Annotated in this window: 54 protein-coding genes and 1 tRNA gene; 40 read left to right on the top strand and 15 right to left on the bottom strand. The window is 34.8% G+C overall.

Going from position 1 to position 56189, the window contains the following annotated elements; translation table 11 throughout:
* Positions 1-477 precede the first annotated feature (477 nt).
* Complete coding sequence (locus CJF42_RS11765; protein WP_095366871.1) at positions 478-891, top strand: GNAT family N-acetyltransferase; 414 nt, start codon at positions 478-480, stop codon at positions 889-891.
* A gap of 396 nt (positions 892-1287) precedes the next feature.
* On the opposite strand, the gene CJF42_RS11760 is transcribed toward CJF42_RS11765, so the two are convergent.
* Complete coding sequence (locus CJF42_RS11760) at positions 1288-1539, bottom strand: phage tail protein (RefSeq protein ID WP_095366870.1); 252 nt, start codon at positions 1537-1539, stop codon at positions 1288-1290.
* Between the two features lie 462 nt (positions 1540-2001).
* Here CJF42_RS11760 and thrS point away from each other — a divergent pair, with 462 nt between their 5' ends.
* The 4 genes from thrS (at position 2002) to rplT (ending at position 5340) form a co-directional block, all read left to right on the top strand.
* A complete protein-coding gene (gene thrS / locus CJF42_RS11750) occupies positions 2002-3912 on the top strand; it encodes a threonine--tRNA ligase (RefSeq protein ID WP_095366868.1) in 1911 nt (636 codons plus the stop codon).
* Positions 3913-3976: 64 nt separating this feature from the next.
* The gene (gene infC / locus CJF42_RS11745; protein WP_095366867.1) at positions 3977-4537 is read left to right on the top strand and encodes a translation initiation factor IF-3; all 561 of its coding nucleotides are present in this window, start codon (positions 3977-3979) and stop codon (positions 4535-4537) included.
* Between the two features lie 227 nt (positions 4538-4764).
* Positions 4765-4965 (top strand): 50S ribosomal protein L35, encoded by a 201-nt coding sequence (gene rpmI, locus CJF42_RS11740; protein ID WP_042144088.1) that lies wholly within the window; start codon positions 4765-4767, stop codon positions 4963-4965.
* 15 nt (positions 4966-4980) lie between these two features.
* Entirely contained in the window at positions 4981-5340 is a 360-nt protein-coding gene (rplT, locus tag CJF42_RS11735; protein ID WP_042144090.1) for a 50S ribosomal protein L20, read from the top strand.
* A gap of 74 nt (positions 5341-5414) precedes the next feature.
* Here rplT and CJF42_RS11730 read toward each other — a convergent pair whose 3' ends face one another.
* A complete protein-coding gene (locus tag CJF42_RS11730; RefSeq protein WP_095366866.1) occupies positions 5415-6242 on the bottom strand; it encodes an SDR family oxidoreductase in 828 nt (275 codons plus the stop codon).
* Positions 6243-6379: 137 nt separating this feature from the next.
* Between CJF42_RS11730 and CJF42_RS11725 the strand changes: the two genes are divergently transcribed.
* The 3 genes from CJF42_RS11725 (at position 6380) to CJF42_RS11715 (ending at position 9481) form a co-directional block, all read left to right on the top strand.
* A complete protein-coding gene (locus CJF42_RS11725; RefSeq protein WP_095366865.1) occupies positions 6380-7105 on the top strand; it encodes a substrate-binding periplasmic protein in 726 nt (241 codons plus the stop codon).
* Positions 7106-7108: 3 nt separating this feature from the next.
* On the top strand, positions 7109-8914 hold the full coding sequence (locus tag CJF42_RS11720; protein WP_095366864.1) for a M14 family metallopeptidase: 1806 nt from the start codon (positions 7109-7111) through the stop codon (positions 8912-8914).
* Positions 8915-9022: 108 nt separating this feature from the next.
* The gene (locus tag CJF42_RS11715; RefSeq protein WP_042144098.1) at positions 9023-9481 is read left to right on the top strand and encodes an Lrp/AsnC family transcriptional regulator; all 459 of its coding nucleotides are present in this window, start codon (positions 9023-9025) and stop codon (positions 9479-9481) included.
* A 313-nt stretch (positions 9482-9794) separates the two neighbouring features.
* Here the strand turns inward: CJF42_RS11715 and CJF42_RS11710 are convergent, their stop codons facing one another.
* Entirely contained in the window at positions 9795-10373 is a 579-nt protein-coding gene (locus tag CJF42_RS11710) for a peroxiredoxin family protein (protein ID WP_252097595.1), read from the bottom strand.
* Between the two features lie 501 nt (positions 10374-10874).
* The gene (locus tag CJF42_RS11705; RefSeq protein WP_095366863.1) at positions 10875-11273 is read right to left on the bottom strand and encodes a hypothetical protein; all 399 of its coding nucleotides are present in this window, start codon (positions 11271-11273) and stop codon (positions 10875-10877) included.
* Positions 11274-11741: 468 nt separating this feature from the next.
* Here CJF42_RS11705 and CJF42_RS11700 point away from each other — a divergent pair, with 468 nt between their 5' ends.
* Positions 11742-13298, top strand: coding sequence for a SulP family inorganic anion transporter (locus CJF42_RS11700; RefSeq protein ID WP_095366862.1), 1557 nt, complete (start codon positions 11742-11744; stop codon positions 13296-13298).
* A 522-nt stretch (positions 13299-13820) separates the two neighbouring features.
* On the opposite strand, the gene CJF42_RS29535 is transcribed toward CJF42_RS11700, so the two are convergent.
* A complete protein-coding gene (locus CJF42_RS29535; protein WP_252097594.1) occupies positions 13821-14186 on the bottom strand; it encodes a hypothetical protein in 366 nt (121 codons plus the stop codon).
* A gap of 347 nt (positions 14187-14533) precedes the next feature.
* Here CJF42_RS29535 and CJF42_RS11690 point away from each other — a divergent pair, with 347 nt between their 5' ends.
* The 5 genes from CJF42_RS11690 (at position 14534) to CJF42_RS11670 (ending at position 18879) form a co-directional block, all read left to right on the top strand.
* Positions 14534-15622: a sensor histidine kinase gene (locus CJF42_RS11690; protein WP_095366860.1), complete on the top strand. Its 1089-nt coding sequence runs from the start codon at positions 14534-14536 to the stop codon at positions 15620-15622.
* On the top strand, positions 15615-16439 hold the full coding sequence (locus tag CJF42_RS11685; RefSeq protein ID WP_095366859.1) for a LytR/AlgR family response regulator transcription factor: 825 nt from the start codon (positions 15615-15617) through the stop codon (positions 16437-16439). The genes CJF42_RS11690 and CJF42_RS11685 overlap by 8 nt, the downstream gene beginning before the upstream one ends.
* A 77-nt stretch (positions 16440-16516) precedes the next feature.
* On the top strand, positions 16517-17626 hold the full coding sequence (zapE, locus tag CJF42_RS11680; RefSeq protein ID WP_095366872.1) for a cell division protein ZapE: 1110 nt from the start codon (positions 16517-16519) through the stop codon (positions 17624-17626).
* 100 nt (positions 17627-17726) lie between these two features.
* Positions 17727-17972, top strand: a complete 246-nt coding sequence (locus tag CJF42_RS11675; RefSeq protein WP_095366858.1) for a hypothetical protein — start codon at positions 17727-17729, stop codon at positions 17970-17972.
* A gap of 463 nt (positions 17973-18435) precedes the next feature.
* A complete protein-coding gene (locus CJF42_RS11670) occupies positions 18436-18879 on the top strand; it encodes a YaiI/YqxD family protein (RefSeq protein WP_095366857.1) in 444 nt (147 codons plus the stop codon).
* 7 nt (positions 18880-18886) lie between these two features.
* Here the strand turns inward: CJF42_RS11670 and ltaE are convergent, their stop codons facing one another.
* The 4 genes from ltaE to CJF42_RS11650 all read right to left on the bottom strand — a co-directional run bounded on the left by ltaE (position 18887) and on the right by CJF42_RS11650 (position 23268).
* Positions 18887-19909 (bottom strand): low-specificity L-threonine aldolase, encoded by a 1023-nt coding sequence (gene ltaE / locus CJF42_RS11665; RefSeq protein ID WP_095366856.1) that lies wholly within the window; start codon positions 19907-19909, stop codon positions 18887-18889.
* A gap of 10 nt (positions 19910-19919) precedes the next feature.
* The gene (locus CJF42_RS11660; RefSeq protein ID WP_095366855.1) at positions 19920-20627 is read right to left on the bottom strand and encodes a FadR/GntR family transcriptional regulator; all 708 of its coding nucleotides are present in this window, start codon (positions 20625-20627) and stop codon (positions 19920-19922) included.
* 905 nt (positions 20628-21532) lie between these two features.
* On the bottom strand, positions 21533-21910 hold the full coding sequence (locus CJF42_RS11655) for an MmcQ/YjbR family DNA-binding protein (protein WP_095366854.1): 378 nt from the start codon (positions 21908-21910) through the stop codon (positions 21533-21535).
* 11 nt (positions 21911-21921) lie between these two features.
* Positions 21922-23268, bottom strand: coding sequence for an alpha/beta hydrolase (locus CJF42_RS11650; protein ID WP_095366853.1), 1347 nt, complete (start codon positions 23266-23268; stop codon positions 21922-21924).
* Between the two features lie 491 nt (positions 23269-23759).
* On the opposite strand from CJF42_RS11650, the gene CJF42_RS27455 reads away from it, so the two are divergent.
* The gene (locus CJF42_RS27455) at positions 23760-23933 is read left to right on the top strand and encodes a hypothetical protein (RefSeq protein ID WP_170940581.1); all 174 of its coding nucleotides are present in this window, start codon (positions 23760-23762) and stop codon (positions 23931-23933) included.
* Positions 23934-23994: 61 nt separating this feature from the next.
* Here the strand turns inward: CJF42_RS27455 and CJF42_RS11645 are convergent.
* Together CJF42_RS11645 and CJF42_RS11640 are read right to left on the bottom strand one after the other, a co-directional pair.
* A tRNA-Pro gene (locus tag CJF42_RS11645) sits at positions 23995-24071 on the bottom strand.
* Between the two features lie 197 nt (positions 24072-24268).
* Positions 24269-24925, bottom strand: coding sequence for an arylesterase (locus CJF42_RS11640; protein ID WP_095366852.1), 657 nt, complete (start codon positions 24923-24925; stop codon positions 24269-24271).
* Here CJF42_RS11640 and CJF42_RS11635 point away from each other — a divergent pair, their 5' ends adjacent.
* The gene (locus tag CJF42_RS11635; RefSeq protein WP_095366851.1) at positions 24926-25639 is read left to right on the top strand and encodes an ABC transporter ATP-binding protein; all 714 of its coding nucleotides are present in this window, start codon (positions 24926-24928) and stop codon (positions 25637-25639) included. It abuts the gene before it with no gap.
* A complete protein-coding gene (locus tag CJF42_RS11630) occupies positions 25629-28169 on the top strand; it encodes an ABC transporter permease (RefSeq protein ID WP_095366850.1) in 2541 nt (846 codons plus the stop codon). The genes CJF42_RS11635 and CJF42_RS11630 overlap by 11 nt, the downstream gene beginning before the upstream one ends.
* Here CJF42_RS11630 and CJF42_RS11625 read toward each other — a convergent pair.
* Positions 28149-29054, bottom strand: a complete 906-nt coding sequence (locus CJF42_RS11625) for a TIGR01777 family oxidoreductase (protein WP_095366849.1) — start codon at positions 29052-29054, stop codon at positions 28149-28151. The two genes, CJF42_RS11630 and CJF42_RS11625, sit on opposite strands and share 21 nt — an antisense overlap.
* Before the next feature lie 153 nt (positions 29055-29207).
* Between CJF42_RS11625 and CJF42_RS11620 the strand changes: the two genes are divergently transcribed.
* Positions 29208-30248: an AI-2E family transporter gene (locus CJF42_RS11620; RefSeq protein WP_095366848.1), complete on the top strand. Its 1041-nt coding sequence runs from the start codon at positions 29208-29210 to the stop codon at positions 30246-30248.
* Between the two features lie 310 nt (positions 30249-30558).
* Here CJF42_RS11620 and CJF42_RS11615 read toward each other — a convergent pair whose 3' ends face one another.
* Positions 30559-31152 (bottom strand): Maf family protein, encoded by a 594-nt coding sequence (locus CJF42_RS11615; protein ID WP_095366847.1) that lies wholly within the window; start codon positions 31150-31152, stop codon positions 30559-30561.
* A gap of 115 nt (positions 31153-31267) precedes the next feature.
* On the opposite strand from CJF42_RS11615, the gene yceD reads away from it, so the two are divergent.
* The 14 genes from yceD to CJF42_RS11545 all read left to right on the top strand — a co-directional run bounded on the left by yceD (position 31268) and on the right by CJF42_RS11545 (position 43453).
* The gene (gene yceD / locus CJF42_RS11610) at positions 31268-31792 is read left to right on the top strand and encodes a 23S rRNA accumulation protein YceD (protein WP_095366846.1); all 525 of its coding nucleotides are present in this window, start codon (positions 31268-31270) and stop codon (positions 31790-31792) included.
* A gap of 10 nt (positions 31793-31802) precedes the next feature.
* Entirely contained in the window at positions 31803-31970 is a 168-nt protein-coding gene (rpmF, locus tag CJF42_RS11605; RefSeq protein ID WP_042143954.1) for a 50S ribosomal protein L32, read from the top strand.
* 13 nt (positions 31971-31983) lie between these two features.
* Positions 31984-33012: a phosphate acyltransferase PlsX gene (gene plsX / locus CJF42_RS11600; RefSeq protein ID WP_095366845.1), complete on the top strand. Its 1029-nt coding sequence runs from the start codon at positions 31984-31986 to the stop codon at positions 33010-33012.
* A gap of 314 nt (positions 33013-33326) precedes the next feature.
* A complete protein-coding gene (fabD, locus tag CJF42_RS11595) occupies positions 33327-34259 on the top strand; it encodes an ACP S-malonyltransferase (RefSeq protein WP_095366844.1) in 933 nt (310 codons plus the stop codon).
* Between the two features lie 19 nt (positions 34260-34278).
* On the top strand, positions 34279-35025 hold the full coding sequence (fabG, locus tag CJF42_RS11590) for a 3-oxoacyl-ACP reductase FabG (protein WP_095366843.1): 747 nt from the start codon (positions 34279-34281) through the stop codon (positions 35023-35025).
* Positions 35026-35311: 286 nt separating this feature from the next.
* Positions 35312-35548: an acyl carrier protein gene (gene acpP, locus CJF42_RS11585; protein ID WP_095366842.1), complete on the top strand. Its 237-nt coding sequence runs from the start codon at positions 35312-35314 to the stop codon at positions 35546-35548.
* 152 nt (positions 35549-35700) lie between these two features.
* Positions 35701-36939, top strand: coding sequence for a beta-ketoacyl-ACP synthase II (fabF, locus tag CJF42_RS11580; protein WP_095366841.1), 1239 nt, complete (start codon positions 35701-35703; stop codon positions 36937-36939).
* 142 nt (positions 36940-37081) lie between these two features.
* Complete coding sequence (gene pabC, locus CJF42_RS11575; RefSeq protein WP_095366840.1) at positions 37082-37906, top strand: aminodeoxychorismate lyase; 825 nt, start codon at positions 37082-37084, stop codon at positions 37904-37906.
* Positions 37907-37922: 16 nt separating this feature from the next.
* Positions 37923-38945, top strand: coding sequence for an endolytic transglycosylase MltG (mltG, locus tag CJF42_RS11570; protein ID WP_095366839.1), 1023 nt, complete (start codon positions 37923-37925; stop codon positions 38943-38945).
* The gene (tmk, locus tag CJF42_RS11565) at positions 38935-39567 is read left to right on the top strand and encodes a dTMP kinase (RefSeq protein WP_095366838.1); all 633 of its coding nucleotides are present in this window, start codon (positions 38935-38937) and stop codon (positions 39565-39567) included. The genes mltG and tmk overlap by 11 nt, the downstream gene beginning before the upstream one ends.
* Positions 39564-40469 carry a DNA polymerase III delta subunit-related protein gene (locus CJF42_RS11560; protein ID WP_095366837.1) on the top strand — a complete coding sequence of 302 codons (906 nt, stop codon included), beginning with the start codon at positions 39564-39566 and terminating at the stop codon, positions 40467-40469. Before tmk ends, CJF42_RS11560 begins: the two co-directional genes overlap by 4 nt.
* A 13-nt stretch (positions 40470-40482) precedes the next feature.
* The gene (locus tag CJF42_RS11555; RefSeq protein WP_095366836.1) at positions 40483-40809 is read left to right on the top strand and encodes a PilZ domain-containing protein; all 327 of its coding nucleotides are present in this window, start codon (positions 40483-40485) and stop codon (positions 40807-40809) included.
* 15 nt (positions 40810-40824) lie between these two features.
* Positions 40825-41601 (top strand): TatD family hydrolase, encoded by a 777-nt coding sequence (locus tag CJF42_RS11550; protein WP_095366835.1) that lies wholly within the window; start codon positions 40825-40827, stop codon positions 41599-41601.
* A 25-nt stretch (positions 41602-41626) separates the two neighbouring features.
* A complete protein-coding gene (locus CJF42_RS11545; RefSeq protein ID WP_095366834.1) occupies positions 41627-43453 on the top strand; it encodes a metallophosphoesterase family protein in 1827 nt (608 codons plus the stop codon).
* Between the two features lie 300 nt (positions 43454-43753).
* On the opposite strand, the gene rsmF is transcribed toward CJF42_RS11545, so the two are convergent.
* Positions 43754-45208, bottom strand: coding sequence for a 16S rRNA (cytosine(1407)-C(5))-methyltransferase RsmF (gene rsmF, locus CJF42_RS11540; protein WP_095366833.1), 1455 nt, complete (start codon positions 45206-45208; stop codon positions 43754-43756).
* Between the two features lie 187 nt (positions 45209-45395).
* Here rsmF and CJF42_RS11535 point away from each other — a divergent pair, with 187 nt between their 5' ends.
* Positions 45396-46625, top strand: a complete 1230-nt coding sequence (locus CJF42_RS11535) for a spore maturation protein (protein WP_095366832.1) — start codon at positions 45396-45398, stop codon at positions 46623-46625.
* 501 nt (positions 46626-47126) lie between these two features.
* On the opposite strand, the gene CJF42_RS11525 is transcribed toward CJF42_RS11535, so the two are convergent.
* The gene (locus CJF42_RS11525) at positions 47127-47699 is read right to left on the bottom strand and encodes a YceI family protein (protein ID WP_095366830.1); all 573 of its coding nucleotides are present in this window, start codon (positions 47697-47699) and stop codon (positions 47127-47129) included.
* A gap of 371 nt (positions 47700-48070) precedes the next feature.
* On the opposite strand from CJF42_RS11525, the gene CJF42_RS11520 reads away from it, so the two are divergent.
* The 7 genes from CJF42_RS11520 to CJF42_RS11490 all read left to right on the top strand — a co-directional run.
* On the top strand, positions 48071-48748 hold the full coding sequence (locus tag CJF42_RS11520) for a GntR family transcriptional regulator (protein WP_095366829.1): 678 nt from the start codon (positions 48071-48073) through the stop codon (positions 48746-48748).
* 62 nt (positions 48749-48810) lie between these two features.
* Entirely contained in the window at positions 48811-49689 is an 879-nt protein-coding gene (gene prpB, locus CJF42_RS11515; RefSeq protein ID WP_095366828.1) for a methylisocitrate lyase, read from the top strand.
* A 63-nt stretch (positions 49690-49752) separates the two neighbouring features.
* Positions 49753-50877, top strand: a complete 1125-nt coding sequence (prpC, locus tag CJF42_RS11510; RefSeq protein ID WP_095366827.1) for a bifunctional 2-methylcitrate synthase/citrate synthase — start codon at positions 49753-49755, stop codon at positions 50875-50877.
* Between the two features lie 129 nt (positions 50878-51006).
* Positions 51007-53613 carry a Fe/S-dependent 2-methylisocitrate dehydratase AcnD gene (acnD, locus tag CJF42_RS11505; RefSeq protein ID WP_095366826.1) on the top strand — a complete coding sequence of 869 codons (2607 nt, stop codon included), beginning with the start codon at positions 51007-51009 and terminating at the stop codon, positions 53611-53613.
* Between the two features lie 217 nt (positions 53614-53830).
* On the top strand, positions 53831-55024 hold the full coding sequence (prpF, locus tag CJF42_RS11500) for a 2-methylaconitate cis-trans isomerase PrpF (protein ID WP_095366825.1): 1194 nt from the start codon (positions 53831-53833) through the stop codon (positions 55022-55024).
* Between the two features lie 292 nt (positions 55025-55316).
* A complete protein-coding gene (locus CJF42_RS11495; RefSeq protein WP_095366824.1) occupies positions 55317-55715 on the top strand; it encodes a transposase family protein in 399 nt (132 codons plus the stop codon).
* A 77-nt stretch (positions 55716-55792) separates the two neighbouring features.
* Positions 55793-56189 (top strand): hypothetical protein (locus tag CJF42_RS11490; RefSeq protein WP_212668810.1); only part of this gene is annotated, 397 nt, incomplete at its 3' end.

Here is a 56189-nt window from a genome sequence, read left to right as displayed (position 1 = left end):
TAACTCTAAGGCTGCTTTTAATTTTCGTATTGAAATAGGCTCTGCTGGCTTAGTGATCTCTGTTGTGTAAATAAAGAGATAATTATGCAGTGATTAACAATGCAAGATGACGTAATTAGCGGATCATATTTATTGGAAAATTGTGATCAACATCATGAGAATGAGTGTTCAGGTTGGATGAGAATAGGTGAACAGCGTGGGTGAGAATATGCACATAACATAGAAAAACTGAGAAATAGCCTGCATTAAGATAAATAGACCCAATACCAGTCGAAAATACCGCTCAGATACACACAAATATTTATAAAGTGCTTCATTATTTACGGAACAACAGATAAAAAATAAAAATCACCAAAAACGTGGACATTTTTGATTGTTATAATAAATTAATGGCGGTAAAGTATTTCGATTAAAAATAATAATAAAAACGAGTAATTCTTCAGGCTCGTTAGTACTACAGTCACCAATGGAGTTTGAATGAACATTGAAGTATTAGAGAATCCTGCTCAAGAATTAATAGATTACTTAGATAAGAAAATTGATGATTTTAATTGGGCTAATTGGGAAGTAAGTGAACGGCTCCCTCTAGCGATTCAAATCAAAAATGATTTAGGTGAAGTCATTGCGGGGGCAGCAGCACGTACATTTGGTGATTGGTTGCTACTTAATACACTTTGGGTTTCTGAAGAATTACGTGGTCAAGATGTTGGCAGCCAAATTTTAAGAAAAGTAGAAACAGCGGGTAAAGCCCGAGGTTGTGTTAAATGTTTATTAGACACGTTAAATTTCCAAGCTATGCCTTTTTATGAAAAGCATGGTTACACAGTAAAATGGGTTCAAGAAGGCTACCCTAAAACAGGTTGTAAGTATTTCATGGTGAAGGAATTGTAGAACTAAAAAACGCTTCAAAAATGACGTCAAACGCTTGGCTGGCAATCATTCTTTGCTAATTTTAGCCAAGCATTATCCTTATTTTATTCGCCTTTGGGCTAACTCGTTCGTACTAAAAAAACTGATGATATCTTCACAATACATGATATGTTGGCAACAAGGAAAAATACGGATTGTTTTGGGTTTTTCTTGGTTTTAGTTAGGATAGGCAAAAGATAATTATAACCGAGCAGACCAAGGTGTTTTATACAAAAAAAAGCGCGATTAAGCGCTTTTTAGTGATATAGAATTAATTATTTGTTGCAGCTAGTCGTATCAGTCTGGGGTATTCTTGTTCATCATTATACGCTATTTGCCAAGAGATAAACTGCACAGTTTACCTAACCTTTATACCAATTAATTTCTAGAAGGGAATATCCCATGAGTACAAATTATATAGTGAGATTCACCTTTACCATCTGAATCTGGTACTGAGTTCATATTAGGTAAAGCAAATGAGCTTCTTCCATCACCACCATACATCGTACCTAATATAGAGAACATGGCGATATGTTGAGTTATTGAAAGAAGTTCACCATTGCAAAGTAGCCAACCTCGTGGGGCAAAGTTTCCTGCAAATAACTTTATTTCACCTATCATACTTTCCATTTATAACACCTTTTTTCGTTATGATTATTATTTTAGAGCCTAAAGGTACCAGCTCAGTAATTTTTGTTTTTATTTCAGGTACAGTGTTACACGAGGAATACAGAAATGTAAATAAGTGGTTTGTTAGTTTCTTTATAATTATTTTAATTAATAGCGTTATATTTTGATCCAACAATAACATTGCTACTGTTGTCTTGTTCATGATCAATAACGTTACTACCTATGTTTACTTTTTAATCTATCATATTATTTTTATATAAATTGATTTAAAATGTTAGCATAAACTGTACTTCATATAAGCAACTTGATAGTCTTTCTTTTCTAAAAGCAAGTTGTACCAAATTATGTACCAAACTCTGTATGTTTGCATTTAATTTCTAAGTTAACTTGTTGAAATAAATTTATAAATATAAATCTCATGTGATGCATTGTAGGTGTCACCACTGTGGTAAAGGATATATAATGCCAGTAATTACACTTCCAGATGGTAGTCAAAGAGTTTTTGAAAACCCAGTCTCAGTTTTAGATGTTGCAAATGATATAGGCCCAGGCCTTGCCAAAGCAACTGTCGCAGGTCGCATAGATGGTGAACGTGTAGACGCATGTGAAGTTATGACCCAAGACAGCCGTTTGGAAATTATCACCGCAAGAGATGATGATGGTTTAGAAATAATTCGTCACTCATGTGCACATTTACTTGGACATGCTATTAAGCAAATGTTCCCTGATGTAAAAATGGCGATAGGTCCAACTATTGATAATGGGTTTTACTATGACATCGATCTTGAGCACTCAATTACACAAGACGATTTAGATCAATTACAAAAGCACATGACTAAGCTTGCTAAATCTGGCTATCAAGTAGTTAAAAAAGTAGGTTCTTGGCAAGATGCGTATGATGCATTCTCAGAGAGAGGAGAAAGCTACAAGCTTGAGATATTAGATGAAAACATCTCTAAAGATGATACACCTGCGCTTTATCATCATGAAGAGTACATAGATATGTGTCGTGGTCCTCACGTGCCGAATATGAAATTTTGTCAGCATTTCAAAATAATGAAAGTAGCTGGTGCATATTGGCGTGGTGATTCAGATAATAAAATGCTACAACGTGTTTACGGTACAGCTTGGGCAGATAAAAAACAATTAAAAGCTTACATCCAACGTTTAGAAGAAGCGGAAAAACGCGACCACCGTAAAATTGGTAAGGCATTAGATTTATGGCATTGGCAAGAAGAAGCGCCAGGCATGATATTTTGGCATAATGATGGTTGGAACATATACTTAGAACTTGAAAATTTTGTTCGTGAAAAATTACGGCATTATGATTACGAAGAGGTAAAAGGTCCATTAATGATGGATCGTTCTCTTTGGGAAAAGTCAGGCCATTGGGATAAATATTCTGATGCAATGTTTACAACAACATCAGAGAAGCGTGAATACGCAATTAAACCCATGAACTGTCCAGGACATGTTCAAATTTTTAATCAAGGACTAAAATCTTATCGTGATTTACCATTACGGATGGCTGAGTTTGGTTGCTGTCACCGTAATGAGCCATCAGGTGCTTTACATGGCTTAATGCGTGTTCGTGGCTTTACACAAGATGATGCACATATATTCTGTACAGAAGAGCAAATAATGGAAGAAGTATCAGCTTGTATCAAGATGGTCTATGATACTTATGAAACTTTTGGTTTTGACAACATTGTTGTTAAATTATCAACTCGCCCTGAACAGCGTATTGGTGATGATGAGACTTGGGATAAATCAGAACTAGCACTTGCAGATGCATTAAAAGCAAATGATATTGAATTTGAATATTTACCAGGAGAAGGTGCATTCTACGGTCCTAAAATTGAATTTACGCTTTACGATTGCTTAGGCCGAGCTTGGCAATGTGGTACGGTGCAATTAGATTTCGCATTACCGGATCGTTTAGGAGCAACTTATGTTGCTGAGAATAATGAACGTCGTACTCCAGTAATGATCCACAGAGCAATTTTAGGGTCACTTGAGCGTTTTATTGGTATTTTAACAGAAGAGTATTCTGGTAAATTTCCAACTTGGTTAGCACCAAAACAAGTTGTTGTTATGAATATTACTGATAAACAAGCTGGTTTTGCGCAAGAAATAGTAAATAAATTGAATAAAAGTGGATTTAGAGCCAAATCGGACTTGAGAAATGAGAAGATAGGCTTTAAAATTCGCGAGCACACTTTAAAGCGTATTCCTTACCTGCTTGTTGTTGGTGACAAAGAAGTAGAACAAAACGAAGTTGCTGTTAGAACTCGTTCAGGTGAAGATTTAGGTAAATTTAAAATAGATGAATTTATTAGTAAATTAAGTGATGAAGTAAAAAACAGAACTTAATGTAGTAACATAAAAAAGTGATGCGATATTAAAAAAAAAAATATCGCATTTATTTATACATTTTTTGGAGGAAGGTCCCATTAGAGGCGGCAAAAAAAATCAACAAGCAACTCAAAAGCATAAGCTCAACGATGATATTACTGCTAGAGAAGTAAGATTAATTGGTCTGGATAATGAAAAAATTGGCGTTGTAACGCTTGCTGAAGCATTTGCAAAAGCAGATGAAAGCGGCGTTGATTTAGTTGAAATTAGCCCTAATGCCGAGCCACCAGTATGTAGGGTGATGGATTACGGCAAATTCTTGTTCGAAGAAAGCAAAGCTCAAAAAGAACAAAAGAAAAAACAAAAGCAAGTCCAAATCAAAGAAATCAAATTCCGTCCAGGTACTGACGAAGGTGATTACCAAATCAAGTTACGTAACTTAATTAAGTTTCTTGAAGCAGGTGATAAAGCTAAAATTACTATTCGTTTCCGTGGACGTGAAATGGCACACCAAGACATTGGTATTACTTTATTAAATCGTATCAAAGACGATTTACAAGAGATAGCACAAGTAGAGTCATTCCCTAGACGTGCAGAAGGCCGTCAAATGGTTATGATGATGTCTCCAGTAGCTAAAAAATAATTTTAGTGCGCAAGCACTAAAAGCTAAATTTAAATGAGGTATACAAGTTAAGATGCATTTTTAATACGTCTTCACCTGATTTAACCGGCCTATAAAAGTAATGTTGTATTTAGCAAGCTAAATACAACATTCGCCGGAATTCGTAGTAAGTTTGGCCATACAAGTGATAATCTTCGCATTATCCGCCTGCTTACTTTATATAACGCAATACATTTGGAGTTATTGCAATGGGCTATAAGCTTAAAAGCCATAGTGGCGCTGCTAAGCGTTTCAAAAAAACTGCTTCTGGTGGTTTTAAACGCAAACAATCGCATCTTCGTCATATTTTGACTAAGAAATCTTCTAAGCGTAAGGCACACTTACGTCCTAAGACAATGGTTCATAAAAATGATCATGGTCTTGTTTCACGTATGCTACCATTCGCTTAATAGAGGTTTTTAAAAATGGCAAGAGTTAAACGCGGTGTTATCGCACGTCAACGTCACAAAAAAGTATTAAAACAAGCTAAAGGCTATTACGGAGCACGTTCACGTGTTTATCGTGTAGCTTTTCAGGCAGTAACTAAAGCAGGTCAGTACGCTTATCGCGATCGTCGCGCTAAAAAACGTACTTTCCGTCGCCTTTGGATTGCACGTATCAATGCTGCTGCACGTCAAAATGGTCTTTCTTACAGCCGTTTCATTAACGGTCTTAAGAAAACTTCTGTAGAAATCGATCGTAAGATCCTTGCAGATATCGCTGTTTATGACCAAGTTGCTTTCACTGCTTTAGTAAATAAAGCAAAAGAAGGTTTAGCTGCTTAATCTTTTTTGATTAAAAGCTGTAAAAAGGGAGCCTTGGCTCCCTTTTTTGTTTTTAATAAGCTTTCAATTTATAATTATTTACTTTTATACAATAATTTATCTAGCATATTGGTTGAAATAAAACGTTTTAAATAGCCAAAAATATAGGTTGGAAATGTCACATAATATCTGGGTTTCGCCTTTTTACTTTCTATCGCATGATATAAACATTTATAAACAGCCTCAGGCTCTAGTGTGAAAGCACTGGTTTTTGTTGGTTTTTCTAATCTTTGCTGTTGTAATAAATAATTATCTTTGTGATAACTGTTATCCGCATCTATATATTTATTAAATGCTTTTAACGCGTTTATTCTAAATTGTGATTTAATAGGACCAGGTTCAATTAAGCTGACTTGTATATTAGTATCTTTTAGTTCCATTCTTAAGGTATCTGTTAACCCTTCTAAAGCAAATTTACTGGCATTATAGGCACCACGATAAGGCAGAGCGATTAAACCTAATACAGAGGAGTTTTGAATGATACGACCTGTGTTTATTTGTCGCATATGCTTTAATGCTAATATTGTTAATTCATGCCAACCAAACAAATTTGTTTCAAATTGTTGCCTAAGCACATTAGTAGGTAAGTCTTCTACTGCTCCAGGTTGTCCATATGCGCCATTATTAAATAAAATATCTAATCTGCCGTTGAGTAACTCTAAAGCTTGTTTAAAAGCTTGCACAATACTTTGACTATTAGCTAAATCTAATTGGATACATTGCAAACCTAAAGATTGTAACTTATCAACATCGCTTTGCTTCCTACAACTGGCAATTACATTGAAACCTTGCTCATTGAGTTTTTTAGCGCAGTATAAGCCTATACCTGTAGAGCAGCCAGTTATTAAAATAGACTTTTTCATATTTTCCTTTATTGATTAGCTTATAAAAATCAAAACACATATTTGAACATTAGGCAGTATACTAAAAATAAGAAACAAATTCGTATTCAATGATAATTTGGGTATAGTGAATAAACTCAAAGTTTTAGGTTGTTCTTATGTATAAATATTTGCCATATGTTATTTTACTTCTATTTTTATGCTCAGCACTGAAAATTAACGCAAAAGATAGCATTATATTAAGTGTTGATAATTATCCTCCCTATATTGATGCACGAAAAAATAATAAAGGGAAATTAGCTAAAATTATTACAGATATATTTAAGATGCAAGGATATGACGTTAAATATCAATTTATGAGCTGGCCAGAGACTGAAATTGCGATTACAGGAGGTAATAGCTTTTCTTTTATGTGGTACAAAACGGAGCAAAGAACAAAAAATTGGATTTTTTCAGATCCGATCACATCTTTAAATACTAGTTTTCTATATCGGAAAAATAATAAATTTAAATTAGAACGCATTGATCAATTACGACGTTATTCAATAGGTATCACTAAAGGTTATAGTTATGGCGATTATTTTGATGTATACAAAGAGCAGTTAAAATTAGTATCAAGTATTTCAGATTATGAAGGTATTAAAAAACTATTGGCAGGAGAGACAGATCTGTTATTAATTGAGCCATTGGTCGCTAAAAGTTTGCTTGAAGATTGGTTTTCTGATGAAGTTGATAATACAAAATTAAGTTATGTTAATTATTTATCTAATCAACCAATTTATTTGGTTTGTAGTCAACAATATGTATCTTGTGCTCATTTAATGCAAAAGTTCAATTTTGCATTAAGAGAATTAAAAGCCAGTAATGCATTAAATATAGAGTAGTTTATGTTTTCACCTCTGTTAAAAACAGCTTCATTTTTAATATCAATTTGTGCGCTTATCACATCATTATCAGCTGTGAGCGCGATTTCAACAGATGTACATTTACCGCCTTTAATTAAATGGCAGGGTCAAAGTGAAAAGCTAATGACATCACATGGTGATCTTATAACTGATTTTGAAAAGTCTTTAGGCAAAAAATCCCCAAACTATCGTAAAACCATGGCTTACTTAAATAAGCTTGTTTTAAGTAATGATAAACAGTTTTCAATTAAAACGATTGGTGTAAGCGCTCAAAATCGTGATATTAAAATGTTGATAGCAAGTGAAAATGGCACTCTAAAAAATAATAAGCCAACAATACTACTACAAGCAGGTATTCACTCTGGTGAAATTGATGGCAAAGACGCGATCTTTATGTTGCTAAGAGATATTAGTGAAGGCACAAGAGATGATATTTTAAAACGTGTCAATATCTTATTTATTCCTATTCTCAATGTTGATGGTCATGAACGCAGCAGCCAATTTAATCGTATAAATCAAAGAGGCCCTATTGAAATGGGTTTTAGAACAAATGCAAAAAACTTAAACCTCAATCGTGATTACACTAAATTAGATACACTGGGAATTAAAGCAATAGTTTCAGTGGTTAATAGATATAATCCTGACTTATATATTGATATTCATGTAACAGATGGCGCAGATTATCAATACGATATTACTTATGGCTATATGCCAGTCTTTGCCAGTGAATCGCCTTCAATTGCAAAGGTTTTAGATGAGAAGTTTAAACCTTTACTAGATAATAAACTAACTAAATTGGGTCATATACCTGGGCCTTTAGTGTTTGTTATGAATAAGCGAGATTTTAAGCAAGGTTTAGCTGGTTGGGTTGCAACACCTAGATACTCAAATGGTTGGGGGGATTTAAGAAATTTACCCACTATATTAGTTGAAAACCACTCACTCAAGCCATATAAACAACGTGTATTAGGTACATATATATTTATTGATGGTGTTATCGATGCGCTATCAAAATATGAAACTGAACTTACAAGTGCAGTTAAACATGAACAAATTCAATTACCTGAAAATCTTGTTGTTAAAAGAGGTTATAGTAAACAAGCGGATCTGATTTCATTTAAAGGTATTAAATATGAAACATTCCAGAGTAAACTTAGTAATCATAAAGAAGTACGTTATATAGGTGAAAAAATACAATATGAAAATTTGCCTATTTTTTGGCAAAAAGAGATAAAAGCTAAAGTTAAAGTACCAAAGGCATATTATATTCCTTCTCAATATTCAGATATTGTTGCCAAGCTAAAACTGCAAGGAATTGAAGTAACAAAAGTAAATGGAAAGTTTAACAACTTAAATCAAATATCTGTAACAGACTTTGAATTTGATAAAATTCCATTTGAAGGGCGAATGCGAGTCACTGCGAGTTTTGATTACACACACTTGCCACAAATTGATTTAGAAAATTGGTATAAAGTTGAAACCAAGCAAATATTAGGCAAGTTAGCGGTTCACTTATTACAGCCTGAAGCAACAGATTCTTTCTTTCAGTGGGGAGATTTTAATACGATATTTCAAAGAACAGAGTATGTTGAGAATTATGCGTTAGTTCCTTTTGCTAATAAAATGTTGGATAACAACCCTGTTATAGCAAAAGAATTTAAGCAAAAATTAGCAATTGATAATGATTTTAAAAATAATGATAAAGCGAGACTTAATTGGTTATATCAACAAACACCTTTCTATGATAAAGGTTATCTGAAGTATCCGATTTTGATTGAAAATAAATAAAAACGGTACATTTTACCTTTTTGCCAGTCTGAATGTGTTTCATATGCTGGAATAAAGATTAAACTTATGTATAATTTCACCTATTAAAAGCGAATATAAGAAAAAATAATGTCATTAAACCAAGTTGATCGCCAAATTCTATCTTTATTGCAACAAGATGCCAGTTTATCGACTGCAGAAATTGCAGATAAAGTGGGTTTATCTCAATCTCCATGTTGGCGTCGTATTTCAAGATTAGAACAAGAAGGTTTTATCAACGGAAAAGTTGCATTGTTAGACCCAAAAATGCTTGGTTTTGATATGTTAGTCTACGCTCATGTACGTTTATCAGATCATAGCAGTGATAAATTAGCTGAATTTGAGCGTTTGATCATGAGTTATGAGCAAGTAACAGAATGTTATTCTATGGCGGGTACAATGGACTTTATGCTAAGAATTATCTCTAAGGGTATAGAAGGCTATGAGCACTTTGTGCGAGATAACTTATTGTGTCTAGACTATGTTCAAGAAGTACATTCAAATGTCACTATGACATGTGTAAAGCGTACAACTTCATTACCGTTATAAACATGTATTAATAAGCAAGCGTTTTTTGCGCTTGTATATACCCATGTTACTTCAAAATAATTGTTTCAGAGCTATTTGAGCTAGCCTAATTTAAGACGTGTTGATACAGGAATATAGGCATTTTTCAAACCAATGCAACGATGAAGTGGGTTTGCTCAGAAGTTCCGTCTCGGCGAGATTATACAGGATTTATGCTGCGTTATTAATTTTAATAAGAGAACAACCATTATCTTTAATTAATGGCTTACATAAACCCTGTTTAATTCTCGCTGAAATCGAGCATTTTTAGGTAGCATGGATATATTAATTTTACTTAAAGTGATAGCGTTTTTAAATCTTGATATAGTTCAGCAAATTTTACTCTTTTTTTATACCCTTCAAAAAAATGTTTATGTGTAATGTTACCTTGTTTATTGATAATAATAACACCAGGATGAGGGATCCCATAATGTTCAGTGCCTTTGTTATATTGCGTATTTAAAATATCATAATTTATCATCGTTTTAGCGTCAATATCAGATAGAAGAGGGTAACTCATGTTATGTTTTTCTGAAAACGTTTTTAGCACTTCTGAATTATCGTATGAAACAGCAGCTAAGCCATATCCTAAATTTTTAAGGTTTTCAGCTTGTGCATTAAATTCAATTAAATGCTGTTTACAAAAGGGGCACCAATCAGCTGAACGGAAAAATAGTACTATCAATCCTTTCTCACCACTTAGGTCTCTAATAGATACTTGTCTACCTTGATTATTAGTAACATCAAACCGTGGCGCAATGCCGTTAATTTTTGGGCCAATATCTATTTTAACTGCTTGAGCCAAGCTCATATTTGTAAAAATAAACAAGCTTAGTAAAGTGGCGGCTGTTTTGATTAATTTTAAGTTTTTCATATAAAAAATTCTCAATACTTTATGATATTAAATTGAGTTAGCAACTCATGTAATTGTTAAAGACCTTATGAATAGAAAAGAAATTTCACTTTGATAGATTAAATTATCAGCGAGCAGCTTTTTGAAACTCGCTTTTAAACATTTAAGTTTTTTATAACTCTAAATCTAAATTAATAAAATGATGTTAAATTGGTATTTTATCTTTTAATATCATAGGAAATTCCGCAGAATGACATCAGTGTCAAAATTAATCGACTCAGCATCATAATTTCGAACCGAAAAGAGTATCTTACTAACTTTATTTTTGCCGATGTATTAACTTCGATGCCGACCTTATACCCTGTTATGTTCTTAATCTTGTTCCAGGTTTCTTTGAAGTGATACATTTTCTTTGAACAGCTTGAGTTTAACGCTATGAGTTCTGATAAAAATTATAAATTTTATCCTGGCTGAGGTTTGTACTCATTTTAGGAATTAAGTATTTTGCTACGATTTTGCACATCATTGTATTCTGAGTACTTTTACGAATTTTAACTGTATTGCGCATGATCCTAAAATAGTTCCGCACTCGATTAATCTCATTTTTTTACGTAACATCATGTTTAATAATACCTTATCGGATGCGCCTGCAATCACATGATTAACAATCGATTTAGAAAAGGATTCTCGGCAATGGTGGACGACACTTTTACCGTAACGGCAATTAATCACTTGTGTTTTAGCGTTTACTTTCTTATAGCAAGTGAGAGGATTATCAGTGTGAAAAAGGTTTTTGCCTTTGGGAGCAACAGAGAAATAACTATCGTTGAAACTCTTACCTTTTGCCTGAATCCCATCAAAGATACAATTCAATCGCTCAAGTGATTGCCAATTATCATTAGTCGCTTGAGTATCAGCCAAAATCTCTTATCATTTAAATCCTACAAAGGCTAAAATGGAAGATACATTAACAGAGAGTGATTTTACATCGATTCAAGCATGTATTAAGCAATATTAAGCACTTCAAAAGCAGCCACATATAAAAAATCAGATATTAGTATATTACAACAATCCAAAAAATCATTGAAATTTGGCTGCTCAATAGATAAAGATACTGTACCTTTTACAATGTTTGACTATTTAGAATTAGCAGGATTTAGCAGTCGGTTAGTTGTACCAAAAACACGCGGCTCAGTTAACTATTAGAAAGTTGACTTTTAATGCGCTTAGTTTTTTCTCTCCAAATGAATGATAAAAACCCATCAGTAAAGTGTGAATGCATTTTTAAAAGTTTGTATTTGATAGAAAAATCAATTGTGAAAAGCACGTTAATTTGATAGAATTCGCGCCCTTTTTTGTAATGAATTATTAATGTCTTTGGGGACTTAAATGTTTAATTTGCTGTCAAAAGCTCCAAAATCAGCTAAAAACGATATTCTATCGGGTTTAACTGTAGCACTAGCATTGGTTCCAGAGGCTGTTGCCTTTGCCTTTGTGGCGGGTGTTGAACCATTAGTTGGTCTATATGCTGCGTTTATCGTAGGTTTAATTGCTGCCATTGTTGGCGGTCGCCCCGGTATGATTTCAGGTGCGACAGGTGCACTTGCAGTAGTTATGGTAAGTTTAGTTGCTGTACACGGAGTAGAATATCTATTTGCGACAGTTTTGCTTATGGGCTTATTGCAAATACTTGCGGGTATATTTAAGTTAGGTAAATTTATTCGCATGGTACCTCATCCTGTAATGCTAGGTTTTGTTAATGGTCTTGCGATTGTCATCTTTTTAGCCCAGTTAGGTCAATTTAAAGTGATGGATGAAACAGGTACATTACAGTGGATGCAAGGAGAACCTTTATACTTAATGTTAGGTTTAATCGCATTAACAATGGCTATTATTCATTTCTTACCAAAATTAACCGCAGCAATACCTTCAACTTTAGTCGCGATTGTTGTTGTTACCGGTTTAGTGTTTGGTTTAGAACTTGAGTCTCGTACGGTACTTGATTTCTTAAAAGATATGACAGGTGATGTGGATGCAACAATAGCGGGTGGATTACCAACATTCCATATCCCGGTAGTGCCATTTAGTTTTGAAACATTATATATCATTTTACCTTATGCGTTAATTTTAGCGGCAATTGGCTTAATTGAGTCATTATTAACGCTGACGTTGATTGATGAAATTACACAAACGCGTGGTAATGGTAATAGAGAATGTATTGGTCAAGGTGCTGCAAATGTAACCTGTGGTATGTTTGGTGCTATGGGGGGTTGTGCCATGATAGGTCAATCTATGATTAATATTAACTCCGGTGGTCGTAGTCGTTTATCTGGTATTAGTGCTGCGTTAATTCTACTTGCGTTCATTTTAGTTGGTGCTAGCTTAATTGAAATGATACCACTAGCAGCCTTAGTTGGTGTTATGTTTATGGTTGTATTAGGTACATTCGAATGGTCAAGTCTTCGTATAATGAAGAAAGTACCAAAGTCAGATGCTTTTGTAATTATTTTAGTATCAGCAGTAACTGTTGCGACAGATTTAGCAATTGCGGTATGTGTTGGTGTAATTGTATCTGCATTGGTATTTGCATGGGAACATGCAAAGCATATCTATACCAATTCATACATTGATGAAAACAGCTCTAAAGTTTATGAATTACATGGTCCAATATTTTTTGGTTCAGTAAATAACTTTTTAGAATTATTTGATGTAAAAGATGATCCAAAAGATATTATTATCGAATTCAAATATAGTCGTGTAACAGATCATAGTGCGATTGAAGCCATTGATACTCTTGTTGAACGTTATGCTACAGAAGGCAAAACATTACATTTACGTCATTTAAGTGAAGATTGTAAAGAGCTGTTGAGTAAAGCTGCTGACTTAGTTGAAGTAAATGTTATCGAAGATCCTAAATATAAAGTTGCGGATAATCGTTTAGGCTAAATTTTTTTGCTGCGCAAATATGTTTAAAAGCGACCACTGCTTGGTGTAATAATAGTAAAAGGTATGGAGTGTAAAACTTCATACCTTTTTTGTTTGCCCAGCGAAGCTGGCAAACCCGATAGGCTGCAATAAGCCTTATCACCCGGACTAAGGGGAAGGCAAGGGCGTTACTGGCTAACAGTGAGGTTTGAAGGAAGCCATAAGAAGTTAAGTACACAACTAACCGTAACCTGTTTCGGCGGTATTGGTGGGTAAGCGTCCTAAATAGTGTGAAGTCTGCTATCTAAACTTAATTTTGTCAGTGACTTAAATTCAAGAGGAAACTCAAGGTCTAAGTCGGTATCAGGTGGTAGATAAACCTGTAGTCTTTTATTTGATTTTTCGATGCTGAAAAATGGTTTGAAGCGCTTGATATATATTTTATATCTATGATGCCTCAAAATGCTAGATTTCAGTTAGAATTCAACAAAATACTACGACAAAGATTTGGGCTGAAAAAGGCTCACGATCAAGAGTTGTCAATCAACAGCTGTTTGACTCAGCCTGTCCTGCAATAGGAAAAACATAAGCTATCATTGCACCTTGTTTGAATAAAAATATAATGTGACAATATTTACAGCTTATTACTAATACAACTGAAGATGGAAGATATGCGGTTGTTATCGTTGATCGCGTTAGCTGGCATATGGGAGATATTGCTTGTGAATTCAAAAACCTGACAATTATCCCATTACCGCCATATTCACTAGAGCTAAATCCCATAGAACAAGTATGGCAGTAGATGCGGGACAGATAATTATCAAATCGTACATTTAGTGGATATGAAGATATTGCTGAGCAAGTAGTTCGTGCTTGGAATATTTTTCGTTCAGAAACTGAACGGGTCATAAAGCTATGCTTCAGAGCATGGAGAAACTTGATCACTTAATTAATACTAATGGTATAACATGGGTATATAAATGAAGTAAATACAAGGTGGTTTGTTATATCAGCTTTAGAAAATAAGTTGATGAGATGAGCTGTGCATGAGATGCGGACGTACAATTTTGTGACAAAGATGAGGCATCAATTTCACTCTTCTCGATGATCTTAGTTGAGGATATTTAAACCGTTTCATCGTAATATGGTTGCTTTAATTTAAATGCGATTAATCGTAATAAAAGTAAGATAACTGACAGTGTGTTTTTGATGATAGAAATTATAATAGTGATAAATATAATAATTAAACTAAGATTTTGAACTGGCAGCAATTAGTCGATAACCGACAACGATTTTTTTGGGTTTTACAAGTATCTGGTTGGGTAGGATATGCCCTATTAAATTACATAGGCTCAAAAGTATTTGAGATGCGCGATATATATATATTTGTCATCATATTAAATGCTTATGCAGGCTGTTTAATGACGATACCATTAAGATATCTATACCGTAAAGTATGGAATGCGGGCCCATGGGTACTCATTACTTTTGTATTCACGTCATCATATATTACAGGTACACTTTGGTCCGTTTTACAAAAGTTTAATCTGTGGGAAATATATCGTCATGGCTTCAGACCCGACGAGTGGTTTTACTATTTTCAGCAAGGGTTAGATTCGGTATACATCATTCTTTGTTGGAGTGGTTTATATTTTGGTATTAAGTATTATCAACTTCTACAAAGTGAAAGGCAAAAGTCGCTTAAAGCCATGAACATGGCGCATGAAGCACAATTAAAAATGTTACGTTACCAATTAAATCCTCACTTTTTATTTAACACCCTAAATGCAATATCAACATTAATTTTGATCGAAGAAAATAAAAATGCCAATCAAATGGTTTCAAAACTAAGCGACTTTTTACGTTATACCTTAAATACAGACCCGATTAAAAAAGTACCATTAGAAAAAGAACTGTATGTTTTAAAACTTTATTTAGAAATAGAAGAAGTCAGATTTGAAGACAGGTTAACTGTTAATGTTGAAATAAGTGACTCAGCAAAAGAAGCCATGGTTCCAAGTATGATTTTGCAACCGATTATTGAAAACTCAATTAAATATGCCATTGCAAATACAATTAGTGGTGGCACAATAGAAATTAAAGCACAAATTTTTGCAAATGAACTGTTGTTGGAAGTCGGTGACAATGGCCCAGGCGCTGAGATTGAAGATGGACAACTGGCTAAAATATCAGGAGTAGGGATAGCAAATACAAAAGATCGACTAAAGACTCTTTACGAGAACAACTATTCGTTTGTATTATCTAATAATGAACCTTCTGGTTTAAAAGTTAATATCCGTATTCCGTATGAAAAAAATTATAAAAAGGCAATACTAAATGAATAGTATCAAAACAATGATTGTTGATGATGAGCCACTTGCACGTAAAGGTTTGGCGGTAAGATTAAAAAAATTTAGCGAAATTGACATAATCAGTTTATGTAAAAATGGCGATGAAGCAATTGAAGCTTACCAATCACAACAAGTAGATTTGATTTTTTTAGATATTCAAATGCCCGGGAAAAATGGATTTGAAGTAGTTAAAGCGTTAGTTGAATTTTCAAAAAATATGCCCATAATTATTTTTGTGACGGCATTTGATCAATACGCAGTGAATGCATTTGAAAACCATGCTTTAGATTATTTATTAAAGCCCGTGGATGATAACAGACTAAAACAGGCGGTAGATAAGGTGCATAGTTTTTTAAAAACGCAGCAAGATAATGTTCATAAAAATAAATTAGCAAACTTTGTAGCCGGATTAACCGGTAATAATTATGAAGAGATCTTAGAAAAACTAGCCACTGGTGCAAAGATTGAAGAAAAGCGTTTTCCCGAATCAATCGCCGTTAAAGAGCAAGGTGAAATTGTTCGAGTGCATACAGGTACAATACAGTGGGTAGACGCTGCAGGGGATTATATGTGTTTACATACCAATGATGGAAAAACACATATCTTACGTAAAACGATGAAAGAGCTTGAAGCAGAGTTAGATCCGAAATTATTTGTACGTGTTCACAGAAGTGCGATTGTTAATACAAAACAAATCAGCAAGCTTGTTACTCAAGTGAGCGGAGAATATCAATTAGTACTCGAAAATGGTCAAGAGCTTAAGGTGAGCCGAAGTTATCGTGATAAAGTGAAAGCGGCACTAGCTAGCTAGAATTCTTTAAAAGAAAACAGTTTAGATTTTTGATTAAGGGTATAATATCACCTTTTTATTATTTATTAAAAAGTTATATGTTTTTGTCACCACAGCAGCAATATCAACAACAATTACAGCAGCCTAAATATATTATTGACGAACAGCAAAATTTTGCAGTAATTAAGTTAGAGCAGTTGTATCAAGAACTACAGAACCCTCAAATAAAACAAGTTAAAGGTATTTATATATGGGGTGATGTTGGACGTGGAAAAACATTTTTGATGGATATGTTTTTCAATAGCTTAAATACTGAAAAAAAATTACGATTACATTTCCATCACTTTATGGCAAAGATTCATAAAGCATTATTTCAAGAATCAGGTCATAAAAATCCATTAAAACGAATTGCACTTGATTTATCTAAAGAATGTCGTGTTTTGTGTTTTGATGAATTTTTTGTATCTGACATTGGTGATGCAATGATTTTAGGAGGTTTATTTGAAGCCCTTTTTGAGCAAGGTGTTACTTTAGTTGTTACTTCAAATATATCCATTGAAAATCTTTATGAAAATGGTCTTCAGCGAGAGCAGTTTTTACCAACAATCGCATTACTAAAGCAATATACAACAGAATTTCATTTAAATGGGCTGCAAGATCATAGATTAAGGCATTTAGAATTTTCTCAAACTTACTTTTTGAATCATGATGAGATTAAAAATAAGTTTTATAAAATAAGAGGTAAAAGTGAACAGTTAGAAAATGATGTAAAAATATTAGGGCGTCATATTAAAGCCGAATTTCATTCAAGTAATGCTGTTTGGTTCAGCTTTGATTCCTTGTGTAATGGACCTAGATCTCAACTAGATTATATTGAGTTGGCATCAAGGTTTAAAAATATATTCTTAAGCGATGTCCCCTTGCTGGGCGGGCAATGCAGAAGTTGGATTAAGGCACGGGGTACTGAAGATGGCGCAATCGCAACAGTAACTGGCGAGAGACAATTAAGTTATGCAACTCAAGATGACGCCGCAAGACGTTTCATTAGCTTAGTGGATGAGCTATACGATCAAAATACCAATTTATATATTAGTGCTGAAGTACCCTTGGATGAGCTTTATGGCGGAGGGGCTTTAAATTTTGAATTCAAACGCACTTTTAGCCGTTTAACACAAATGCAATCGTTGGAGTATTTAGAGCAGGATTGAAAACTGTAAAAATATATTTCTCTACTATACTGAAAAACATTATCAAAAATTGAATGCTAAAAAATAGCGCTAAAATATTATGTTAAAGAGGAGTATATTTATGATTTTAGTAAAAATCGTGTCGATTGTATGTTTCGCCATAACAATATTAACCGCATGCAGTAAGGTCGATCCCGTGCCTATAAGTGAATGCAAAAAAGTAGTCAGCCACGTAAAAAAAGTATTAGCAAAACAAGCACCTAGTCGTAGTGAAATGCTTAAACAATGTAAAGCAGCATCAGATGAAGCCAGAGGTTGTGTATTAGTTGCTGATAAGCCAATGAAGATATTAAAATGTGACTTTTAAATTAATCTGCTTCCCATATTAATTTTTAGACTACTTAATGGCGATTCTTTATTTTTTGTGAGGTGAGCAAATGTTTTTCGAATATATACCCGTGCTACTTGGAATTCAGGTTTAATAGTTTGGGTAGAATACGAGTATAAAGCATGATTTGTAATTCATGGTTATTCCCTGATGATGGATTATAACGACGTAATTGATTTCTACCTAAGCTTCCATAGGACAGTCAACTGCGTTGTATTTGTTGAGAATGACTTAACGACACATCTTTTGCCTCGTATTTGGCACACTTCTCGATTTGCTGAAATCGCGCATTCCATGTAGCATGGGTATAGGGTGGTAGAGGTAAACGACATCTATCCAATGATGAGGTTTTGAAATAATTACATTTTGTTTCAACCCTTCATTTCTAGTTTAATGATATAATTTAAAAAAATGAGTAAGTAAATACATTATTGGAATTATCATGAAAATTTGGGTCGATGCAGATGCATGCCCTGTGGTCATTAAAGAAATTTTATTCAGAGCCGCAGATAGAAAAAAAATTCAAGTCACATTAGTTGCAAATCAATATATTAAAACGCCACCTTCGAGATTTATCAATCAAATTCAAGTTTCTTCTGGATTTGATGTAGCAGACGATGAAATAGTAAAAAGAATGCAAGCACGTGACTTAGTGATCACCGGTGATATCCCATTAGCAGCTGAAATAATCGAAAAAGAGGGCATAGCACTTAACCCAAGAGGTGAGCTTTATACTACCGAAAATATAAAACAGCGGTTAAATATACGTGATTTTATGGATACTATGCGTGCCAGTGGCGTTCACACAAGCGGTCAAGCACCGCTAAGCCAAACAGACAGACAAAATTTTGCCAATAACCTAGATAGGATATTGGCAAAGGCTTAACTAATTTTTAGAGAGTAGATTTTGATAAAGCAGACTTTAACTCTTTAATAAAAACATCAACATCTTGTTTTGTTATATCTAAATGCGTTACTAAGCGAACTGGGTTGGCTGGACTGATTAAAATATCTTTTGCTTTAAGTTCTTGGGCAATTGAATGGATTAGTGCAGGTTTATCAAGTTTAAAAAATACCATGTTTGTTTGCACATGTTCAGGGTTAATACTGACGCCTTTTATACCACACAGAGATTTGGCTAAATGTAACGCATTAGCATGATCTTGCTTTAGCTTTTCTACATTTTCAGTCAACGCAGTTTTTGCCGCAGCTGCTAAAATACCAACTTGTCGCATACCACCACCAAGCACTTTTCGCCAGCGCCTTGCTTTAGCTATTAGCTCATTAGTTCCTAATAATAAAGAGCCTATTGGCGCACCTAGTCCTTTAGATAAACAAATTGTCATAGAATCGAAATGTTGAGCTATCTTCATAATATCAATATCTAAAGCAACTTTTGCGTTGTAAACTCTGGCACCATCTAAATGCAGTTGTAATGAATTTTCATTTGCAAACTCACGTGCTTGAGTTAGATAAGCAAGAGGTAGTATTTTACCATTAATGGTATTTTCTAAACTTAATAGTTTGGTTTTGGCAAAGTGGGGATCTATTGGTTTTATATAGCTTTTAAGTTTTTTAAAGCATAAAGTACCGTCTTTTTCATTTTCAACGGGCTGTGGTTGAATAGAGCCTAAAACAGCCGCACCACCGCCTTCAAATTTATAATTGTGTGCTTGTTGACCACATAAATATTCATCTCCACGTTCACAATGTGACATTAATGCAAGTAAGTTGGCTTGAGTGCCAGAGCTACAAAAAATAGCAGACTCAAATCCATGCGTTTCTGCTACCCATTGCTCTAATTCATTAACACTCGGATCGTCACCATAGACATCATCACCTAATTGGGCATCAAACATAGCTTGCTTCATGGTATTACAAGGTTTAGTAACAGTGTCAGAGCGAAAATCGATCATTATTAATTCTCTATTTTAGTTGTGTAATTTTTTCATTAATAAGTGCGATGGTTTCTTTTTGAGTTTTCATTGCACAATTAAAAGCAGCTTGGGCATCTTTATTTTTTATATGATTTAGAATATCAGCATGTGTTTGATACTCATCTTCAGTTACAGCCCTTAATCTTTTAGTAAAACGTATATTAATTTTTAGCGCTATTTCTATAAAGTGTGTTAGTTGACTAAAAAAAGGATTATTACTAGCAACTAAAACGCTCTTATGGAAATCAATATCGGCTTCATGCGTATCATCATAACCTTCATGCGCTTGATGCATTCTATCAAGTGCATTTTCAATGAGTATTAGATCATCTGCTGTCGCATACTCTGCTGCTAGAAAAGCAGCTTCAGGCTCGATGGCAAGTCTTAGTTGCTGGAAATGCCTTAGCATATATAAATCGGGTTTCCCCAGAAGTATCCATTGTAAAATATCGGCATCAAATAAATTCCAATGTTTTATATCAAGTACTGTTATGCCTTTCCTCGGTCTAGAACTGATTAAGCCTTTTGCAGTGAGCATTTTTACGGCCTCACGCGTTGATGTTCTGCTAATATCAAATAGAGTGCTGAGTTCTGCTTCAGATGGAAAACTCCCCCCCACGCTATATTTGCCTTGAAGTATAGATTTACCTAATTCATGTACTAATTGCTGTGTTAAATTACGATGGGGTTGTTGCATTATATTTTTATTAGCTCGGTACAAATTTATAAATTATCAACGAGTTTATCATAAAAAAGATAATTAACAGCGAGTGCTTTTTTATATTTTTAATGACAAAATTCATTGCAGGAGTTATTGTTTTAGATAGTCAAATCGGCTTTAACCATAGCAGAAAAATACAGCTATATCATTACTTTTAAGTAGCCTCCAAGCGCATTTTTTATGTGACCAGTGGAGCTGACAAAAGCAGCATTGGTTAACGATGGGATCTGAAGAAAACTATAAGAAGTGGGAGGAGCTTCACAACTAGCAATCTGTTTGATAAAGTGTGTTCACTATGAAGTATCAAATGATAGATAAATCAAAAGGCACGGACATACCTCAAACATAGGCAGAAGATGATAGTTTATTACGAGACAAATGATTTGGAGCGCTTGGTTTATATTCAATAGAAGCATTAAATACAGGGTGGCTTGCTATGTCAACTTTAAAAAATAAGTTGATGAGATGTTAAGAATACACGAGCCGTACACTAGGTCTGTACTTACGGTTTTTTGAGAGAGATGCTTACCCTACACAAAATGATGCTAAATCCTCAAAGACATGATTTTACATATTTAGTACCTTACCATATATACAAAGTAATGCATGGATTGCTATCACGATCTAAAACGGATGTAAAAAAATTAAACAAGTAATACGAATAAATAAGTGCTCACTTTAAATGGACTAAATATTCCAATAACATCGTTGCTTTCAATCCTAATAGCCAGCTATTACTCAATCAAGCGTCTTGTTCTTGAAAATTTATCCTTATAAAAATTTGATCACTAACTTAATCGTATTGGTATAATTAACAATGGTTTGTTTTCAGATGTGATTTCCATATTTCGAAAATCACATCCAAATTTATATCTAAAAAATTAATTTAGCTGCAATTCAATTGCCTCACGATCTTTAGTGGGCATATTATTTACTACTAACATGTATGAGTTATCCATCATCCGTTCAACTTCACATTGTGGTATCGTATCGTTTAATATCACTGTATTCCATAATCGTTTATTCATATGGTATCCTGGGATCACGGAATCAAATATATCTCTAAGTGCAAGGGCCTCATCAGGGTCACATTTTAGATTAAGCCACCAATCTTGATTTTCTTCATCATTTTTACCCATTGATAAAGTCGCAAACATTTTATTTTTAACTTTAAATACCATAACGCCATCATCAAAAGGAGTATCAATTTTAGCTTCTGGTTTTGATAATAAATAGTCTTTAATAATTTCCATACTCATAGTCATTATCCTTAATTAAGCAGCGCATTTGTTTGTAGAAATTGTTTTATGTCACTGATCATTTGATCAAAATGTGGATTAAATGTAAGTCTAGCCATAGTTTTGTTAATTGCCTCAAATTGGTGGATATTTTTTTCATGATTTTCACCAAAAGTATTGGTTTGTAAACATGATGCATATAAAGAAGGTTCATTTAAATAATGGCTACAATTACGATATAGCGTATCTTTGCCATATAAAGGGTTTTGATAAGAATTGGTGATACCTGTGTGTGAGATATCTATTACGGTTTTACAGTTGGCTAATTTAACACATAAAACAGATGGAGTATTAATTTTATCTCTGGGTTTATAGCGTGTTAATAATGAATTCTTTGCATTATTTTTAAGTTGCCACTTCGCAAACAGTTTATATGAGGTGTCACTATTAATTGTATTATCAACATCACTACTAACGGCATAAAATGGAATATTAAAAGCGTCACTTAATGGTTCATTTAATAAAGACATGACATTTTTACTTAAGTTATAAAACTGTGCAGCTGCATTTAGTGGAAAAGACTCATATTTTGCAAAGTCGATATCAGCTGATTTATCTACCCAAGTTAAGAAAGGTAGGTAGTTCAAATAAGGAGTATATTTAGCCGATGATGATTTAGCCTCACTGCCTAAAGACCAAAATAATGCGGCTTTTATTTTGTCATCTTTTTCATTATTTTTAAGGTAATCAAAAATTAATGCACCACCAGTAGAAAATCCACCTAATAAAATTTCTTCATAGTCTTTTTTACTATTTTCAATAATATAATTTGTTGCCAACTGCCAATCCTTATAACTTATTTTTGATAGTTCACTTGCTGTTGTGCCATGACCAGGTAATAACAAAGTTCTTACATCAAAGCCCATTTCGTAAAATTTTAGTGAGAGATCATGAAAATGATAAGGCGTATCTGTTAGGCCATGAATTAATAGCACAACTTTATTGTTATTTTTATGTGTTAATTGATAAGGGGCTATTAAATTTACCACATTGGGCTTAAGTAAGGAGGTTAAGTTATTAAACATCGCTGTTTTATATTTATCGCATTTAATGAGTGCCCTCGGATTTAATTGTATAATGTGTTTTTTTGCAAATATAAGGTAATCACTAAATGGTGTTTTCACATCATAATCAAAATTTAAATCAGTATGCTTGTTTCGAGCGAATTGCTTTCTGTAAGTGCCATTATCGATTAATTTTTGATATTCAGAAAAATTAGCAATAATAATGCTATCACAGGATTCATTTGCGTAATTGGAATTTGAAAAAATGGATAATAAGAAATAAAAACCGAATATAATTAATATTTTAAATTTCATTCTAAGTAATAATATTTTTAATTTCAGTATTTATAACATAAAACTTAAAGAAAAATGATGAAATCATGGTATTTTTTTTCTAGCGCTTTTATCTGGGTGTCAAATATTAATATCATACAATTTAGAAGTTGCTGGTTTAGCTTTTGATATTGTATTTGATTATGAAGAAAGTACTTCCAAATTGACTGCATTTGTAAACTATAAATAGCAATCTCAGGGTAAAAAGCTAGCTGTTGCTGGACTTGGTAGTAGTATTGAACAGTTATGGTAGATATTAAAAATAATGAACAGGTTGTGGCTGCTTCATTTATTAACTTAAATAAGATGACTGATGCTATTGAGGAATGTGCAAAAATATAACAGCATGAATTAAACTCTGTTGCTGCAACCACAACACAAATGCATCAAAGTATTCAAGAAGTAAGTGATCACTTAATTATCGGAATTGGTATAAATAATCTACCTCTGAAATAAATCAAGTAATAGAAAAGTTGCAACAACAAGCGCAAAAAATGGTTATTGCGATGTCAAAAAATAATAATTTAGTTAAAGATGGATTAGAAAAAAATGTTGCAAATGATGAACTCAGTCTAGTGGTATCAGAAATTAATGAAATTACCAATATGAATACGCCAGTTGCGACTGCAATTAAGCAACAATCATAGGCAAAATTAAGACTATTAATATTAGTGTCACAATTTATAACACAGATTAGCATTTTAGAAATGGTCGGAGTAACAGGATTTGAACCTGTGACCCCTTGTCCCCCAGACAAGTGCGCTACCAAACTGCGCTATACCCCGACTTTAGATTAGATGTTTTATAAAAATTAGCATTGGGTGATGCTAACATCAGGGGCTATATTACTTATCTTATAATGAAAATCAAGATATTAACTTATTAAATAATCTGTTTGCCGATATTATAAGCATTTGGTCATAAAGCTAATCTAAAAAAGTTAAGTGGACTCTAGATTAGCTTCTAATAATGATATTACACTTTAGCTTTTTGTTGCGTTAACCCAGTTATTAATTTCTTTTTCCATTTTGTCTCTAATAAAAGGTTGAGCTGCTTTATTAGGGTGAATACCATCTGATTGCATAAACTCTTTATCTATGGCGATATCATTCATAAAAAAGGGCAAGAGTCTGGTATTACTGTTATCAGTTACTTTTTTGAATGAATTACTGAACATATTACTGTATCTAAGGCCGTAATTTGGTGGTATTTGAATCGTCATTACTGCGGGAATTGCACCAAAATTACGGGTTTTTTTAATTAATTGTAATAAATTATTTTGTAATGATTTTATAGGGAAGCCACGTAAACCATCATTACCGCCTAATTCAATAAGTACAAAATCAGGCTGCTGCGCCTTTAAAATAGCGTCCAAGCGGCGTAATGCGCCACCGCTTGTTTCGCCGCTTATGCTTGCATTTATTAATTCAATGGGCTGTTTTTTATTTTTATACGCAAGTTGTAACAAATACACCCAACCTTGCTCTTGCTTTAAGCCATAGCCTGCACTTAAGCTATCACCAAGAATAAGTACTTTTGAAGCTGAAAAAGAATGAGTACTGACTGTTATAAGACAGAATAAACATAAAAAACGAACTAAAATACGACTATAATAACTTTGAATTTTTGAGTAAATCATATGACTGAGCTTTCACAATTAAATATTATTCAGGTAAGGGCATTATCTAAAAAGGTAAATACTCTTGCTGGCGAGTTACCTATCCTTAGCGACATAAGCTTTAATGTCAAGCCTGGTGAATCTGTTGCTATCGTTGGTGCTTCAGGATCAGGAAAATCTACTTTGTTAGGACTGTTAGCTGGACTTGATTCAACCAATGAAGGAGAAATTTATTTAGATTCAGAACCTTTACACACATTAGACGAAGAACAAAGAGCGGCATTGAGAGCTAAATCTATTGGTTTTGTTTTTCAATCTTTCATGTTGGTGCAAAGTTTAACGGCTATTGAAAATGTAATGCTACCGGCAGAGCTTGCAGGACATAAAGATGCAAAACAGCAAGCGATAAATTTATTAACAAAAGTTGGATTAGAGTACCGATTAGATCATTTTCCATCTCAATTATCAGGTGGGGAGCAACAAAGGGTAGCCATAGCACGCGCATTTGTTGGTTCTCCTAAAATATTATTTGCTGATGAACCTTCAGCGAATTTAGATACTAAAAATGGTCAGCTAATCGAATCTTTATTATTTGAATTAAACCAAGAAAAAGACACCACTTTATTATTGGTAACCCATGATGAACATTTAGCCGAGCGCTGTAATCGTATTTTACATATCGATGGCGGACATTTAATAAATGATAGTAACGGGTCGCGTGCTCATGCAGTATAAAGTTGAAAATAATAATAACGCTTTATGGGTGAAACTTGCTTTTAGACTTTTTTTTAGAGAGTTAAAAAGAGGTGAATTAACCATTATATCGGCTGCGATTGCATTGGCTGTATTAACCGTTTTCACATTGTCTTCAGTAACTGACCGTATAGGGCAGTCAATAGATCAAAAAAGTAATACTTTTATCGCTGCGGATCGAAAACTTGGCAGTGCACATCCATTACCTAATGAATATAAAGAGAAATCACTTGAGTACTCATTAAATACAGCCGACCAATTATATTTTGATACCATGTTATTCGCAAACGATGATATGCAGTTAAGCTCAGTTAAGGCTGTATCAAAAGAGTATCCTTTACGTGGTAAAATAATTATAAAAGATACGTTATCTGATCAAGTACCTGACTATTCAGTTACTACAGGGCCAACACCAGGTAATATTTGGCTGAGTGAATCAGTACTTTATGCTTTAGGTATTGAGATTGGTGACTCAGTTGAATTAGGTGCGAAAAATTTAATTGCAGAAAAAGTACTGGTTGAAGAACCTGATGCACCTTTTAATATTTTTTCTGCAAGTAAACGTGTTTTAATCAATATTAATGATGTTGCTGCCACCAAAGTTATTCAGCCTGGAAGTCGCGTTTATTATGCGATGTTATTTTCTGGTAACGAAGAAAACATCGTTTCGTATTATGAATGGTTAAAACCTAAGCTATCGGAAAACCAAAGCTGGTGGGGTGTAAAAGACAGGCAATCTTGGCTTTCTGGTTCAGTGAACCGCGCAGAGAAATTTTTACTATTAGCGGGCCTCTTAGGCATTATGTTAGCAGCAGTAGCTATTGCGGTATCGGCCAAACGTTATTGTGAAAATCAGTATGATCCCGTAGCTATGATGAAAACCTTAGGTGGCAGTAGATCAAGTATACGTAAAATATTTATGCTTCATTTATCATTAGTCACTTTTTTTGCAATCATTATAGGTTTGATTTTTGGCTTTGCGTTGCAGTTAGTTGCAATTGACTATTTATCTGAAAATATGGATCAAGCTTTACCTAAAGCGTCAATAAGACCTTGGTTTATTTCGATAGTGACAGGCGCTACATGTGCGCTTATGTTTTCATTAAAACCATTACTGGATTTATTTGATATTCCACCATTAAGAGTACTACGACGAAACCTAGGTGATTCAATTGCCGTTAGCCGAATTCATCTTTTAGTCTCAGCTATTACAATATTTGCGTTAATGTTGCTGTTTAGTGGCCAATGGATGACTTCTACTATTTTGTTTTTTTCATCAGCAGCACTGGTAGGTATTCTGTATGGCATTAGTCGTTTATTATTTAAAGCGGGTAGGGGCGTAGGATTAAGTCCAGGTTCAAGCTGGTCTTTAGCAATCGCATCGCTACAGAAACGTGCTAGTGCTAATTCTGTTCAGCTTGTCAGCTTTGCTTTGGCAATTAAATTATTGTTATTTTTGTTTGTGTTAAAAAATGACATTATTAATGATTGGCAATCACAATTACCAGTTGATGCACCTAATGCATTTTTAGTTAATGTAACTGAAGAGCAACTAGACCCAATTGAATTTATGCTTGCTAAAGAGGGGATTTCAACAACAGGGTTTTATCCTACGGTTCGTGGTCGTTTAAATGAAATTAATAACGAATTATTAGCCCGAGATTATTCTGAGCAGGATAATGAGAAAAAAGATGAAGAAGCTAAAGCTGGTATTGGTCGAGAGCTTAACTTAACTTGGTTAATGGATATACCTTCCCAAAATGAAATTACACAAGGTCAGTGGTTTGATAAAGATGTAAAAGGTGAAGCTTCTGTTGAAGAGGGCATGGCTGAGCGTTTGGAGATCGAACTTGGTGATATTATTGGTATTTTAATTGGCTCTGAGAAATTTAATGCGAAAGTGACAAGTTTTAGAAAAGTAAATTGGTCTAGTCTAAAACCTAACTTTTTTGTAATTTTAAGTCCTGATCTGTTAAGTCATTTTCCTGCTACTTATATCACAGCATTACATGTGCCAAAAGAAAGTAAGAAATCGCTCAATGTTTTATTAAAATCTTACTCAACTATTACGATGATAGATGTTGATAGTTTTATTAAGCAGGTACGCTCCACAGTAGATCAAGTTTCTATCGCGATTGGTTTTGTTTTAATTATAGTGATGTTTTGTGGCGGGTTAGTACTTATTTCACAGGTTCAAGCAAGCTTACAAGAAAGAATGCAAGAAGTTGTCATTTTACGTACTTTAGGTGCTAAAGGGCGTTTAATTAAATTAGCGACTTTATATGAATTTTTCTTACTAGGATTAATCGCAGGGTTAGTTGCAGCAATATTTAGTGATATAGCACTGTTATTAGTGCAGCAGCAGTTATTTGAATTAAACGGGAAATTACATCCTATCATTTGGCTTGTAGGGCCTGCTGTTGGTGCAAGTTTTGTATCAATATTAGGTTACTTTATGATAGCTAAAACACTAAAGAAGAATACCTCTGATTTACTCAGAGTGATGTCTTAATAAATGTAAAAATGCTTCTTTTAGCTGCGGGTAATGGAAGCGATAACCTACTTTGATAATATTATTTGGCTGCACATTTTGGCCATAAATTAAAAGTTCGGCCATTTCACCGAGTATCAATGTTAGTATTTTTGCTGGTACTCTAAAGAAGTTAGGCCTTTTTAATGATTCAGCTAATAGGCTTGAAAACTCAGCGTTGGAAACTGGGTTTGGTGCTGTAGCATTAAAAATGCCTTTTAGTGTGGTTTCTTCAACTAAATACATTATGATACCAATCAAGTCGTCAATATGGATCCAGGACATTATTTGACTACCATCAGCAATAGGGCCTCCTAATGCAAATTTGTATGCTGGTAACATTTTTGTAAGTGCGCCGCCTTGAGAGGATAATACAATGCCAGTTCTTAAGATACAGACACGGGTCTTGTCTGAACTTGCTCTTTGGGCTATAGACTCCCATTCTTTGCATAATGTATGGCTAAACTCTTGTGTGCATTCGTTAAAAGATTCATCAATAGGATGATTATTTTGTCTGCCATAAAACCCGATTGCACTGCCTGAAATAAATGTGTGAGGTGGCGTTTCGGCACCTTCTATTTCGTCTACGATATCTTGTGTTAGCTGCCAACGGCTTTGTTCTATTTTTTGTTTTTGTTTTTTACTCCAACGTTTATCTGCGATAGCTTCTCCCGCTAAATTAATAATGATATCTAATTGGTTGAAGTTTATTTCAGACAATTTATTAATAGCCTGTATATGCGAACCTATTTTCACATACACCTTGGTTGCGTTTCTGGTCAATATAGTGACTTTATGATGGTTATCTAAAAATGGAATTAATGCACTGCCAATGAGACCAGTACCTCCCGTAATTAATATATTCATTTAGTCCTCGATTGAAAAATGTATTTTTTGTCTGTATTTAACTGAAAATTAGTACCTTCAATATATAAATAAATTGTATTAGGCACAGGTATTAAGTATAAGTATAGTCAGAAATCACCATTATCATCAAATTTAAAAGTGCAAGGAAATTGAATGTCACAGGAGAAGTTGTTTGGCGCTAATAAAGCATTTGTAATGTTTGCAGCATTAGTTGTGATATTAGCTGGAGTAAAAATGTCAAGCGATATTATAGTGCCTATGTTATTAGCTTTATTTATTGCGATTATTTGTAATCCACTAATTAATTACTTGGCAAAATTTAAAGTCCCTAAATCACTTGCTATCGTAATTGTTTTTATATTAATTATTCTAGTAGGTATGTCTGTTGCGGGCCTTGTTGGACAATCTCTTAACGATTTTTCCGAAAGCTTACCAGAATATAAATTATTACTAAATGAAAAATTTGTCTGGCTAGTTGATATTGCTGCTAAATATAATATTTTATTAGATAAAGAGCAGATTTTATCTTTCTTTGATCCTTCTAAAGTCATTGATGTTGCAGCGAATACATTATCGGGATTAGGCTCTGTTATGGCGAATTTATTTCTTATTGTATTAACTGCAATTTTTATGTTGTTTGAAGCTCCAGTGGTGAGCAAAAAAGTGCATTTGGCTTTGGCCGACCCGCAAATGAAAATGCAGCATATTGACCGGTTTTTAGATTCAGTTAATTCTTATTTAGCCATTAAAACTCTAGTAAGTTTAGGTACTGGCGTTTTTGCAGGTATTTTTCTTTGGGTTTTAAATGTTGATTATTTTGTACTATGGGGCGTATTGGCTTTCATTCTTAACTATATTCCAAATATAGGCTCTATGATAGCGGCAATTCCAGCAGTACTACTTGCTTTAGTGCTACAAGGACCCGCGATAGCTGGCATAGTCGCGATAGGCTATATGACAATTAATACCTTAATGGGTAATGTTGTTGAACCAAAATTCATGGGCAAAGGTTTAGGTTTATCTACTTTAGTGGTGTTTTTATCTTTAATATTTTGGGGCTGGTTATTAGGAACAGTAGGCATGTTGCTATCAGTGCCTTTAACCATGATAGTTAAAATCGCACTTGAAGCGAGTAATGAAGGGCGCTGGTTAGCTGTATTGTTAGGAAATATTGAAGAAGGCAAGACGAGTTAAATACTATTTTAGTTATGATTTATTGACTGTGTTTTATACCCATGACACCTAAAAATGCACGATTTCAGCGAGAATGAAACAGGATTTAGGTCAGGCATTAATTGAAGATAATGGTTGTTCCCTTATCAAAATTAATAACGTAGCATAACCCCTGTTTAAACTCCCCGAGACGTAGCTTTTGAGCAAACCCACTTCATCGTTGCGTTGCTTTTAAGGTGCCTAATTTTTGCATCAATAGGCTTTGAATTGGGTTTGTTCAGAGAGCTCTGAAACATGTATTTTGAAGTAACATGGGTATATATGTAATTTATTATTTTTGATGATCTAATATATCAATATCCCATTCTAGTAATAAACGGTTTAAAGCTATTAACGGTAACCCGATTAAAGAATTGGGATCATCCCCTATGAAACGTTCAAATAAACAAACCCCTAATCCTTCGCTTTTGAAACTACCCGCACAATTAAAAGGTTGTTCAATATTTAAATAGGTATTGATTTGTTTAGGTGTTAAATCTCTAAATTGAACTTGATATTGCTCGACAGTACTAATAACTTTATTCGTTTCGATATTATATAAGGCAAGTCCTGTTAAAAAAGTCACCTTTTGGCCACTGAAGCTTGATAGTTGTTTAATCGCTTTATCTTTTGTATGTGGTTTTCCCAGAATTTTATCTTTAAATAAAGCAACTTGGTCAGAACCAATTATAATTCCAGAATCAAATTTGTCTTTGATCGCTTTAGATTTTTCAATCGAGAGCCGTTCAACCAATGCATGTGCAGTCTCATTATCATATGCAGTTTCATTAACATTTGGTGATGCAACTAAAAAAGAAATGTTAAATTTTTCTAAAAGGGTCTTACGAAAGGGTGATGTAGAGGCTAAAATAAGCTTTGGAGTCATAATTATATTAATTTGATTACTTTTTTGCAGAATATGTCGCTAACAGAATAAATGCAAAGGAAAGTATCATTTTTATTTTGACTATACAGTTAACTATCTATAAGATGCTGCCCCTATGCAAAAGGTAAAGATTCCTGTAAAAATTAATCCTGCAAAATCTGCTCACCATCAACTATCTTATGAAGGTTGTATTGAGCAAACTGAGTTTTCTCGTTTAGGAAAAGCTTTAAAGGCATTAGTTGGTCAGATAGAGGTAAAAATTCATTGCAAAGAAGACCATCAAGGTTTGGTTGCTATTAGCGGCGACGTTAAAACTAAAGCTTTGATATTGTGTCAGCGATGTAATGACGATTTAGGGTTGGATTTGGAGATGAGCTTTGCTTATTCTCCGATAAAAATGGGTGCTGAGTCTGATGACTTGCCTGACCGTTATGAACCGGTTGAGCTTGACGAAGATGGGGAAATTGATATTTATAGTCTTCTTGAAGATGAATTAATATTAATGATTCCAATAGTACCTATGCATGAGGAGTCATCTTGTCATTATTCTGAAGAAGCTAAAAGCTTTGGAGAAATTGATGAAGAAGATGAAAAACCAAATCCATTTGATATTTTGAAACAACTTAAGAAAGATTCTTAGGAGAAGACTTATGGCAGTACAAAAAAGTAAGAAATCTCGTTCAAGACGTGGCATGCGCCGCTCTCATGACGCGATCAGTAACCCAACTTTAACAGTTGATGCAGTATCAGGTGAGACTCACCGTCGTCACCACGTAACTGCAGACGGTTATTACAAAGGCGTTAAAGTAATTTCTTAACGGAAACTATTTTATGTCTAATAATCTAACCATAGCGTTAGATATAATGGGGGGCGATTACGGCCCCCGTTCATCTATTCCAGCTGCTATAGAAGCAGTAAAGTTAATAGATCATCTCACGTTGATCTTATGTGGCAACGAACGTCAAATTCGCTGTGAACTTAAAAAGTTAGAAGCTTTAACTCATCCAAGAATTCAAATCGAACATTGTTCTGAAGTCGTAAATAATGATGATTTACCCTCATTTGCATTACGTAATAAAAAAGACTCTTCAATGAGAATTGCCCTTGATTTAGTTAAATCGGGTAGAGCGCAAGCATGTGTTACAGCTGGTAATACAGGTGCATTACTTGCGATGGCACATTATGTATTGAAAATGTTACCTGGCGTTAAACGCCCCGCGCTTATTTCAACTGTACCAACACAAACACCTAGGCCAGTTTATTTACTCGATTTAGGCGCTAATGTCGCTTGTGATAGCGATGTATTATTTCAATTTGCAGTGATGGGCTCTGTTGTTGCAGAGCAAGCTCAAAATATAGGCTCAGCCAAGGTGAGTTTATTAAATATGGGCGCAGAAGAAATAAAAGGTCACGAAAGCATAAAAGAAGCAGCCAAATTATTACAATCTAGCGAGCACATTAATTATATTGGTTACTCTGAAGGTAATGATATCTTCACAGGTAAAGCTGATGTGATTGTATGTGACGGGTTTACCGGTAATGTTGCATTAAAAACATGTGAGGGTATTGCAAAACTTATCGTGCATAAATTAACAAAAGCATTAAATAAAAGCTTATTTAATAAATTTTTAGCACTTTTATTGTTCCCTGTATTAAAAAAACTCTATAAAAGAGTGAACCCCGACCAGTATAACGGTGCAAGTCTGGTAGGATTGCGCGGTATTGTTGTTAAAAGCCATGGTAATGCTTCCAAAAAAGCTTTTTTAGCAGCAATCGAAGAAGCTGTAAGAGAGGTTGAACGTCAACTTCCAGAAAAAATCCGGCGCAAATTCGAAGAGATGATAAATAAAGGCGATTAGGGATCTTATGCATTCATTATTTTTTCTATTGAGACTAACGGCTCAAAAAAATTCGGATTAAACCCGATTTAGAAAAAGTGTTCGCTATCACAGAATAACGAAACACTAGAATATCCTATATACCCGTGCTACTCGACTTGCTGAAATCGCGAATTTCCATGTAGCATGAGTATATAAAAGAGCGTTATATTCTCAAAAAAATAAATTATTACGGATATGACTATTAGTGTTGCCCAAAGTACAATTGAAATCTCTTGTTGTGCTAGGTCTTTCAAATAAGTCAAATATTAATAAAAAGATATATTGGATAAAAAATGTCTGAAAAATTAGCAATTTTATTTCCGGGACAAGGGTCTCAATCAGTAGGTATGTTAGCCGAGCTACTTGAAACATCTCTAGAAGTTAAAGCAACATTTGATGAAGCTGCTGCTGCTTTGGGTTATGACTTAACAGATTTAGTTTTAAATGGTCCAAGTGAAAGGCTAAATGAAACGCATAGAACGCAACCTGCATTATTAACAGTGAGTGTTGCAATTTACCGCCATTGGTTAGCTCAAAATGGTCAAAAACCAGATGTACTTGCAGGGCATAGTTTAGGCGAATACTCGGCACTTGTATGTGCGGGGGTTGTTTCATTAACAGACGCTGTTAAATTAGTAGAAAAGCGTGGTATATACATGCAAGAAGCAGTACCGTCAGGCACTGGTTCTATGGCTGCCGTGATCGGTTTAGCTGATGATGCAGTGGTTGCATCTTGTGAGCTAAATGCAAATGGCGATGTGGTATCAGCGGTTAACTTTAATTCACCGGGTCAAGTCGTAATAGCAGGTAGTAAAGAAGCGGTTGAGCGCGCTTCTGTTGCATGTAAAGAAGCGGGGGCAAAACGTGTACTTCCATTAGCTGTTAGTGTGCCATCTCATTGTGCTCTGATGAAACCTGCGGCTGAAAAATTAGCAAAAGATTTAGACTCTTTAACATTTAATACGCCAGAAGTATCAGTTATCAATAATGTTGATGTTAAAGTGCAAATTGATGGCAAAGCGATAAAAGATGCTTTAGTTCGTCAATTATACTGCCCAGTTAGATGGACTGAAACAGTACAGAAACTTGTAAGTGAAGGTATTGTGACTAGTTATGAATTTGGTCCTGGCAAAGTATTATCAGGTTTAGTAAAACGTATTGATAAATCAGTTTCATGTGCATCAGTTAATGATGTTGCATCTTTTGATAAAGCATTAACGCTTTAATAAGTAAGAGTTTAAAATTATGAGTAATTTATTTTCATTAACCGGTAAGGTTATCTTAGTTACTGGTGCAAGTCGTGGTATTGGTAAATCAATCGCACAAATGCTTGTTGCACAAGGTGCAATTGTTGCCGGTACTGCAACAAGTGAGTCTGGTGCTGTTAAAATCAGTGAATATTTAGGTGAAGCTGGTAAAGGTTATGCTTTAAATGTAACTGACAGTGACTCTATTAAAGCAACACTTGATGCGATTAAAGCCGATTTTGGTGATTTAGATATATTAGTTAATAATGCAGGTATCACACGTGATAATTTATTAATGCGTATGAAAGATAAAGAGTGGGATGACATTATTGACACCAATTTAAGCTCTATTTTCCGTCTTTCTAAAGCTGTTTTACGTCCAATGATGAAAAAACGCTCAGGTCGTATTATTAATATTGGTTCTGTTGTAGGCACGATGGGGAATGCAGGACAAGCAAATTATGCAGCCGCTAAAGCAGGCGTAATTGGTTTTTCTAAATCTATGGCGCGTGAAGTTGCTTCTCGCGGTATTACAGTAAACGTAGTTGCGCCTGGTTTTATTCAAACAGACATGACAAATGAGTTAACGGATGAACAAAAAGCTGCTACATTATCAAATGTACCAGCTGGGCGCTTAGGTAACCCTGATGAGATTGCTGCCGCGGTAACTTATTTAGCATCAGATGCTGCGGCATATGTGACTGGTGAAACTATCCATGTAAATGGTGGTATGTATATGATTTAAAGCTTAATAAACAGCATATAAATTCAATTTAATATAATTTTTAGTTTTTGGTAATATATAAAAAAATTGTCACAACTTATGTCAAGTTAATTACAATCAATCTTGATTTATCAGTAAATTCACTTGATATTGCTGCGAAAATAAGCGATAAACTATTAATTTCTGATTTAAGAGGTTTGACCAGAAAAAAAGTCGAAGCAAATACTTGAATCAGACATTTTAGCAACGTAAACTACGCCACAATCTGAAAATAACGCATTGGCGTTTTTTAATAAAGGAAAAAAGAATGAGCGATATTCAAGACCGCGTAAAAAAAATTGTAATTGAGCAGTTAGGTGTTAAAGATGAAGAAGTTAAAAACGAAGCTTCATTTGTTGATGATTTAGGTGCTGATTCTTTAGATACAGTTGAACTAGTAATGGCTCTTGAAGAAGAGTTCGATACTGAAATCCCAGATGAAGAAGCTGAAAAAATCACTACAGTTCAATCTGCAATTGATTACGTTCAAGCTCACGCTGAATAATCAAATTTTTTGATTCTAAGGGCAGCATTAGCTGCCCTTATTGTATCTATCGCTTTTTATCTAAGTTAATTAAATAATCATTTTTATGAAAATTATTATTTAATCAAATTTTAAACATTCCCCAATATTTAAATTATTCCCTGGAGGATTCTGTGGCTAAACGTCGAGTTGTAGTAACTGGTTTAGGTATGTTAACACCGTTAGGCAACGATGTAGCATCAACCTGGCAAGGTTTATTAAATGGTGACAGTGGTATTAATATCATAACTCACTTCGACACGTCAGATTTTGGTACTAAGTTTGCTGGTAACATTAAAGATTTTGATGCAACACAATATATGCCAAAGAAAGATGCTAAGAAAATGGATTTATTCATTCAATATGGTGTTGCTGCAGGCGTTCAAGCACTTAAAGATTCTGGTTTAGAAATAACAGAAAAAAATGCTGACCGTATCGGTGTGGCTGTTGGCGCCGGTATTGGCGGTATAGGCCTTATCGAAGAAAACCATATAAAAATGCTTAAAAGTGGACCTCGTAAATTATCTCCATTTTATGTGCCTTCTACTATTATCAATATGATCTCAGGTCATCTATCTATCATGCACGGCTTACGTGGACCAAATATCTCAATTGCAACTGCATGTACAACAGGCTTACATAATATTGGTCATGCTGCGCGTATGATTGCATATGGTGATGCAGATGCTATGGTTGCCGGCGGTGCTGAACGTGCTTGTACGCCAATTGGTATGGGGGGATTTAATGCTGCTCGCGCGCTTTCTACTCGTAATGATGATCCTGCTACGGCTTCTCGTCCTTGGGACAGAGATCGTGATGGTTTTGTATTATCAGATGGTGCGGGCGTAATTGTACTTGAAGAATATGAACAAGCTAAAGCTCGAGGTGCGAAAATTTATGCTGAGCTATCAGGTTTTGGTATGAGTGGGGATGCATATCACATGACGTCTCCTCCAGCTGATGGTTCTGGTGGTGCTGCTGCTATGGTGAACGCACTAAATGATGGAAAAATTAATGCAGACCAAGTAGGTTATATCAATGCACATGGTACGTCGACCAATGCGGGTGATAAAGCCGAAACAGCAGCAATTAAATCAGTGTTTGGTGATGCAGCAAAAGATGTGATGGTCAGTTCATCTAAGTCTATGATGGGGCATTTATTAGGCGCAGCAGGCTCTGTTGAATCAATCATTAGTATCCTTGCTTTAGAGAATCAAAAAGTGACACCTACGATAAATTTAGACAATCCTGATGAAGGTTGTAATCTTGATTACGTGCCTTTTACAGCCCGTGATGCCAAGTTAGATTATACTTTATGTAACTCATTTGGTTTTGGCGGTACAAATGGTTCATTACTTTTCAAAAAAATATAAACAAAAAATACCTCTGAGGGTATAATAACATCACCAGAGACAATTTTTAAAAGCCTGGCATATGTCAGGCTTTTTACATACCCATGCTTAAAGCGTTTCTAACGCCAACTGAATTCTGTATTTTGGGGGAACATGAGTATATATGACAACAAAAATAAATAGTTATACAACAATAACAAATACAGACTCTGCTCACTCTATTCCATTAACGGATAGAGGCCTGAATTATGGAGATGGCTTTTTTACAACTACAAAAGTTATTAAGGGCACAATAGCACATTGGCACTTTCATAAACTTAGATTAGTTGAGTGCCAAAGTCGTTTGGGCTTTCCTGAAATTAACTTCAACAGGCTTGAACAATCAATTAAGCAGCTTTGTTTGGGTCAAAAGTGTGCAGTTTTAAAAATAACGATCACTAGAGGCTCTGGTGGTCGTGGTTATGGGCAACCATTAGAGCAAAATCCAGTTTTAATACTAAGTTTATTATCTTATCCAAATCATTATGATGCGTTAAAATTTGATGGTATTGCACTTGAAGTTTCAAGTATTAAATTAGGTTTACAACCTCTTTTAGCGGGAATGAAAACATTAAATCGACTTGAACAAGTACTTATTAAACAAGAAATAACAGAAAATGCTTGGTCAGATACAATTGTACTTGATTTAAATAATAATGTGATAGAAACCTCAATCGCTAATTTGATTTATTATGTAAATGGACAATGGTTTACGCCTAAATTAGATCAAGCGGGTATTAAAGGGGTTTACCGAGAGTATTTAGCTTCAAAAATACAGCTAATCGAATCAAAAATTACGCTAAATGATTTAAAAAAAGTACCAGTAATATTTTGTTGTAATAGTTTGATGGGGCTAGTGCCTATTAAATCAATACAAAATACACATTTTGATTTAGAATTAGCGCTAAAATTACAAAAGGACATGCTCATTGATACGAAGGATATTTGATCGTATTTAAAATATTATGATAAAAAGTATTAAATTAATCACCCTTTACACAACTATAATTTTTGGAATTATAGTTGCATACATATATTTTCATATTCAATTGCTTAAAACACAAGCAATCAACTTAATCTCACCAACATTATTTGAAGTTAAATCTGGTACAGGTTTAAATATGTTATGTGAACAATGGCAAAAAGATGGACTAACCGATAGTTGTTGGTCTTTACGTATTTTGGCTAAGTTAGAACCAAAGCTTACCGACATCAAAGCAGGTGTATATCAATTAACATCAGATTCAATCTTAGATAATATTAGAAGAATAAATAATTCAGAAGTTCATTTATTCAGTTTTAATATTATCGAAGGGGAGAGTTTCTTACAAGTATTAGAAAAACTTACTTCACTTCCTTATATCAAAAGAGTAACGCCAGAAAAAATGGAAGGTTTTTATGTCAATGCACTTGAAATTAAACATCAAAATGTAGAAGGGTGGTTGTTTCCTGATACATATTTTTATCAAGCCGGAGATACTGATTTATCTTTATTAGTAAGATCCCATACAGCGATGAAAGATACTTTAGATGAATTGTGGCTAACAAGAGAGCAAGGTTTGCCATATTCAAGTGCGTATGAAGCTTTGATTATGGCGTCGATCATTGAAAAAGAAACTGCTAAAGCTAGTGAAAGACCTTTAATTGCTTCTGTTTTTATTAATCGCCTTCATAAAAAAATGCGTTTACAAACAGATCCAACGGTAATTTATGGCTTAGCCGAACTATTTAATGGTGATTTAACCCGTGCACATTTGAAACAGTACACGCCATATAATACCTATAGAATAAAAGCTTTACCGCCAACACCCATTGCTATGCCATCATATGCTGCTATTAAGGCTGCTTTGTTTCCAGATCATTCAAATTATTATTATTTTGTAGCAAAAGGTGATGGCAGTCATCAGTTTTCAGAAAATCTATCGCAACATAATGATGCGGTAAGAAAATATCAATTAAAAAAAATAAAGGTAAGTAATGACAGCTAAATTTATTGTGATCGAAGGCCTTGAAGGTGCAGGAAAATCAACTGCAATTGCATTATGTCAAAATTACTTTCATCAAAAAAAAGTCTCTTATATAGATGTAAGAGAGCCTGGTGGCACACCATTAGCAGAATCGTTAAGAGATCTAGTAAAAGCTGAACATAAAGAGACAATGAGTGCAGAAGCAGAGTTATTAATTATGTATGCTGCCAGAGCGCAGTTAGTCACTAATATTATTCTACCTGCACTAGATAAAAATACTTGGGTTTTAGCCGATAGACATGATTTATCTTCTCAAGCTTACCAAGGCGGTGGTAGAGAAATTGCAGATGAAACCTTAACTGCATTATCAAAAATTGTTTTAAAAGATTTAAAACCAGACTTAACAATATATTTAGACCTAGATCCTACAATTGGTTTAGCTCGTGCAGCAAAACGTGGAGAGTTAGATCGAATAGAGCAAGAGCATTTATCCTTTTTCCAACGTACAAGAGCTAAATATCTTAAAATAGCCAATACTGATGATTCAATTAAAACGGTTGATGCAAGCCAAAATATTGACACTGTGCATAAGAGTGTTATCGATGTACTAGATGAATTTTTTCAAACTGAAGTTAATAAATGATTTACCCTTGGCTCACTGAATTTAAGCAACCTATTGAAACTGCCTATGGTATCAATAAATTACATCATGGTATTTTATTGGGTGGACAAGCTGGAGTTGGCAAAGCACAGTTTGCACAAGACATTGCACAAAGCATATTGTGTAATGCATCATCAAATCAATTACAAACGTGTGGTCAATGTAAATCATGTCAGTTACAGAAAGCGGGAACACATCCTGATAAATTAGTCATTGGACAAGACAATAAAACCATAAGCGTTGATGAAATTCGTAAAGTTGCGCAATTTGTACAGTCATCAGCAGGGCAAAATGCCAACAAAGTTGTCATTATTCATAATGCAGAACTGATGACAATTGCAGCTCAAAATGCTTTACTAAAGACTCTAGAAGAGCCCAATGCACATAGATATTTATTTTTAGTATCGAATGAGCCTATGCGTTTAAGTGCAACTATACGAAGTCGTTGTTTATGTTATAACTTAGTAATAAACCAGCCTGAACAGGTAACTAATTGGCTTGCTAATTCTAGTTTAATAGCACAACCTTGGCATATTTTATTTGCACATCAGCCCCTATTATTATTAAACTGGCATGAGCAGGGAGATTTAAATCAACTGGATAGCTTATATTCATCTATTGAATGTCTACATGCGCAAATTGATTTAAAGTTAGTGGATGAAATCTTAAAGCAAAATCCTAAGCATATAAATGTATTTTGCATTTTTTTATTTGCTATTATTAAAAAGTATTTATTAAACAAAAAAATAATGTTTAATACTTACCAAGAGTGTATGAAGTTGTTAGCGCATTTTGAAAACAGCAGAAAAACAATTTTAGGGCTTAATGTGACTTTGGCAACAAATAGATTGATTTTTTCATTACAGGCACAATTAAATAATTAAAAGAGATATAGTTTTGCAAGAGTTATTAGTAGATTTTGAAGATTTAAGAGAGCTATATAAATGTTATATGCCATTTTTAAAAAAAGGAGGTTTGTTTATACGTACAAATATGCAATATGAAATGGGTGAATCTCTTGCGCTTAGGATCACCTTACCAGATGCTTTAGAAGATGATATTGTATCGGGTAAAGTGATATGGATCACAGGGCAGGGAAGTCAAAATTCGAATCCTCCTGGGGTAGGTGTGAGTTTCATTGATGATAAAGCGTATGTTAAAGATAAAATCGAAAAATTGGTTATTGATATGATACACTCCGCTGACCGAACTTATACTATGTAAAAGCTGTAGAAAACCGTGATTGTAGATTCTCATTGCCATTTAGACCGATTAGATTTTGATAAATTAGATTTAACATTAGAGCAAGTATTAGATAATGCCAGAGCAAAAGATGTTGAACATTTTTTGTGTGTCTCTGTTACTTTAGATCAATTTCCAGATATGTTAGCAAAAATAGAAAGCTTTGATGATGTATCTGCTTCTTGTGGTATTCACCCTTTAGATCAAAAAGATGCGTTAGATAAATCTGAGTTGCTCACTTTGGCTGATCATAAAAAAGTAGTGGCAATAGGAGAAACTGGTTTAGATTATTATTACAGTCAGGATTCTAAGCAAGTTCAAATTGATTCTTTTATCGGCCATATTGAAGTAGCAAGACAGTTAGGTAAACCTTTAATCGTTCATACTCGTGATGCCAGAGAAGACACGATTAATCTGCTTCGTGAACACGGAGAAGGTCAAGTCAAAGGTGTGTTACATTGTTTTACAGAAAATTGGGAAATGGCAGAGCAAGCACTGGAACTAGGTTTATATATTTCCATCTCGGGGATTGTCACATTTAAAAATGCGGTAGAGTTAAAAGAGGTTGTGAAAAAGATCCCACTAGCTCGCCTGTTAATAGAAACTGACTCTCCTTATTTAGCGCCCGTACCATATAGAGGAAAAACTAACCAACCTGCTTATGTTCAAGATGTCGCATATTACATTGCAGAACTAAAGGGCATTAGTTACGCTGAATTAGCTAAACAAACAACAGAAAACTTTTATAATTTATTTAACATAAAAAATAAATAGAATAACTTAGGAAGAATTTATATACATGCTGCCATTTTTAATTGCGGGGCCAATGGTTAGGCTTGCAACGCCCCAGACAGTTTGTATTTGGTTGGCCACTTCTAATGCAAATCCTTGTGTAATTAACTTGCTCAATCATCAACATGATATCAAACAGGATGTACTTCAATTAGGCGAACACTTGTTTGTCCGCCTCATCCACCTTACACCTGTACAAGCATGTTTTCCGACAGATGAATTAATCCATTACCAATTAAATATTAGTCAAAATATAGACATTAATGCCTTTTGTTATGAAGGACATGACTTTCCTGCTTTTGTGATCCCCCATAAAATTGAAAGTTTATTTCATGGCTCTTGTAGAAACCCACATCACCCAAGTGATGATTCATTAATCTGTGCGGATAATTATCAAAATACACAAAGAAGTGAAGGTTCGATTGGCACACAACTTTTATTATTATCTGGCGATCAAATTTATGCAGATGATGTTGCGGGACCTATGTTACAAGCGATATATCAGTTAATTAATACGTTAGGTATTTATAAAGAAACCCCGCTTAATGTTGATTTATCTGATGATATTAATCAACAACTTTATCACAGAGCCAATAAATTACCTGTCACACCTTGGCAGGACAGATCAAAACGTACTTTAGGGTATTGGCTAAAAAAAGATTTAGTGCATTTCACCAGTGCAAAATCAGAAAATCACTTGATAGGTTTTGAAGAATTTGTGGCAATGTATTTACTTTGTTACAGCAAGCAAGCATGGCAATGTATTAATATTGACTTATTAACATTCAAAAGTACAAATCAGCAAATTCAAAAATGTTTTGATAGTGAAAAAAAGATGCTACTGAAGTTTGTTTCTGGTTTGCACCATAGCCAAAGATTATATGCCAATATTAGCTGTTTAATGATGTTTGACGATCATGACGTAACGGATGATTGGAATCTTACTGCAAATTGGGAGCAAAACATTTATCAAAACCCTGTTAGTAGACGTATTGTTGCCAATGGATTAATTAGTTATTGGATTTTTCAAGGTTGGGGTAATGATGCAGGTCAAAAATCAGGCTTGTTTAAAGATTTAATGATCAGCTCACATATTGATGAACGATGGCATTTTGATACATTGGATAAAGAAATATTTCAATTTTCTTATTGGCATTATGAAATTCAATGTGAGCCCAAATTGGTTGTTTTAGATACTAGAACGCATAGATGGCGCAATGAGCATAACTTTGATGAACCTTCAGGGTTATTGGATTGGGAACAACTGTCTTTATTAGAGCAAAACCTGATAGGGGAAGAAGGTGTTATTTTAATCTCACCTGCACCAGTATTTGGCGTTAAATCGATAGAAGCTATTCAATCATTGTTTAATATATGTGGTCATCCTTTGCTGGTTGATGTGGAGAACTGGATGGCTCATGAAGGCGCGGCAAGAAAATTAATGAATATTTTTAAGCGTGCTGATACACCTGTTGAAACCTTAATTCTTTCAGGGGATGTACATTATTCATTTTGTTATTCAGTACAAGCAAGGTTTAGCCAAAGGGATAATCGTATTTGGCAATTAACTGCAAGTGGTATCAAAAATCAATTTCCAACTAAATTACTAGCAATGTTAGATACATTGGATAGTTGCTTATATGGCTCAAAAAGTCCGTTAAATTTTTTTACTAAACGTTGGCAAATGAAGGTTTCAAGGCACCCAGTTTCACATAATGATAAAAAACATTTAATGAGTTTATCTGGAATAAGTCTTATAAAGTTAAAAAACGGTAAATTAGAAAATTATGAAATTTTACATGGAAATGGTGAAACTACAGAGTTTGTGCTGTAAAAATACATAAGTAGTCATTTTTGTATGTTTTAATTATGAAAACCTTCTATATAGAGATACTAAGATTTTAAAATGTATAAAAAAGGCCCAAAGCGAATATTATTGCTTTGGGCTTAGGGATTGGCTCAATCGAGCCATGCGTTAACTCTAAAATAATTCCACGTTCGTTTTGGGAGAAGTGAAAGTACTAATAAGTGTAGTTAACAAAATCTGAAAAAGAAAATATTTTTGTTAAAAATATTTTCTTTTTAATCAGTAGATTAAAAAAAAAGTACAAATAAATCCAAGTTATATCCACAGCTATTTGTAGGGTTTACCCCAAGTTATTAACTGGTTATCCCTAACTAAATCTCGTGGTAGACTGTTCTTTATTTTATGCTTCATCCACTTACCTAAACCAACACCAGTGCCGCATAAGGTTAATAACAACTCACCTTTGTCACTCGATGACTGGGCTAATTTTATATCTTTACCACCAAAATATTCATTTGCCTGTGAATCTGATAGTTCAAAACGGTTTTTTGTTGTTAAATCACCAAAGCAAGTTGCAAATTCATGATTTAGACGAATTCCATTTTTATGCAAAGTGCCTATGTTAATACCAATACGTGAGTATTTAATTTTATTTGATATTTCACTAAATTCTTGAGGAAATAGCCATAGCTCTTTATCTCTTTGCATTAACGTACCAGGTAAAGATTTTATACCAAATTGTTTGTTAATTAAGCTGTAAAAACCTTGTTTTGATTTATTATCAAACGTAGTAAAAGGAAAATCGCCTTTTTTAATTTTTATTTCCTTTGGGTTTTTGTGGGCGATTTTTTTAAATTTAGCAATAAAAAAGCCTTCACAATCGAAAGTTTGTGGCCAAATATGCAAATAACCCTCAGGTGTAGTCGCATTTTTAGCGCCATCAAATAAATCATTGAGTGACACAACTTCAATCATGCCTTTAAATAATGATAGAACATGCTCACACACTGCTTGGTTTTCTATCGGGGTTAAAGTACAAGTTGAGTAAACTAAAGTACCGCCTGTTTTAAGTGCATAAAAAGCACTTTCGATTAATTTTTTTTGTACATTAGCAATTTCAATATTGGACTCTAATGACCAATTCTTAAGTGCATCAGCATCTTTTCTGACTGTGCCTTCTCCAGAGCATGGAGCATCTAGTAAAATAGAATCGAAACACTCGCTCATATAAGCACCAAATACTGCTGCATCAAAATGAGATAAAGCAACATTTGATACTCCCAAACGTTTCATATTAGCACTGAGTACTTTAAGTCTTGAAGACGATAATTCATTAGCGACTAATATACCTTGTCCTTGCATATAGCCAGCAATCTGTGATGTTTTAGAACCAGGTGCCGATGCCATATCTAACACGATGTTTCCACCAAATACATTATTTTTTAGTAGTGCTGTTGGCGGGAGCATTGAACTTGCTTCTTGCACATACATTGCACCACTTAAATGTAAATCGGTATTGCCAATAGAAAGATTATTCTCTTCGTCCTCAGGACGCTTAAGCCAAAAACCCTCTTTACACCAAGGCACTGGGTCCAGATCCCAATTTTTACTTTTTGCTATTTTTTTAAACTCTTCAACAGACATTTTAAGTGTATTAACACGTATCGAACGACGTAGAGGTTGTTTACATGTATTAATGTAATCATTAATACAAAGATGATCTGGGATATAGCTTTTAACATCATCTATAAATGCTTGTGGTATATAGGTGTTTTGATTCATATGAACCTCAAATGAACTCTAAATCTAAATTTTCGCAATAATAACATGGCATAAGTATACGTAACTGCATTAGATTTAATTAAATTTGTGCTTTTATACTATTAACTTGAAATTTCAGTATTCGTAAGCATCCACCTTTAGTAAACTTAAATTTTAAGCATCGTAATAACAATAATATGGCGTAGTTATGCTCAATCGAATTTGGTTATCTTTTTTTATCATTGCATTTTTTTCAGCTATGGCTACTTGGATTGGTGGCGGTGACGGTTTAGTGTTTGAGCGCATGGTTGATGCGCTATTCAAAATGGGTAAAGTCTCAGTTGAAATAGCCATAGGCCTCATTGGCGCATTATGTTTTTGGCTTGGCATTATGAAAATAGCTGAAAAAGCAGGCATGGTGGATACCTTGGCGAAAGGTTTGTCTCCTTTATTTAGTAAGTTAATGCCAGAAGTGCCAAAAAATCATCCTGCCTTTGGCTCAATTACTATGAATTTAAGTGCTAATCTTTTAGGGCTTGATAATGCAGCAACTCCCCTTGGTATTAAAGCGATGCATGACTTGCAAAGCATTAACACAAAAAAAGATACTGCCAGCAACGCCCAAATCCTATTTTTAGTACTTAATACGAGTTCAGTGACTCTATTTCCGATTGCCGTATTTGTATATCGTGCACAACAAGGTGCAGCCAGTCCAACAGATATATTCATTCCAATTTTAATTGCGACATTTAGCTCAACTATTGTGGGATTATGTACTGTGGCTTGGGTGCAAAAAATAAAGTTAACAAACTTTGTTGTATTGGCTTACTTAGGTGGGCTATTTGCCATATTAGGCAGCTTAATTGTTTATTTTTCCACTTTAGCAACTGATGTATTAAGTCATCAATCAGCAGTACTGAGTAACTTTTTAATATTTAGCTTTATTTTATTATGCTTAACTTGGGCTTTTTATAAAAAACACAATGTATATGAGTTGTTTATAGAGGGCGCAAAACAAGGTTTTGAGTTTTCAATATCTTTAATTCCATACTTACTTGCTATGTTATGTGCCATAGGTGTTTTTCGTGCAAGTGGCGCATTAGATATTGTATTAGATTGGATGCGCCAAATTGTAATTTTATTCAATGGTGATACCCGTTTCGTAGATGCTATGCCTACCGCATTTATGAAACCATTAAGCGGTTCTGGTGCAAGAGCTATGATGTTAGAGACTATGAATACGCATGGGGCAGATTCATTTGCTGGGCGTTTAGCTTCAACTATACAAGGCTCTACAGAAACAACTTTTTATGTATTAGCAGTATACTTTGGTGCCGTAGGCATTAAACATACGCGTCATGCAGTTGCTTGTGGTTTAATTGCCGATCTAGCTGGCATAGTCACAGCGATAGGTGTGTGTTACTGGTTTTTTGGTTAGTGTTGCTTGTTGTTTATAACGTTGATGTAAATTTAAAACTGGAGAAAAGGCTGTTATTCCAACATTGTGGTCATTATGACTGTGGAGTCAAAGGCAAACCTCAAATGTTTGCTAAGGCGTTTGTTCCAAGGCATGTAAAATTTCCTTTAAGATGTGTCAATCTGGATAGATATACCCAAGCCACTTGATAATGCTTGTTTCAGAATTTATCAGGTGAGTTAGCACAAGGCACATCATTTTAGGAATGCTTATTGCCTTTCAAACTGATGTAACGTAGTGATTACTTACCAGATAAATTCCCTACGGGCGGGTTTTAAATGGTCAACTACCGCGTTATTTATGTTGATAAGGGAATAACCATTACCTGCAATAAATGTCTTGTATTTGACCATTTAAACTCCCGCTGAAATCATGCATTTCCAAGTAGCTTGGGTATAGTCAGTTGCCAGCACGTTTTTTGAGAGAAAGGCCAGGAATTTCACCCAGCTTTTTTATCATTACTTACTTTTTGAATGTTAACGTTAGTGTCAATGGTACTCGGTCCGAAATTTTTATCCCTCCTACGGTAGCTGCAAGCGTCGTTAAATTTTCGCTCGGAATGCCAAAGTCAGCAGCCCCGATAATAACTGGTGAACTAGAGCTGACCATTACTACTTCCTCTGTTTTGAGAATCACAACTGGAAAGTTGATCGACTTTGTTGTTCCAAAAAGGCTTACTTTTGCTGGAACAGTGATTTTGTGGGAGCCATTATCAAGTTTCGACCAGTCAATTTTACCATTAATCGTAACAGCAGCATGTTTGGCTGATTCAAAAAAAATATCATTTAAGCGGGTATTACGAATTGGAATGCCTGTCTCAATTCCTTTCATATTGATAAAAAGGTTAAACTGGCCTGTTTTGTCTAAGCTTCCGGATAACATATTAATGGAGGCTGGTTCGACAATAAATTGGTTTTTAATCGTTGCAAAACTTATTGAGGATAGTTCTGTTGCTAATTTAAAATTATCAGTGGCGAATGATGCACCAGAGAAAAGGGCTAAGGTAAGGCTTAACGAATAAATAATTTTTTTCATTGCTATTGTCCATATTTTGAGTGGTAAGTTATTTACTCTCCATACTAATTATTTTTAGGTTAAGTTCATAAGGAATTAAATCGATTGATTACTACGCTTTTTTCGATATGACAATTAAGGTTGAATGATATTGTTAGGCTCAAAGCAGCCGCTAGAAACCAAAAAGATAACATTTATGTCATAATATTTTCAAAAGTTACTTAATTAATCCTCTAATCGACTTATTGTCGACACTTTAATGATTTTGTAATGTATAACTTACAGGAATCATTGAAAACCCAATCTATTGTCGACAATATTTAGCGTAAAGCTTGACTTGAACGAATTTCAGGCTATAGTTAACACGAAATATTGTCGACAATAGGTGTCAATTGGAAGTTATAAACACAATTAAAACCGCATCAGATCAAGTTTTTGTCGACATACGTCAGGCAATTGTTGAAGGTGATATTGCACAAGGTAGTAAAATTTCTGAAGCTGAATTGGCTAAATGTCATGGTGTGAGCCGTGCGACATTACGTGAAGCACTCAATCGTTTAGAAAGTTGTCACCTTGTAGAGCGTAAAGCCAACATCGGTTGCCGTGTTGTAGCGCTTACTCCTGATAAGTTACTTGAAGTATATCAAGTAAGAACAGCTCTTGAAGGTTTGGCATGCCGACTGGCTGCAGAAAACATGACACACAATGAAATTAGTGAAGTTAAAGCATTACTTAACCAGCATCTTTCTACTCAGAAAGTAAAACAAGGTGAGTCATACTATCAAGAAGAAGGAGATCTTGATTTTCATTATCGTATTATTACAGGTAGTAAAAATAGCCATTTAATTCATTTGTTATGTAATGAACTTTACCAATTGATCCGTATGTTTCGAGTTCAAATGGGTATGAACGGACCGAGAGTGTCAAAAGCATTTGATGAGCATTTAGCTATTATCAATGCCATTGAAAGTAAAGATGGTGAATTAGCTGAGCTATTAATGAAAAGACACATAGGCGCATCGGGTGAAAATATTAAATCACGATTTAATTTAGAAACTGTACCAGCCTAACCAAAAAAATTTAAAAATAAATTAAATAGAATATAAAAGATCAAAAGACAGCGGAGATTAAAATGTCAGCAGGATTAAAGTTTAGACAAGCATTAAAAGCCAATGCACCATTACAAATTGTAGGGACTATTAATGCGTATTGCGCCATGATGGCAAAGCAATTAGGTCATCAAGCAATTTATTTATCAGGTGGTGGCGTTGCAAATGCATCATATGGTTTACCTGATTTAGGTATGACGTCATTAAATGATGTTATTGTCGATGTGCAACGTATTTCAGCAGCATGTGATTTACCATTAATGGTTGATATCGATACAGGTTGGGGTGGTGCTTTTAATATTGCAAAAACAATCCGAGATATGGAAAAAGCTGGTGCAGCAGCGGTACATATGGAAGACCAAGTAGCGCAAAAGCGTTGTGGACATCGCCCTAATAAAGAAATAGTTTCAACTGAAGAAATGGTTGACCGTATTAAAGCAGCAGTAGATGCACGTATTGATCCTGACTTTTTCATTATGGCACGTACAGATTCATTTGCTCAAGAAGGTTTAGAAGCGGCCATTGAGCGTGCTAAAGCTTATGTTGCTGCAGGCGCAGATGGTATTTTTGCAGAAGCCGTGAAAACTGAAGAACATTATCGTGCATTCTCAGAAGCGTTAGATGTGCCAATTCTTGCGAATATCACAGAATTTGGTCAAACAGAGCTATGGAATAAAGAACAGCTAGGTCAGTGGGGCGTTGATATGGTGCTTTATCCATTATCAGCATTTAGAGCTATGAACAAAGCTGCTGAGTTAGTTTATAAAACATTATTAACTGATGGTGATCAAAAAGCAGTGATCGATAATATGCAAACGCGTATGGATTTATACGATTACCTTGGCTACCACGATTACGAACAAAAGTTAGATGCCTTATTCAGTGAAGGTAAAAATAAGTAAGCTTTTTTAAATTTAGAAGACAACAATTAACTTAATTGATAACAAGTTTTATGGAGTAAGACAATGAGTGATAAAAAACTAAGCGGTGCAGGTCTACGTGGTCAAAGTGCAGGTGAAACAGCATTATGTACAGTAGGTAAGTCAGGTTCAGGTCTAACATACTGTGGTTATGATATATCTGATTTAGCCGATAACACTACTTTTGAAGAAGTTGCTTACTTATTATTTAATGGTGAATTACCAAATGAAGGTCAATTGGCTGCGTACAAATCACAACTAATGCAAATGCGTGATTTACCAGAAGCACTTAAAAAGGTATTACAGCTTATTCCTAGCGATGCACACCCAATGGATGTTATGCGTACTGGTGCATCTTTCTTAGGAAACTTAGAGCCAGAAACTGATTTTTCTCAGCAGCACATGGCGGCAAATCGTTTATTAGCAGCATTCCCTGCAATTATGTGTTACTGGTACCGTTTCTCGCATGATGGTGTTGAAATTGATTGTGTAACTGATGAAGATTCTTTAGGTGGTCATTTCCTTAAACTACTACGTGATGAAACTCCTTCTGAGCAACATCGTAAAGTAATGGATGTATCTTTAATTCTTTATGCAGAGCATGAGTTTAATGCCTCTACATTTACTGCGCGTGTTTGTGCATCCACTTTGTCTGATATGTTTTCATGTGTTACAGGTGCCATTGGTTCACTACGAGGCCCACTTCATGGTGGTGCAAATGAAGCAGCTATGGATATGATCCAAAAATTCACTTCACCGACAGATGCGAAAGAAAAAATGGCAGGTATGTTAGCTTGTAAAGAAAAAATTATGGGTTTTGGTCATGCTATTTACCGTGAATCAGATCCACGTAATGTGATCATTAAAAAATGGTCAGAAAAGTTGGCACAAGAGCATGGTGATACATTACTTTATGATATATCTGTTGCTTGTGAAGAGTTTATGTGGGATACCAAAAAATTATTCTGTAATGCTGATTTCTTCCACGCTTCGGCATATCACTTTATGGGGATCCCTACCAAGTTGTTCACACCAATTTTTGTATGTTCACGTTTAACAGGTTGGGCTGCACATGTAATGGAACAACGTGCTAATAACCGTATTATTCGCCCAAGTGCAGATTATACGGGTTGTGAACCACGTAAAGTAACACCAATTGCAACACGCTAAATTTTAAAACAGGCTGCAATGCAGCCTGTTTCTATTTACAGTTACAAAATAGCGACGCAAATAGGGAAGCTCTCGATAATTTTAAACACGAGATAACCGTCACCCTAAACAAGATTTTCTGGATTTACTATGAATACCTTATACCGAAAGCCCTTACCAAATAGCAACTTAGATTTTTATGATACACGAGAAGCGGTTGAAGCTATTACACCCGGTTCTTATGCAAAACTCCCTTATACATCTAGAGTATTAGCTGAGCAGCTAGTTCGTAAATGTAGTCCTGATACATTGACTGATTCTTTAAAGCAGTTAATTGAACGTAAAAGAGATTTAGATTTCCCTTGGTATCCGGCACGTGTTGTATGTCATGATATTTTAGGTCAAACAGCTTTAGTTGATTTAGCTGGCTTGCGTGATGCAATTGCTGAAAAAGGCGGTGACCCTTCAAAAGTAAACCCTGTTGTACCAACACAGTTAATTGTTGATCACTCTGTTGCAGTAGAGCATGCGGGTTTTGAAAAAAATGCATTTGAAAAAAATCGTGCTATTGAAGATAGACGTAATGAAGATAGATTCCATTTTATAGAATGGACTAAAACAGCATTTGATAATGTTGATGTGATCCCAGCCGGTAACGGCATTATGCATCAAATCAACTTAGAAAAAATGTCACCAGTTGTTCAAGCGCGTAATGGCATTGCATATCCTGATACCTGTGTTGGTACAGATTCTCATACACCACACATTGATGCACTAGGTGTTATTGCCATTGGTGTAGGTGGGCTTGAAGCTGAGACAGTGATGTTAGGTCGTCCATCTATGATGCGTTTACCAGATATTGTAGGTGTTAAATTAACAGGTAAACGTCAGCCAGGTATTACAGCAACAGATATTGTATTAGCTATTACTGAGTTTTTACGAAATCAAAAGGTAGTTTCTGCATATCTAGAATTTTTTGGTGAAGGTGCAGCGAATTTAACAATTGGTGATCGCGCAACTATCTCCAATATGACACCTGAATATGGTGCTTCAGCGGGTATGTTTTATATAGATCAGCAAACAATTGATTACTTAAAAATCACAGGACGTGAATCAGAACAAGTTGCCTTAGTTGAAAACTATGCAAAAATAACAGGTTTATGGGCCGATGATTTAGTAGATGCGGAATACGAACGTGTACTTGAATTTGATTTATCAAGTGTTTGTAGAAATATGGCTGGTCCTTCAAATCCTCATCGTAGATTACCGACAAGCGAATTAGCGGCCAAAGGTATCGCTAAAAATTTAGATAATTGTAAAACACAAGAGTCTCAAGGTGAAATGCCAGACGGTGCGTGTATTATTGCAGCAATAACAAGCTGTACTAATACATCAAACCCTCGAAATGTGGTTGCTGCAGGCTTAGTTGCTAAACGTGCAAATGAGCTTGGCTTAGTTCGTAAACCTTGGGTTAAAACATCTTTTGCACCGGGTTCTAAAGTTGCAAAACTGTATTTAGAAGAATCTGGTTTATTACCGGAGATGGAAAAACTAGGTTTTGGCATAGTAGCTTATGCGTGTACTACTTGTAATGGTATGAGTGGGGCACTTGACCCTAAAATACAACAAGAAGTAATTGACCGTGATTTATATGCGACAGCGGTACTTTCTGGTAATCGTAACTTTGATGGTCGTATACACCCATATGCCAAACAAGCTTTCTTAGCATCACCGCCACTTGTTGTTGCGTACGCAATTGCGGGTACGATGCGTTTTGATATTGAAAAAGATGTATTAGGTCAAGATCAAAATGGCAATGACCTTACTTTAAAAGATATCTGGCCAAGCGATGAAGAAATAGATGCAATTGTAAAGTCGAGCGTTAAGCCTGAGCAATTCAAAAAAATCTACGAGCCAATGTTTGATCTAAAAGTAAATTATGGTGCAGATATCGATCCGTTATACGATTGGCGTCCAATGTCGACCTATATTCGCCGTCCGCCATATTGGGAAGGCGCATTAGCGGGTCAACGTACCATGAAAGGTATGCGTCCACTTGCCGTGTTAGGTGACAATATCACAACAGATCACTTATCTCCTTCAAATGCGATTCAGCTAAATAGTGCAGCAGGTGCTTATTTAGATAAAATGGGCTTGCCAGAAGTTGACTTTAACTCATATGCAACACACCGAGGTGATCACTTAACGGCGCAACGAGCAACTTTTGCTAACCCTAAATTAATGAACGAAATGTGTCGTGATGACAACGATGAAGTAATTCAAGGTTCACTTGCACGTATTGAACCTGAAGGCCAACAAAGTCGTATGTGGGAAGCTATTGAAACTTATATGGAACGTAAACAGCCGCTTATTATTGTGGCAGGTGCTGATTATGGCCAAGGCTCATCACGTGACTGGGCTGCTAAAGGTGTTCGTTTAGCAGGTGTTGAAGTTATTGTAGCACAAGGTTTTGAGCGCATTCACCGTACTAACTTAGTAGGCATGGGTGTATTACCACTTGAGTTTACAAATGATGAAACACGCCACACCTATCACATTGATGGTACCGAAACTTATGATGTAGTGGGTACGCCAGCGCCTGGTTCAGCAATGACAGTTATCATGACTCGCAAATCAGGTGAAACAGTTGAAATTTCAGTTAAGTGTCGTTTAGATACAGCTGAAGAAGTCTCTGTTTACAATGCTGGTGGCGTGTTACAGAAGTTTGCTCAGGACTTTCTTGAATCGAACGGTTAATTTTGATTTTTAAGCAGCTATTTTACCTATAGCTGCATTAAAAGTGCTCACTTGATAAACCAAGCTCCGCCTTAGCTCTAGGAAAACTATTAAGCATAAAATCACAAAATTGATTTAAAAGATAAAATATAAACACTAAGTAGGAAGTTAGACTGACTAATTTTTTACTTTTTATTGTAGGGCTTTAGCCTTGCTATTTAAATTTAAAGAGAGCGCTATGACTTATCTACCTCAAATTAAAATACCCGCTACTTATATGCGTGGTGGTACATCTAAAGGTGTATTTTTCAATTTAACGGATTTACCTGAAGCGGCTCAAGTGCCAGGTATTGTAAGAGATAATATTTTACTACGTGTAATAGGCTCGCCAGATCCATATGGAAAACAAACTGATGGCATGGGTGGTGCGACTTCAAGTACCAGTAAAACGGTTATATTAGCCAAAAGCACAGTGGTTGATCATGATGTAGATTATTTGTTTGGTCAAGTTGCGATAGATAAAGCATTTGTAGATTGGAGCGGTAACTGCGGTAACTTAACTGCAGCGGTAGGCTCATTTGCTATCAACTCTGGATTAGTTGATAGTGCACGTATTCCACAAAATGGCATATGCACGGTCCGTATTTGGCAAGCAAATATAAAAAAAACAATTATCGCTCAAGTGCCTATCACAAATGGTGAAGTACAAGAAACAGGTGATTTTGAACTAGATGGAGTGACATTTCCTGCAGCTGAAGTACCTGTTGAATTTATTGCACCAGTTGACCCTTCTGAGAGGATGTTTCCCACAGGAAATATTGTTGATGACTTAGAAGTACCAGGAGTAGGTACTTTTAAAGCAACTATGATTAATGCAGGTATTCCAACGATATTTTTAAATGCTAAAGAAATTGGATATACAGGCATTGAACTACAAGATGCAATTAATGGTGATGAAACGGCCTTAACATTTTTTGAGACAATTCGTGCCAATGGTGCAATAAAAATGGGCTTAATTTCAGATGTTAAAGAAGCTGCAGCTCGTCAACATACACCTAAAGTTGCTTTTATTTCTGAGCCTGGTACATATACAGCTTCAAGTGGGAAAGAAATTTCAGGCTCTGAAATAGACTTAAATGTACGTGCCTTATCTATGGGGAAATTACATCACGCAATGATGGGCACTGCTGCTGTTGCCATAGGTACTGCTGCCGCTATTCCTGGTACTTTAGTTAATTTAGCCGCAAATAACGGTGTTTTATTTTCTGAGGGTAAAAGTAGTGTTACTTTTGGTCATCCGTCTGGCACGTTAAAAGTGGGTGCTAAAGCGACTTGCAATGATGGTCATTGGACAGTTAATAAAGCAGTTATGAGTCGCAGTGCACGTATTCTGATGGAAGGCTGGGTGAGAATTCCAGGAGATTTATTTTAATTTTTATTTTGATAGATTTAAAAAGCTATGAATTTTAATTTATAGCTTTGACAACGCCAGCAATGTCCTTTTGGCCTTCAAGACCTATAGCAATTTAACAGTCAGCAATTTTCGCTTATCACCAGCGACTTCTAAAACAGTGAGTTTAAGCACATAAATAAAAATAGTTTTCGAGCTGACTTTTATTTTTTAATCCTTTACGTCGAAAATATTTTTAAATATATTTTGAACTTTTTTAATCTTCAAGATCAGATCAAGTATAAAATCAATAATATCTTTATTTGGCATTCACTTGAGCACACAAACTAAACCCAAGAAGCATCTAAGCTTTACTGCATTGAGAAAATCATTTTCCGTAGTACTTAGTGCAATACCAGACACAAGACATAAAAATAAATCTACCTATAGTCAGCATGACATTGTGATGAGCGCTTTTGCCTGCATGTACTTTCAAGACCCCTCGCTTTTGGCTTTTCAAAAACGTCTAGAGAATAAGCTACAAAGCAGTAACCTTAAGACACTCTTTGATGTGAAAGCAATACCTAAAGATACTCAACTAAGAGAGGTACTTGATGGTATTTCCACTGAAAATTTTAGTGATGTCTTTAGCAATATGTTTGAGCAGCTAAGATGCCCGCAATATACTTATGCTCGGTTGATGGCAGCCAATACCACAGCTCAACGTAAGTGAGCTGTAAACATTGTCTCACTAAACAACATAAGAACGGTGAAACGAGCTATAGCCATAGCGTATTACAAGGTGCCATCATGCATCCATCGCAACGCCAAGTGATCCCGATGATGCCAGAAATAATACGAAACGAAGTTGGTACAAAAAAACAGGATTGTGAGCTCAACGCCACCAAGCGCTTTTTAAGTCAATTACGTCAACGTCATCCCAAATTGGGATTAATGATTTGTGGTGATGGATTATTTTCTCATCAACTGATGATAGAAGAAACGCTCAAGCAAGCGATGCATTATCTTTATGTCGCCAAACCCAACGACCACACATACATGATGGCGTGGATAGAAGCCTATCAAGTAATCCCTAACTATCAATATGAAGATGAAAAAGGGCGAATACACAGTTATCGTTGGCAAAACAATATACCGCTTAATGGGAAAGAAAATACGGTAGAAGTTAACTGGTTGGAATATCAAC

Origin of the sequence: Pseudoalteromonas sp. NBT06-2 (assembly GCF_002276045.1) — a bacterium.
Classification (GTDB): Bacteria; Pseudomonadota; Gammaproteobacteria; order Enterobacterales; family Alteromonadaceae; genus Pseudoalteromonas.
This window is presented reverse-complemented; position numbering and strand designations above follow the sequence as displayed.

Coding starts and splice junctions, on each gene's coding strand:
- prpC (WP_095366827.1), top strand. CDS start 49,753: ATGAGTGATAAAAAACTAAGCGGTGCAGGTCTACGTGGTCAAAGTGCA.
- CJF42_RS11760 (WP_095366870.1), bottom strand. CDS start 1,539: ATGGAAAGTATGATAGGTGAAATAAAGTTATTTGCAGGAAACTTTGCC.
- CJF42_RS11710 (WP_252097595.1), bottom strand. CDS start 10,373: ATGAAAAACTTAAAATTAATCAAAACAGCCGCCACTTTACTAAGCTTG.
- CJF42_RS11650 (WP_095366853.1), bottom strand. CDS start 23,268: ATGAAATTTAAAATATTAATTATATTCGGTTTTTATTTCTTATTATCC.
- thrS (WP_095366868.1), top strand. CDS start 2,002: ATGCCAGTAATTACACTTCCAGATGGTAGTCAAAGAGTTTTTGAAAAC.
- CJF42_RS11765 (WP_095366871.1), top strand. CDS start 478: ATGAACATTGAAGTATTAGAGAATCCTGCTCAAGAATTAATAGATTAC.
- rsmF (WP_095366833.1), bottom strand. CDS start 45,208: ATGAATCAAAACACCTATATACCACAAGCATTTATAGATGATGTTAAA.
- CJF42_RS11630 (WP_095366850.1), top strand. CDS start 25,629: ATGCAGTATAAAGTTGAAAATAATAATAACGCTTTATGGGTGAAACTT.
- ltaE (WP_095366856.1), bottom strand. CDS start 19,909: ATGATCGATTTTCGCTCTGACACTGTTACTAAACCTTGTAATACCATG.
- rpmF (WP_042143954.1), top strand. CDS start 31,803: ATGGCAGTACAAAAAAGTAAGAAATCTCGTTCAAGACGTGGCATGCGC.
- CJF42_RS11685 (WP_095366859.1), top strand. CDS start 15,615: ATGAATAGTATCAAAACAATGATTGTTGATGATGAGCCACTTGCACGT.
- yceD (WP_095366846.1), top strand. CDS start 31,268: ATGCAAAAGGTAAAGATTCCTGTAAAAATTAATCCTGCAAAATCTGCT.
- CJF42_RS11535 (WP_095366832.1), top strand. CDS start 45,396: ATGCTCAATCGAATTTGGTTATCTTTTTTTATCATTGCATTTTTTTCA.
- CJF42_RS11615 (WP_095366847.1), bottom strand. CDS start 31,152: ATGACTCCAAAGCTTATTTTAGCCTCTACATCACCCTTTCGTAAGACC.
- CJF42_RS11620 (WP_095366848.1), top strand. CDS start 29,208: ATGTCACAGGAGAAGTTGTTTGGCGCTAATAAAGCATTTGTAATGTTT.
- CJF42_RS11640 (WP_095366852.1), bottom strand. CDS start 24,925: ATGATTTACTCAAAAATTCAAAGTTATTATAGTCGTATTTTAGTTCGT.
- prpF (WP_095366825.1), top strand. CDS start 53,831: ATGACTTATCTACCTCAAATTAAAATACCCGCTACTTATATGCGTGGT.
- CJF42_RS11655 (WP_095366854.1), bottom strand. CDS start 21,910: ATGAGTATGGAAATTATTAAAGACTATTTATTATCAAAACCAGAAGCT.
- CJF42_RS11720 (WP_095366864.1), top strand. CDS start 7,109: ATGTTTTCACCTCTGTTAAAAACAGCTTCATTTTTAATATCAATTTGT.
- CJF42_RS11660 (WP_095366855.1), bottom strand. CDS start 20,627: ATGCAACAACCCCATCGTAATTTAACACAGCAATTAGTACATGAATTA.
- fabG (WP_095366843.1), top strand. CDS start 34,279: ATGAGTAATTTATTTTCATTAACCGGTAAGGTTATCTTAGTTACTGGT.
- CJF42_RS11670 (WP_095366857.1), top strand. CDS start 18,436: ATGAAAATTTGGGTCGATGCAGATGCATGCCCTGTGGTCATTAAAGAA.
- prpB (WP_095366828.1), top strand. CDS start 48,811: ATGTCAGCAGGATTAAAGTTTAGACAAGCATTAAAAGCCAATGCACCA.
- CJF42_RS11545 (WP_095366834.1), top strand. CDS start 41,627: ATGCTGCCATTTTTAATTGCGGGGCCAATGGTTAGGCTTGCAACGCCC.
- CJF42_RS11635 (WP_095366851.1), top strand. CDS start 24,926: ATGACTGAGCTTTCACAATTAAATATTATTCAGGTAAGGGCATTATCT.
- rpmI (WP_042144088.1), top strand. CDS start 4,765: ATGGGCTATAAGCTTAAAAGCCATAGTGGCGCTGCTAAGCGTTTCAAA.
- CJF42_RS29535 (WP_252097594.1), bottom strand. CDS start 14,186: ATGACCCGTTCAGTTTCTGAACGAAAAATATTCCAAGCACGAACTACT.
- acpP (WP_095366842.1), top strand. CDS start 35,312: ATGAGCGATATTCAAGACCGCGTAAAAAAAATTGTAATTGAGCAGTTA.
- CJF42_RS11715 (WP_042144098.1), top strand. CDS start 9,023: ATGTCATTAAACCAAGTTGATCGCCAAATTCTATCTTTATTGCAACAA.
- acnD (WP_095366826.1), top strand. CDS start 51,007: ATGAATACCTTATACCGAAAGCCCTTACCAAATAGCAACTTAGATTTT.
- CJF42_RS11730 (WP_095366866.1), bottom strand. CDS start 6,242: ATGAAAAAGTCTATTTTAATAACTGGCTGCTCTACAGGTATAGGCTTA.
- tmk (WP_095366838.1), top strand. CDS start 38,935: ATGACAGCTAAATTTATTGTGATCGAAGGCCTTGAAGGTGCAGGAAAA.
- CJF42_RS11560 (WP_095366837.1), top strand. CDS start 39,564: ATGATTTACCCTTGGCTCACTGAATTTAAGCAACCTATTGAAACTGCC.
- mltG (WP_095366839.1), top strand. CDS start 37,923: ATGATAAAAAGTATTAAATTAATCACCCTTTACACAACTATAATTTTT.
- CJF42_RS11625 (WP_095366849.1), bottom strand. CDS start 29,054: ATGAATATATTAATTACGGGAGGTACTGGTCTCATTGGCAGTGCATTA.
- CJF42_RS11725 (WP_095366865.1), top strand. CDS start 6,380: ATGTATAAATATTTGCCATATGTTATTTTACTTCTATTTTTATGCTCA.
- CJF42_RS11700 (WP_095366862.1), top strand. CDS start 11,742: ATGTTTAATTTGCTGTCAAAAGCTCCAAAATCAGCTAAAAACGATATT.
- CJF42_RS11525 (WP_095366830.1), bottom strand. CDS start 47,699: ATGAAAAAAATTATTTATTCGTTAAGCCTTACCTTAGCCCTTTTCTCT.
- plsX (WP_095366845.1), top strand. CDS start 31,984: ATGTCTAATAATCTAACCATAGCGTTAGATATAATGGGGGGCGATTAC.
- zapE (WP_095366872.1), top strand. CDS start 16,517: ATGTTTTTGTCACCACAGCAGCAATATCAACAACAATTACAGCAGCCT.
- fabD (WP_095366844.1), top strand. CDS start 33,327: ATGTCTGAAAAATTAGCAATTTTATTTCCGGGACAAGGGTCTCAATCA.
- rplT (WP_042144090.1), top strand. CDS start 4,981: ATGGCAAGAGTTAAACGCGGTGTTATCGCACGTCAACGTCACAAAAAA.
- pabC (WP_095366840.1), top strand. CDS start 37,082: ATGACAACAAAAATAAATAGTTATACAACAATAACAAATACAGACTCT.
- CJF42_RS11675 (WP_095366858.1), top strand. CDS start 17,727: ATGATTTTAGTAAAAATCGTGTCGATTGTATGTTTCGCCATAACAATA.